General features: G+C 37.5%; 60 protein-coding genes and 1 pseudogene (1 of these 61 running past the window's edge). 46 read left to right on the top strand and 15 right to left on the bottom strand.

The genetic code is table 11. The features are described 5' to 3' along the window. Positions 1-276: 276 nt before the first annotated feature. Positions 277-1,038, top strand: coding sequence for a M15 family metallopeptidase (locus tag ACFX4N_RS00005; protein WP_013057586.1), 762 nt, complete (start codon positions 277-279; stop codon positions 1,036-1,038). Between the two features lie 115 nt (positions 1,039-1,153). After that, complete coding sequence (locus tag ACFX4N_RS00010) at positions 1,154-1,825, top strand: DUF421 domain-containing protein (protein WP_013057585.1); 672 nt, start codon at positions 1,154-1,156, stop codon at positions 1,823-1,825. A gap of 28 nt (positions 1,826-1,853) precedes the next feature. On the opposite strand, the gene ACFX4N_RS00015 is transcribed toward ACFX4N_RS00010, so the two are convergent. The 3 genes from ACFX4N_RS00015 to corA form a co-directional block, all read right to left on the bottom strand. Beyond that, complete coding sequence (locus ACFX4N_RS00015; protein WP_029322475.1) at positions 1,854-2,588, bottom strand: polysaccharide deacetylase family protein; 735 nt, start codon at positions 2,586-2,588, stop codon at positions 1,854-1,856. Between the two features lie 83 nt (positions 2,589-2,671). Beyond that, complete coding sequence (locus ACFX4N_RS00020; RefSeq protein WP_063671911.1) at positions 2,672-3,949, bottom strand: polyamine aminopropyltransferase; 1,278 nt, start codon at positions 3,947-3,949, stop codon at positions 2,672-2,674. Positions 3,950-4,394: 445 nt separating this feature from the next. Continuing rightward, positions 4,395-5,357: a magnesium/cobalt transporter CorA gene (corA, locus tag ACFX4N_RS00025; protein ID WP_013057582.1), complete on the bottom strand. Its 963-nt coding sequence runs from the start codon at positions 5,355-5,357 to the stop codon at positions 4,395-4,397. A 130-nt stretch (positions 5,358-5,487) separates the two neighbouring features. On the opposite strand from corA, the gene ACFX4N_RS00030 reads away from it, so the two are divergent. The 14 genes from ACFX4N_RS00030 to ACFX4N_RS00095 all read left to right on the top strand — a co-directional run bounded on the left by ACFX4N_RS00030 (position 5,488) and on the right by ACFX4N_RS00095 (position 14,071). Further along, positions 5,488-6,363 carry an STAS domain-containing protein gene (locus ACFX4N_RS00030; protein WP_061859278.1) on the top strand — a complete coding sequence of 292 codons (876 nt, stop codon included), beginning with the start codon at positions 5,488-5,490 and terminating at the stop codon, positions 6,361-6,363. Between the two features lie 219 nt (positions 6,364-6,582). Then, the gene (gene ssuD, locus ACFX4N_RS00035) at positions 6,583-7,653 is read left to right on the top strand and encodes an FMNH2-dependent alkanesulfonate monooxygenase (RefSeq protein WP_013057580.1); all 1,071 of its coding nucleotides are present in this window, start codon (positions 6,583-6,585) and stop codon (positions 7,651-7,653) included. Between the two features lie 120 nt (positions 7,654-7,773). Then, positions 7,774-8,547 carry an alpha/beta hydrolase gene (locus ACFX4N_RS00040; protein WP_013057579.1) on the top strand — a complete coding sequence of 258 codons (774 nt, stop codon included), beginning with the start codon at positions 7,774-7,776 and terminating at the stop codon, positions 8,545-8,547. A gap of 79 nt (positions 8,548-8,626) precedes the next feature. Then, complete coding sequence (locus ACFX4N_RS00045; protein WP_013057578.1) at positions 8,627-8,827, top strand: DUF6501 family protein; 201 nt, start codon at positions 8,627-8,629, stop codon at positions 8,825-8,827. 278 nt (positions 8,828-9,105) lie between these two features. Then, on the top strand, positions 9,106-9,345 hold the full coding sequence (locus ACFX4N_RS00050; RefSeq protein WP_013057577.1) for a YiaA/YiaB family inner membrane protein: 240 nt from the start codon (positions 9,106-9,108) through the stop codon (positions 9,343-9,345). A 124-nt stretch (positions 9,346-9,469) separates the two neighbouring features. Next, positions 9,470-9,991, top strand: a complete 522-nt coding sequence (locus tag ACFX4N_RS00055) for a hypothetical protein (protein WP_013057576.1) — start codon at positions 9,470-9,472, stop codon at positions 9,989-9,991. Between the two features lie 109 nt (positions 9,992-10,100). After that, entirely contained in the window at positions 10,101-10,319 is a 219-nt protein-coding gene (locus tag ACFX4N_RS00060; RefSeq protein ID WP_013057575.1) for a spore germination protein, read from the top strand. 397 nt (positions 10,320-10,716) lie between these two features. Beyond that, a complete protein-coding gene (locus ACFX4N_RS00065; RefSeq protein ID WP_013057574.1) occupies positions 10,717-11,058 on the top strand; it encodes a DUF1033 family protein in 342 nt (113 codons plus the stop codon). A gap of 70 nt (positions 11,059-11,128) precedes the next feature. Beyond that, positions 11,129-11,686, top strand: a complete 558-nt coding sequence (sigY, locus tag ACFX4N_RS00070) for an RNA polymerase sigma factor SigY (protein WP_223260193.1) — start codon at positions 11,129-11,131, stop codon at positions 11,684-11,686. Beyond that, entirely contained in the window at positions 11,683-12,003 is a 321-nt protein-coding gene (locus ACFX4N_RS00075; RefSeq protein WP_013057571.1) for a YxlC family protein, read from the top strand. The genes sigY and ACFX4N_RS00075 overlap by 4 nt, the downstream gene beginning before the upstream one ends. After that, complete coding sequence (locus ACFX4N_RS00080) at positions 12,003-12,203, top strand: hypothetical protein (RefSeq protein WP_013057570.1); 201 nt, start codon at positions 12,003-12,005, stop codon at positions 12,201-12,203. Before ACFX4N_RS00075 ends, ACFX4N_RS00080 begins: the two co-directional genes overlap by 1 nt. Further along, complete coding sequence (locus ACFX4N_RS00085) at positions 12,204-12,395, top strand: PLD nuclease N-terminal domain-containing protein (RefSeq protein ID WP_013057569.1); 192 nt, start codon at positions 12,204-12,206, stop codon at positions 12,393-12,395. It abuts the gene before it with no gap. 12 nt (positions 12,396-12,407) lie between these two features. Next, positions 12,408-13,298 carry an ABC transporter ATP-binding protein gene (locus tag ACFX4N_RS00090; protein ID WP_013057568.1) on the top strand — a complete coding sequence of 297 codons (891 nt, stop codon included), beginning with the start codon at positions 12,408-12,410 and terminating at the stop codon, positions 13,296-13,298. Beyond that, the gene (locus tag ACFX4N_RS00095) at positions 13,295-14,071 is read left to right on the top strand and encodes an ABC transporter permease (RefSeq protein WP_013057567.1); all 777 of its coding nucleotides are present in this window, start codon (positions 13,295-13,297) and stop codon (positions 14,069-14,071) included. The genes ACFX4N_RS00090 and ACFX4N_RS00095 overlap by 4 nt, the downstream gene beginning before the upstream one ends. 27 nt (positions 14,072-14,098) lie before the next feature. On the opposite strand, the gene ACFX4N_RS00100 is transcribed toward ACFX4N_RS00095, so the two are convergent. Together ACFX4N_RS00100 and ACFX4N_RS00105 are read right to left on the bottom strand one after the other, a co-directional pair. Beyond that, positions 14,099-14,902 carry a lipid II flippase Amj family protein gene (locus ACFX4N_RS00100; protein WP_013057566.1) on the bottom strand — a complete coding sequence of 268 codons (804 nt, stop codon included), beginning with the start codon at positions 14,900-14,902 and terminating at the stop codon, positions 14,099-14,101. 108 nt (positions 14,903-15,010) lie between these two features. Then, positions 15,011-15,157, bottom strand: a complete 147-nt coding sequence (locus tag ACFX4N_RS00105; RefSeq protein ID WP_014459567.1) for a YuzK family famiily protein — start codon at positions 15,155-15,157, stop codon at positions 15,011-15,013. A 252-nt stretch (positions 15,158-15,409) separates the two neighbouring features. Between ACFX4N_RS00105 and ACFX4N_RS00110 the strand changes: the two genes are divergently transcribed. Beyond that, positions 15,410-16,057, top strand: a complete 648-nt coding sequence (locus ACFX4N_RS00110) for a VC0807 family protein (protein WP_377260597.1) — start codon at positions 15,410-15,412, stop codon at positions 16,055-16,057. A 133-nt stretch (positions 16,058-16,190) separates the two neighbouring features. Next, positions 16,191-16,463, top strand: a complete 273-nt coding sequence (locus ACFX4N_RS00115; RefSeq protein ID WP_244659683.1) for a hypothetical protein — start codon at positions 16,191-16,193, stop codon at positions 16,461-16,463. Between the two features lie 58 nt (positions 16,464-16,521). On the opposite strand, the pseudogene ACFX4N_RS31095 reads toward ACFX4N_RS00115, so the two are convergent. Next, a pseudogene (locus ACFX4N_RS31095) lies at positions 16,522-18,400 on the bottom strand (L-lactate permease). A 382-nt stretch (positions 18,401-18,782) separates the two neighbouring features. Here ACFX4N_RS31095 and ACFX4N_RS00130 point away from each other — a divergent pair. The 8 genes from ACFX4N_RS00130 (at position 18,783) to ACFX4N_RS00165 (ending at position 28,878) form a co-directional block, all read left to right on the top strand. Further along, positions 18,783-20,108 (top strand): FAD-binding oxidoreductase, encoded by a 1,326-nt coding sequence (locus ACFX4N_RS00130; protein ID WP_057273414.1) that lies wholly within the window; start codon positions 18,783-18,785, stop codon positions 20,106-20,108. Beyond that, positions 20,109-21,470 (top strand): (Fe-S)-binding protein, encoded by a 1,362-nt coding sequence (locus ACFX4N_RS00135; protein WP_057273413.1) that lies wholly within the window; start codon positions 20,109-20,111, stop codon positions 21,468-21,470. It abuts the gene before it with no gap. Next, the gene (locus ACFX4N_RS00140) at positions 21,454-22,905 is read left to right on the top strand and encodes an FAD-linked oxidase C-terminal domain-containing protein (protein ID WP_057273412.1); all 1,452 of its coding nucleotides are present in this window, start codon (positions 21,454-21,456) and stop codon (positions 22,903-22,905) included. Before ACFX4N_RS00135 ends, ACFX4N_RS00140 begins: the two co-directional genes overlap by 17 nt. Before the next feature lie 171 nt (positions 22,906-23,076). After that, positions 23,077-25,254, top strand: coding sequence for a malate synthase G (locus ACFX4N_RS00145; RefSeq protein WP_057273411.1), 2,178 nt, complete (start codon positions 23,077-23,079; stop codon positions 25,252-25,254). A gap of 106 nt (positions 25,255-25,360) precedes the next feature. Further along, positions 25,361-26,137, top strand: coding sequence for a fumarylacetoacetate hydrolase family protein (locus ACFX4N_RS00150; RefSeq protein WP_057273410.1), 777 nt, complete (start codon positions 25,361-25,363; stop codon positions 26,135-26,137). 51 nt (positions 26,138-26,188) lie between these two features. Then, the gene (locus ACFX4N_RS00155; RefSeq protein ID WP_013057552.1) at positions 26,189-26,983 is read left to right on the top strand and encodes an IclR family transcriptional regulator; all 795 of its coding nucleotides are present in this window, start codon (positions 26,189-26,191) and stop codon (positions 26,981-26,983) included. A gap of 143 nt (positions 26,984-27,126) precedes the next feature. After that, complete coding sequence (locus tag ACFX4N_RS00160; RefSeq protein ID WP_053487397.1) at positions 27,127-28,359, top strand: aminopeptidase; 1,233 nt, start codon at positions 27,127-27,129, stop codon at positions 28,357-28,359. Between the two features lie 273 nt (positions 28,360-28,632). Beyond that, on the top strand, positions 28,633-28,878 hold the full coding sequence (locus ACFX4N_RS00165; protein ID WP_476643711.1) for a DUF4183 domain-containing protein: 246 nt from the start codon (positions 28,633-28,635) through the stop codon (positions 28,876-28,878). Positions 28,879-28,935: 57 nt separating this feature from the next. On the opposite strand, the gene ACFX4N_RS00170 is transcribed toward ACFX4N_RS00165, so the two are convergent. Continuing rightward, complete coding sequence (locus ACFX4N_RS00170; RefSeq protein WP_013057550.1) at positions 28,936-29,070, bottom strand: hypothetical protein; 135 nt, start codon at positions 29,068-29,070, stop codon at positions 28,936-28,938. Between the two features lie 80 nt (positions 29,071-29,150). Beyond that, positions 29,151-29,642, bottom strand: a complete 492-nt coding sequence (locus ACFX4N_RS00175) for a hypothetical protein (RefSeq protein WP_013057549.1) — start codon at positions 29,640-29,642, stop codon at positions 29,151-29,153. A gap of 405 nt (positions 29,643-30,047) precedes the next feature. Between ACFX4N_RS00175 and ACFX4N_RS00180 the strand changes: the two genes are divergently transcribed. From ACFX4N_RS00180 to ACFX4N_RS00190, 3 genes are all read left to right on the top strand, one after another. Then, entirely contained in the window at positions 30,048-30,467 is a 420-nt protein-coding gene (locus ACFX4N_RS00180) for a hypothetical protein (RefSeq protein WP_057273409.1), read from the top strand. A gap of 72 nt (positions 30,468-30,539) precedes the next feature. Continuing rightward, a complete protein-coding gene (locus tag ACFX4N_RS00185) occupies positions 30,540-31,529 on the top strand; it encodes a glycine-rich domain-containing protein (RefSeq protein WP_057273408.1) in 990 nt (329 codons plus the stop codon). Between the two features lie 128 nt (positions 31,530-31,657). Beyond that, positions 31,658-32,236 carry an HAD-IA family hydrolase gene (locus ACFX4N_RS00190; RefSeq protein ID WP_013057546.1) on the top strand — a complete coding sequence of 193 codons (579 nt, stop codon included), beginning with the start codon at positions 31,658-31,660 and terminating at the stop codon, positions 32,234-32,236. Positions 32,237-32,238: 2 nt separating this feature from the next. On the opposite strand, the gene ACFX4N_RS00195 is transcribed toward ACFX4N_RS00190, so the two are convergent. The 3 genes from ACFX4N_RS00195 to ACFX4N_RS00205 form a co-directional block, all read right to left on the bottom strand. Further along, on the bottom strand, positions 32,239-32,835 hold the full coding sequence (locus ACFX4N_RS00195) for a mechanosensitive ion channel family protein (protein ID WP_029322439.1): 597 nt from the start codon (positions 32,833-32,835) through the stop codon (positions 32,239-32,241). Between the two features lie 844 nt (positions 32,836-33,679). Further along, on the bottom strand, positions 33,680-34,702 hold the full coding sequence (locus ACFX4N_RS00200) for a hypothetical protein (RefSeq protein ID WP_013057544.1): 1,023 nt from the start codon (positions 34,700-34,702) through the stop codon (positions 33,680-33,682). Between the two features lie 1,031 nt (positions 34,703-35,733). Beyond that, positions 35,734-37,197: a hypothetical protein gene (locus ACFX4N_RS00205; protein WP_013057542.1), complete on the bottom strand. Its 1,464-nt coding sequence runs from the start codon at positions 37,195-37,197 to the stop codon at positions 35,734-35,736. A 325-nt stretch (positions 37,198-37,522) separates the two neighbouring features. On the opposite strand from ACFX4N_RS00205, the gene ACFX4N_RS00210 reads away from it, so the two are divergent. From ACFX4N_RS00210 to ACFX4N_RS00230, 5 genes are all read left to right on the top strand, one after another. Next, positions 37,523-38,404, top strand: a complete 882-nt coding sequence (locus ACFX4N_RS00210; protein WP_057273407.1) for an HAD family hydrolase — start codon at positions 37,523-37,525, stop codon at positions 38,402-38,404. Positions 38,405-38,971: 567 nt separating this feature from the next. Further along, positions 38,972-39,796: a pyruvate, water dikinase regulatory protein gene (locus tag ACFX4N_RS00215; protein WP_057273406.1), complete on the top strand. Its 825-nt coding sequence runs from the start codon at positions 38,972-38,974 to the stop codon at positions 39,794-39,796. A gap of 120 nt (positions 39,797-39,916) precedes the next feature. Then, positions 39,917-41,419, top strand: coding sequence for a malate:quinone oxidoreductase (locus ACFX4N_RS00220; protein ID WP_057273405.1), 1,503 nt, complete (start codon positions 39,917-39,919; stop codon positions 41,417-41,419). A 250-nt stretch (positions 41,420-41,669) separates the two neighbouring features. After that, the gene (locus tag ACFX4N_RS00225) at positions 41,670-42,329 is read left to right on the top strand and encodes a 2OG-Fe(II) oxygenase (RefSeq protein ID WP_013057538.1); all 660 of its coding nucleotides are present in this window, start codon (positions 41,670-41,672) and stop codon (positions 42,327-42,329) included. 416 nt (positions 42,330-42,745) lie between these two features. Beyond that, positions 42,746-43,570 carry a thermonuclease family protein gene (locus ACFX4N_RS00230; protein WP_057273404.1) on the top strand — a complete coding sequence of 275 codons (825 nt, stop codon included), beginning with the start codon at positions 42,746-42,748 and terminating at the stop codon, positions 43,568-43,570. A gap of 65 nt (positions 43,571-43,635) precedes the next feature. Here ACFX4N_RS00230 and ACFX4N_RS00235 read toward each other — a convergent pair whose 3' ends face one another. After that, entirely contained in the window at positions 43,636-43,779 is a 144-nt protein-coding gene (locus ACFX4N_RS00235) for a hypothetical protein (protein ID WP_153254062.1), read from the bottom strand. A gap of 159 nt (positions 43,780-43,938) precedes the next feature. Here ACFX4N_RS00235 and ACFX4N_RS00240 point away from each other — a divergent pair, with 159 nt between their 5' ends. The 9 genes from ACFX4N_RS00240 (at position 43,939) to ACFX4N_RS00280 (ending at position 52,109) form a co-directional block, all read left to right on the top strand. After that, entirely contained in the window at positions 43,939-44,493 is a 555-nt protein-coding gene (locus tag ACFX4N_RS00240; RefSeq protein ID WP_013057535.1) for a GNAT family N-acetyltransferase, read from the top strand. Between the two features lie 197 nt (positions 44,494-44,690). Further along, entirely contained in the window at positions 44,691-45,251 is a 561-nt protein-coding gene (locus ACFX4N_RS00245; protein WP_013057534.1) for a hypothetical protein, read from the top strand. Between the two features lie 199 nt (positions 45,252-45,450). After that, positions 45,451-46,281 (top strand): YitT family protein, encoded by an 831-nt coding sequence (locus tag ACFX4N_RS00250; RefSeq protein WP_016764585.1) that lies wholly within the window; start codon positions 45,451-45,453, stop codon positions 46,279-46,281. A gap of 312 nt (positions 46,282-46,593) precedes the next feature. After that, complete coding sequence (locus ACFX4N_RS00255) at positions 46,594-47,007, top strand: DUF4395 domain-containing protein (protein ID WP_013057532.1); 414 nt, start codon at positions 46,594-46,596, stop codon at positions 47,005-47,007. Between the two features lie 248 nt (positions 47,008-47,255). Then, on the top strand, positions 47,256-48,779 hold the full coding sequence (gene nikA, locus ACFX4N_RS00260) for a nickel ABC transporter substrate-binding protein (protein ID WP_057273402.1): 1,524 nt from the start codon (positions 47,256-47,258) through the stop codon (positions 48,777-48,779). A gap of 2 nt (positions 48,780-48,781) precedes the next feature. Further along, positions 48,782-49,723, top strand: a complete 942-nt coding sequence (gene nikB / locus ACFX4N_RS00265) for a nickel ABC transporter permease (RefSeq protein ID WP_274589361.1) — start codon at positions 48,782-48,784, stop codon at positions 49,721-49,723. After that, entirely contained in the window at positions 49,720-50,526 is an 807-nt protein-coding gene (gene nikC / locus ACFX4N_RS00270) for a nickel transporter permease (protein ID WP_057273400.1), read from the top strand. Before nikB ends, nikC begins: the two co-directional genes overlap by 4 nt. 5 nt (positions 50,527-50,531) lie before the next feature. Beyond that, positions 50,532-51,329, top strand: a complete 798-nt coding sequence (locus ACFX4N_RS00275; RefSeq protein ID WP_053487392.1) for an ABC transporter ATP-binding protein — start codon at positions 50,532-50,534, stop codon at positions 51,327-51,329. A 9-nt stretch (positions 51,330-51,338) separates the two neighbouring features. After that, positions 51,339-52,109, top strand: coding sequence for an ABC transporter ATP-binding protein (locus tag ACFX4N_RS00280; protein ID WP_013057527.1), 771 nt, complete (start codon positions 51,339-51,341; stop codon positions 52,107-52,109). Between the two features lie 65 nt (positions 52,110-52,174). Here the strand turns inward: ACFX4N_RS00280 and ACFX4N_RS00285 are convergent, their stop codons facing one another. Then, positions 52,175-52,471: a hypothetical protein gene (locus ACFX4N_RS00285; RefSeq protein ID WP_013057526.1), complete on the bottom strand. Its 297-nt coding sequence runs from the start codon at positions 52,469-52,471 to the stop codon at positions 52,175-52,177. Positions 52,472-52,725: 254 nt separating this feature from the next. Here ACFX4N_RS00285 and ACFX4N_RS00290 point away from each other — a divergent pair, with 254 nt between their 5' ends. Beyond that, complete coding sequence (locus ACFX4N_RS00290; RefSeq protein ID WP_013057525.1) at positions 52,726-53,121, top strand: P-loop NTPase family protein; 396 nt, start codon at positions 52,726-52,728, stop codon at positions 53,119-53,121. Positions 53,122-53,160: 39 nt separating this feature from the next. On the opposite strand, the gene ACFX4N_RS00295 is transcribed toward ACFX4N_RS00290, so the two are convergent. Beyond that, on the bottom strand, positions 53,161-54,480 hold the full coding sequence (locus tag ACFX4N_RS00295; protein ID WP_236658099.1) for a DUF2254 domain-containing protein: 1,320 nt from the start codon (positions 54,478-54,480) through the stop codon (positions 53,161-53,163). A 173-nt stretch (positions 54,481-54,653) separates the two neighbouring features. Between ACFX4N_RS00295 and ACFX4N_RS00300 the strand changes: the two genes are divergently transcribed. Next, positions 54,654-55,100, top strand: coding sequence for a DUF4385 domain-containing protein (locus ACFX4N_RS00300; RefSeq protein WP_013057523.1), 447 nt, complete (start codon positions 54,654-54,656; stop codon positions 55,098-55,100). Here the strand turns inward: ACFX4N_RS00300 and ACFX4N_RS00305 are convergent, their stop codons facing one another. Continuing rightward, on the bottom strand, positions 55,101-56,414 hold the full coding sequence (locus ACFX4N_RS00305) for a hemolysin family protein (protein WP_013057522.1): 1,314 nt from the start codon (positions 56,412-56,414) through the stop codon (positions 55,101-55,103). It abuts the gene before it with no gap. A 269-nt stretch (positions 56,415-56,683) separates the two neighbouring features. Between ACFX4N_RS00305 and ACFX4N_RS00310 the strand changes: the two genes are divergently transcribed. Beyond that, positions 56,684-57,671, top strand: the 5' end (the start) of a protein-coding gene (locus ACFX4N_RS00310) for a Na+/H+ antiporter (protein ID WP_013057521.1). The gene runs 1,046 nt beyond the window's last position; 988 of the gene's 2,034 nt are visible here — the first part of the coding sequence; the start codon lies at positions 56,684-56,686; the stop codon falls past the right edge of the window.

A 57,671-nucleotide genomic window follows, 5' to 3' on the forward strand; every position in this document is an offset into this window, starting at 1 on the left:
GAGGAGGCTCATCGGCCGCCCGCGGAAAGCGAAGCCTTGCACGGAAAGCAACAGCGTTCGAGCAAGCAGTCCAGATCGTGTATCCAGATTGTTCGTCTGTGGGTTGGGTTCATTTCGTTATGTCTCAGCCTCATTTCTATTTTTTATACCTTAAATTTTTTTAAGAGTGTTTACAAGTTTGAAACAACTGAATAACAGACAGAAACATTTATATTTTATCCTTTCTTTATAGGCTTTTGTAGCGCATCAAAAGCCGTTTGAAAGGAGTAAGACATCATGAAATACTTTTTATTTATTTGTTCTTTAGCTTTTACGCTGATGATAGCAGGGTGCGGAACAAGCAATTCTTCATCAAAGCCTGCCAGAGAATTCACAAAAAATGGACAGGCTCAAAAACTAGAAAGCTCATCAGCTTCTTCATCTTTAACGAAATCTAATGTAGACGAAACAGTGGTAATAGCCAATCCAGAATCGGTTACGGCTTTAGTTAATAAAAAGCATCAGCTTCCTGAATCCTATCAGCCTTCTGATTTAGTCTATGCCGACGTTCCGTTTATCTTCAACGAAAAAATAGAAAAACGAATGCTTAGAAAGCCTGCGGCACAAGCGCTTGAAGAACTTTTCCGAGATGCTGAAAAAGAGGGAATCAGCTTACTTGGTGTATCTGGTTATCGATCTCACGAGCGTCAAAAAGAGCTTTTTGCATTTTATGCAAAGCGAGACGGTGAAGAACAAGCACGCACCTATAGCGCCTACCCTGGAACAAGTGAACACGAAACGGGACTAGCAATCGATGTCACGGGAGGAAGTGGAATGTGTGCTGCAGCAGACTGCTTCGCTGATACACCAGAAGCTCATTGGCTTTCAAAAAATGCCTATCAATACGGATTCATTATTCGATACCCTGAAGGTGAAGAGCAGGTTACCGGCTATAAATACGAACCATGGCACCTTAGATATGTAGGGAAAAAAGCAGCCGCATCCATTTTTAATCAATATGCAACGTTAGAAACCTATGCAAATAAGAAAAAAGTTTAATCAAAAGTTCTATAACTGGAGAACGAAGAAAAGAAAAATCAAAAGTCAGGTTTATCACTCTCACATATGATACAAACTGATACTATAACATGCTTGCTATAGAGGAAGGGTATCAATGTATAAAGATATTGCGATTGAACTGATATGTGGATTTTTAGCGCTATTTATTATGCTGAAGCTTTTAGGTAAGACACAGTTTGCTCAAATCACTCCGTTTGACTTTATTACAACGCTTGTCCTGGGAAATATTGTGGGGGATGCAGCTCTTGAAAAAGGAGTAGAGTTAACTGAAATTCTTTATAGCGTTTTGATTTGGGGGCTTCTGATCTACGCAGTGACAAAGCTATCTCAAACCTTTACAGGGTTTAGAGGAATTCTTGAAGGAAAGCCTTCAATGATTATTTATAAAGGGAAAATCCTTTATAAAGAGCTTAAGAAAAACAACTTGGACTTGAATCAGCTTCAGCATCTAATGAGACAGCAAGGGTATTTTTCACTGTATGAAGCAGAATACGTCATTTTAGAAACAAATGGAGAGGTGAGCGTCGCTCCTAAACACGAATTCGGCCCTCCAACGAAAAATGATTTAAACATCCCTTATTCTCAAACCAATTTACCTATTGCTTTAATCATGGATGGAAAAGTAGTGCCTGGTAATTTGAAAGAAGCAAACGTAGATGAAAAATGGTTAAAAAAACAGCTTGCAATCAAGAAAATTAAAAAATACAGCGAAGTTTTTTATGCTGAATGGCAGCAAGAGCGAGGACTGGAAATAACAAAATTCTAAAAACCCTTTCCTTAAAAGGAAAGGGTTTTTAGCTTTCTTTTAATAGCTTAGCAAAATCTTCAATCGTTGTAGAATACGTGACGTACAGACGAGGAATAAGATAGTTTTCATTCTTTTGTCCGCTTTCAGTAAAAAATTTTGGAATGGTTGAAAGACCAAATGTATAATTTTTTTTTGTTTCTTCCACTACGCGGCTATTGACCTTTCCATAGGGGTAAGCAACAGCAATAACGGGCTGGCTCGTAATGGCTTCAATTTTTCGTTTTGAATCAGCTAGCTCATAGGATAAATTTTTCGTCTTAGTTAAATCCGGATGAGTAGCGGTATGAGACTGAATAGAAAAAAATCCTGAATCAACAAATTTTTTTAAATCGGCTGGCGACAAACGGTTGGGACGGCCGATAAAATCTGAAATCACAAAAATTGTAGCCGCTGGATGAAATTGAGGGCTGGCTGCTCTTTGAAAAATAGGCAAGATAGTAAGATTATTTTTATATCCATCGTCAAATGTAATAAATATAGGTTTTTTCACACGCTTTAGTTCCTGCCATTTTTCAAATGTTAGCGGCGTATATCCTTGCTTTTTAAGATAAAGAAGTTGTTTCTCAAAATTTTCAGGCGTCACATACAGTTCTTTTTCCCCATGGCCTGTGTAGGCATCAATAGAATGGTAAATCAGGACAGGCACTTTCACTTGGCTAAAAGCGGGGGAAGGGAAAATAACAGTTAGCACTAAGATAACAAAAACCGAAATTTTTCTCATAACAATCCTTTCTGTTGCACAGTGGTGACGAGACTGTTTTAGTATGTCAAAAGAAAAGGAATGTATAAGCCAAGCTTTCTTTTTTACAAATATAAGCCTTCTTTTTTAAATATTTTATGCAGAACCAAGTGCTCAGCAGAGTTCACAACTGCAAACTGTTTTTTAGAAAGAGAATGGGGAGAAAAACGCATTAACTTAGTAAAGTCTGATGGCAGCGTAGTATATAAAATATCAGTAGAGAGTATAGGGGCAGACAAAGGTGTTTTCGAGCCGATGTGAAAACCCCAATCTCCAAAAGAAGGAATAATGGTGTGGTAGCTCAACGTATAAAACTGAGAAGCTTTCATCGTCTTATTAATGCTCCAAAAAACGATAGGTGTGTCTCTAGGAGAATTTGACTGACATACGACCAAGCCGCTGCGCGATAGTGAACGTTGGAGAAGTGCGTAAAATTCTTTTGTATAAAGAGTACTTATTTTTTTGTTGGTAGGATCAGGAAAGTCAATAATGATGATGTCATAACACGCTGAATTCAAAGAGAGGTAGTCAACAGCATCTTGAATATGAACGGTGACACGAGAATCTTCAAATGAGCGTTGATTTAACTTCTTTAATTCTTCTACATTCATCGCAGCATTTACAACGTCAGCATCTATTTCCACAAGGTCTATTTCTTTAACTTCTTTATATTTAAGGACTTCTCGTAAAGCTAAACCATCTCCACCGCCTAGAATAAGAATGCGGTGAGGACGTAAGGAAGCTGCAAAGATAGGGTGTACAAGAGCTTCATGGTACGCATGTTCATCCAATGAACTAAATTGCAGCTGTTCATCCAAATACATTCGAATATCAGATGCTTTAATCAGCTGAATATCTTGAATACGGTTTTTTTGATGAAACAAAATGTCATGCTGGCCTGATAAGAGTTGCTTTAGACTAACGTGATCTGAGTCATCTCCACGATTGAGAAGACGAGTGCTTTCAGCATGCTGACGATTTTTTGTTGGAGTTTCGGCGTGTTGAATTCCGCGAGAAATCGAATACACAACAGCTTTTTTTGAAGCTAATTGCTTGAGTAACGCATAACCAATTTCAATTATTTCTTTGTCTCCGCACGTATAAAAATCTAATGAAGCGTAGTTTTCCTCCGGCCACGTATGAATAGACAAGTGAGAGGTAGCTAATACGAGAATGCCTGTAATGCCTTGGGGCGTAAACTGGTGAAAATAACAGTGCAAAACTTCCATCTCTGCATCTAGTGCAGCTTCAACAAGAATTCTTCTTAAAAGTGAGGGGTCGTTTAATATCACTTCATCGCATTCGAACGCATCCATTAGCAAGTGTTTGCCTTTAATATCCACTACTTCAGCCTCCTTTTTGAGCATTATTTTCACTATCTTATGAAACTTTTTAGAAAAAGGAAACGTAAGCACGTTATTTTATGGATATTTTCGGGAAATAACTAGTTATCTTCTCGTAGAAAAGAAGCTGGGACAGACGTATTTTCGTTGAAGGAAGATCCAAACAATCAATCGAGATTCTTAACGGAGAATTCAACTCGTTCGGATTTTTTCATTATGATGGTGAACGTAGATTTACCGTATGTAATAGCTGTTAATTGGAGGGCAAGGCGAAGACTCCTGCGGGCAAAGCGGAACAGGTGAGACCCCTCAGGAGCGTAAGCAACGAGGAGGCTCATCGGCCGCCCGCGGAAAACGAAGTCTTGCGCGGAAATTGACAGCACTAGCTCACTTACCCAATTTGTTCGTCTTTACATTGGATTAATTTCGTTATGTCTCAACCTTTCTACTCTTTATCAGTATTAAACCAGCCTTTTCGCTTGAACCATAGAATTAATCCAAGCGTTATCAGTCCCATGAAGCCAAGCACAAAGAAATAGCCATAGTGCCACTTTAGCTCAGGCATATTTTCAAAATTCATTCCGTATACGCCAACGATAAAGGTAAGGGGAATAAAGATAGATGAAATAACAGTCAGTGTCATCATGATTGAATTCATCCGGTTTGAATTAAGAGAAAGATAATTATCGCGCATATCAGACGTCATTTCCCGATTTGATTCAATCATATCGGCTAATTTTAATAAGTGGTCATAGACATCTTTAAAATACCTTTTTTGTTCAGGATGAACATCTAAGCGTTCAGAATTTATAACACGGTACAATAAATCGCGCATAGGCAAAATGGTTCTTCTGATTTTCAGCAAATCACTTCGAAGTTTGAATACATCTTCCATTAAAACAGAGATGGATTTTTTTGCATCTATGTTTTCTATATCATTCAGCTCATCTTCAATCTGATATACAGTGGGGAAATATTCATCTACCACTTTATCCATCACAGAATACGCAAGATAGCTTATCCCTTTTTCTTGAATCGAAGGTGTATGAAGCAGCTTTTCCCATACTTTATCAATTGCAGCTGACGGGTGAAAATGAAAAGTAACCATATAATTTTCGCCGATAAAAAGGTCAACTTCCTCAGCTTCTAACGTTTGACGATTTAACGAATGAAGGACAAAAAAACTGTATCCTTCATAATAATCGAGTTTTGGACGCTGCAGAAAATGAAAGCAATCTTCAATCGCTAACGGATGAAAGTGAAAGGATGATTGAAGCAGCAGCGCTTCTTCTTCAGAAGGGCAGTTAAAGTCAATCCAATAGTACTGAATAGAGGGGTCGTGAATCTGATCTAATTGTATATGTTTCACAAGTTTGTCATCGTTCTTAAGAGCTAACGTTCGTATCATTTAAAAACTCCTTTGTGTTTTTATAGCTATTTTCAATGTAGCATAAAATCATAAACTACACGTATTTTAAAAAATAATTTTCTTTCTTCTCTTTTTATAAAACTAGTAAGGGTGAAAAAGTTAAATTATAATGATAGTAGTAGCTCGTATGGAAAGGGGAATCGTTTTGAATAAAAATGAAGCACTTCGTATGTTTTTTTTAAAACATGCAGATCAACTGACGGAAGAATGGTATGAAAGCATTGAAGACAATGACCCAGAATCGGTTTATGCATCTACTCATCCGGAAGTCATTTCAGTATTAAAAGATCAAAATAATGAATTTCATTTATACATAGCCGATGTATTTATAAAAAATGAAAAAGAATTTTTTGATTCATTTGAAACGTGGATTTTAAAGATTGCGGAAGACGGAGAGCATGTAAGAACGCCTATTCATTATATTATTCGAGAATTTTTCCGAGTTAGAAAACAGTATTTAACGTATTTAAATCAATTTGTAGAAGAGTGCGAGCAAGATATTACGCAAGAAGAACTAGATGAATGGAACGAATTGATTGTACGCGTGTTTGATATCACCGTTTATAAATTTGTAGAAGAGCACCATCAGCATTCAAAGCGGTTGCTTGAAGCACACAAAGAACTGATTAATGAGCTGAGTTCGCCAGTTATTCCACTAAGCGATCATATTGCGATTCTTCCGCTTGTTGGGGACATCGACACAGCAAGAGCGCGCCGAATTTTAGAAAATACGTTAACTCGCTGCGCTGAACAGCAAGTGAATCACCTTTATATTGATATTTCAGGAGTAGTTATTGTTGATACGATGGTTGCTCATCAGATTTTCCAGCTGATTGATGCATTAAAATTAATAGGTGTAGAATCAACTATCTCTGGGGTACGTCCTGAAATCGCAATTACCGCTTCTCATTTAGGTTTATCGTTTGAAAATATATCAACAAAATCAACCCTTGCTAACGCGATGGCTTCACGTATGAGGAAATAGAGCAAACAAGAATTACTTTTAATTCTTGTTTTTTTATCCTAATTCATACTTGACATATAGGTTAAAGAGGTATTATGATTTTACTAATTTAATAAATAAAAAGAGTAGTATTACATACGCTAATATAAAAATGCATCTCTGTAATTAGCGGACAAGAATTGAACAAACAACATGAAAACGCTTTATATAGAATACGAGAATATTTAGGAGGAAATAGAAATGAACATCTTATGGTTTTTCCCTACAGCAGGCGACGGACATTATCTAGGCACAACCGAAGGAAGCAGAACAAGCGACATTCACTACTTAAAGCAAATCGCACATGGACTGGATTATCTAGGATATGACGGCGCTTTGTTGCCTACTGGTTCAAATTGTGAAGATTCATGGGTGATTGCGTCGGCACTTGCTTCCGTTACGAATCGACTGAAGTTTTTAATTGCACTTCGCCCGGGTGTAATGTCGCCAACACTTTCAGCACGGATGGCTTCGACATTCGATCAAATGTCAAACGGCCGACTTATGTTAAATATTGTGACGGGAGGAGATCCCGTGGAGCAAGCAACGTACGGTAACTATTTAAGCCACGATAAACGCTATGAGTTAACAGATGAATTTTTAACGATTTGGCGAGATGTAATGGAAGGAAAAAAAGTCGACTACAAAGGAGAACATGTTGATGTAACAGGCGCGTACATTCCATCGCCTCCTGTCCAAAAACCGTATCCTCCGCTGTACTTTGGCGGGTCTTCTCCAGCAGGAAAAGAAGTAGGAGCAAAGCATGCAGATGTATATTTGTTATGGGGAGAACCGCCCGCAGTGATTAAAACAAAAATTGATGAGATGAAAGAAAAAGCTGCAAACGAAGGTAGGGACATTCGCTTTGGTATTCGCCTGCACGTTATTGTAAGAGAATCGGAAGACGAAGCGTGGGAATCTGCAGATAAATTAATTAAACATGTTGATGATGATACGATCAAAGCGTTTCAAGATAAGTTTGCGTCATTTGACTCCATTGCCCAAAAAACACAGTCAAGTTTGCACAGCGGCACAAAAGATCGAGGGGCACTGGAGATTGCTCCGAATCTATGGGCGGGAATTGGCTTAGCACGAGAAGGTGCTGGAACTGCTCTTGTTGGAAGTCCTGAAATTGTAGCGGATCGTTTAAAAGAGTACAAAGAGCTAGGAATAGATACATTTATTTTATCAGGCTACCCGCATCTAGAAGAAGCATATACGTTTGCTGAGCTAGTATTTCCACATATTCAAAAAGAACGAAGCAAGAGATAATTCTTGCTTCGTTCTTTTTGAATCGTAAAAAATAAATACCCCAGTTGACTTATAGGAATTATAGGTGTATTATAAAGATAGTTCATTTAGTCAGAAAATTTGTGATAAAGGGTGAAGAAAATGGAACGTTATGACGTAATTCAAGGCGCAGAATCTTTTTATTATAAAGGCAACGACATTGGTATACTTGTTTCTCATGGATTTATGGGGACTCCTCAAAGTATGGAATATATCGGAAAAGAATTAGCTGAAAAAGGTTTTACTGTGTACGGTTTGCGACTAACGGGACATGGTACTCACTACTATGATATTGAACAAACAACGTACCAGGAATGGAAGCAAGACTTTTTAAATGGGTATCAGCGTTTGAAGCAAGAATGCCGTCATGTATTTATCTTAGGTCAGTCCATGGGAGGCACTCTTACCTTTCATACAGCGAGTCAAGGACTAGATCTTGACGGAGTTATTGCAATCAATCCGGCTATGACGTCCATTCCTTCAATGGAGCCTTATCGTTCTCGTCATACGCCTCGTTATTTAAAAGAAGAGCATCCTGATATTAAAGATCCAAACGTACATGAAATTACGTATGATAAAGTACCAGTGCGTTCTATGCGTGAGCTGCTTTCTTTAATGGATGAAACGAAAGAACGCTTATCTTATGTAACGTGCCCGGCTTTAGTACTAACATCAACAGTTGATAACGTAGTACCGCCTGAGAATTCAGCTTATATCTTAAACCATATTCAATCAGCAGAAAAAAGACAGCACATGCTTCGAAACTCTTACCATGTTGCGTCGATGGATTTTGATAAAGACACAATTGTTGCACAAACAGCACAGTTTGTACAAGCAACAGTTGCCAAAAAAAAAGTGCATGAGCGAATTTTTTAATTTTTAAATTCGCTCCGTTTCTTTTTTACTTCAAGTAAGATAAAATGAATCTTGAATGAAAACAAAGGAGTGTACATACATGATTCATTTAGAATGGAACGATCGTCCAACAATTAAACAAGTAAAATGCATACATACAGATGCAAAAAAATTCGTGGTTGAAAATGTCTTAACAGCAGGAAAAACATATGATGTGAAAAACGAAACAGAAGAGTTTTATTTTGTTGTTGATAACACTGGCCAAGTCGGCGGTTTTTATAAAGAATACTTTGAAGGCTAAACAAAAAATCATCGTCTCGGCGATGATTTTTTTATTGCAATAATTACCTGGAGCTTCTCTTAATGAAAACGAATGAACATACTTTTAAAGAGAAATTCCATATATCTAATCATTTCGAAAAAAAGCTTTACGATAAAAATAAGATGTAAGACCCAAATTCTTCCGTTTCTTGTTCTGATTAAAAGGGTAACTGACTATAAATACCCATGACAACAATTATTTTACAATGTAAAATGAAAGCGACGCTTAACAGAAAAAGGAAAAGAGGAGGTCATACGATGAAAAAGCGTAATACAGCAGCTTTTACATTTTTAGCATGGACAGCTTTTATTACAGCACTATTAGCTATGTTTATAGGAATTTATACCTTAGATGCATCATTACCGGTAAAAGGTTATTATGCCGTTGGAACATTATACTTAACGATGTCTGCTTTTGTGCTCCAAAAAACCATTCGTGATAACGAAGAAGATACGGCGCACGAACGCAAATATGACAAAGCAGAAGAAGAATTGTAGAGCTAAAAAAGAGCATTTTTCTAGCTCCTTGAAAAACATCCCCATTTTTGGGAGATGTTTTTTATATAAAAAAACAGGGAACGTGTCACTCCATGTCGTATTAATAAAGAAGGAGGCGATTGAATTGACACAACTAATGATTAATAACGTAAATTTTCACGTTGATATGTTTGAAGAAAAAATGATTACTGATGCGAATACAGGTGAAGAGTTGAAAAGGCTAAACTTTTCTTTTTCGGTTGTAGGCAAAGCAGCTTATGATAAATATGATGCATTTTTTGAGGATCCGTATTTTGAAGTAACAAATATGGAGACAAAAGAAACGCTAACACTAAAAAACATTTCGCACAGCACATTTTATCAGTCACCTGAAATTACAGATCATACAAATATTGTTTTCAGGGTAAAGCTGCAGCAAGAACCTGTTAAAGAAAAAGAACAAGTGAAAAATGAACAGCCAACAGAGAGCACGGTAAACGAAATGCTTTTATCTAGAATAAAGTTTAAGGCTCTTGTCGAATTACTTGAAGAAAAAGGACTTCTAACAGAGAAGGAATTGTATACTAAAATTGAAGAAGTAGCAGAACGAGATTTTGATATTCTAAGAGATGAATTAAGTCATTCTAAAAAAGAGGTAAAAGCGTAAAAATACCCCATTCTGCAGGGGGATTTTTTATTTATATCCATTAATTTATAACCCTTTTGATAAATCGTTCATATATTACATCACGATGAAAATAAAAAGGGTGAGGATAATGCCGATTGTTATTAATCATGTAGTGATTCCAAACGTTACAGGAGGAGTCGTTACGTTTGGCGACACGTACTATGTTTCTCCAAAAAGTAACAGTAAAACTGCACAAGGTTCGGGCTCTTCAAATACAGGAATTTGTGTAAATACAAATTCGGGACTTTCTAATACAAATACGCTCGATCCGGATGGTTCTGACCAAACCGGCTTTGGAAACGGCTAAGGAAAGAGATATTTTACTCTTCTTTCTACACGCCTTTTCAGTATTCGTTTTATCCGCATTTTATGCCTTCATTTGCACGTCCAATTGGATTTGTCGTGTCACCTGATGGAGCAATGGACAACTGATGGGGGAAAAAACCATATTGGTGGGGAAAAATTACGCCTTCAGCGGGCGTTTTTCCTCCCGTTACCCAGTACTATACGGGTAATTTAGTTCCTTATAGTTTAAGGAGCTATTATTAATATAAAAAAGAAGTTCAGATTAAGCTACCTTGTTGGCGTCTATTTCCTGAAAATAGGCGTTTTTTTCCGTTTTACTTGATTCAAAGTTATTTTTGCTGAATAATAAGGAAAAGAGAATTTTTAGAAGTAAGCTGTACGTAAGGAGATGTTCAATTATGACAGATAAATGGAGAGTTCATAAAATAAAAAGTGATTGTGAACCTTGGCTGTTTTTAGAAGGCTGGGAAAAAGATATTATTGAAACCATTGAATTTGAAAAAAAAGAAGAAGCGCTTCGCTACTACGCGATGATGATTTATGAATTTCATCAAAAATACGCGAGCGTGCGAAGTGATGAACTAGCGCTCTTTAGCTTTTGGAACGAAGGCGAAAAGGAATTTTGCGAGGCCTGTGATGATGATCTTCAAATCTTCCACGGTGTTTTATTCGCTAAAAACGATGAAGTCTATTCATTAGAAGAAGATGAAGAAGGATTAAAAATGCTTCGTACTAAATAAAAACGTCCTGCGGGGCGTTTTTTTTATATAAAAAATGAACGATTTCAATCGCTAAAGCGTCATATAGGTGATGAAACAAAAAGGAGGGGTGACCGCTTTGGAACAAGATGATTTCATCCTTGTCCAAAAAGCATTACAAGGTGATGATGATGCCTTTTCATTATTATTTCAGCGCTATCATTCATTTTTATATAAATACCTTTTAAAGCTGACATTAGATGAGGACTTATGCAGTGAATTGTGTCAGGAAGCAATGATGAAGTGTTACGTGAATCTTTCTTCATACAAAAATGAAGCAAAGTTTTCGACTTGGATGATATCCATTGCTTCAAGACTGTACATGGATTATTTGCGTAAGCAAAAACGTGAAAAAAGCAGTCTCCAGCGAATAAAGCAGTCTTTATCGCACCAGCTTCAGTGGAAAGCTAAATACAAAGGAGTGGAATGGAGCGAGATGTTTTCCGATTTTAATGAACTCGATTCGCGCTTTCGAATTCCTGTCTTGCTTCGACATTATTACGGATATACATACGATGAGATTGCCCATATGCTGAATATGCGAGCAGGAACGGTCAAATCAAGAGTAAATAAAGGAGTAAACATACTGAGAAAGGAGTGGAAAGAATGAGAGAAGAAAATGACAATCAGTCCTTACATTCTTTAAAAAAAGATTGGGAGCAGCTAGAGAGTTTAGCAAGTCATGAACGTATTTCTCTTCATGCAATTCAAGAACAGCTTCTCATTCAAAAACAAAAGCAGAAAAAAGCTTTCCGGAAAGAGTTATGCTTATTTACATTAACAGCACTTGTTATTTTAACGGTAATGGCAACTGCTATTTTACAAATACCTGCCTTATTTATCGCCATTGAAGTAATTGGGATCATTGTTGCTCCTATTTCTTTTATCGTTTTTCACTATAAACGAAAAAAGGAGATGTTTTTATAATGAATGAAAAATGGATTCTTGTGCTGTTTATTTCACCATTTCTCCTTCTTCAAAGCTTTCTACTTTTTATCAATGCAAAAAAACGCGGCGCTCATCCATGGTTTTGGGGAATATGGGGACTGATTCAAATTCCAATGCCAACGCTGTTTTATTGGTTTTTTATTATTTGGCTTCCAGCACGAAGAAAAAGGGGGATGTAAATGAAGGACATTAATTGGTTGTTAATTGCTCCAATTCTATTCTTACAATTGCTTTTAATGATTCCAGCATTGATAAGCTGCATAAAGCAAGAAGAGACAAACGGGCCAAAATGGTTATGGGGACTCATCATTTTATGTGTAAGTACAGTTGGCCCCGTTTTATATTTTGTTTTAGGACGTAAAAAACAGTGAGGTGGAGCTAAGATGTTTATGCAAGTAGAAAGACTGACAAAAGCGTATCGTAATATAACTGTTGTGAATAACCTTTCATTTAATCTCGACAAAGGAAAATGTGCAGCGTTGTTAGGCCCTAATGGTGCAGGTAAGACGACTACTTTGCATATGATTGCAGGTCTTACTGCACCTAATAAAGGGAAAATTTCTTTTGAAGATAAACAACATCAAGACGTACGATCATTTATTGGCTTTCTGCCACAGCATCCTACGTTTTTTAATTGGATGACGCCTCAGCAGTATTTAACTTTTTTAGGTCTTTTATCTAACATTTCAAAAAATGTGCTTTCCCAACGAATAGATGAAGTACTTGAAACTGTAGGTTTAAAAGGAAAGGAAAAGCAGAAAATTGCTGGCTTTTCTGGAGGAATGAAACAACGTTTGGGCTTGGCGCAAGCCTTGTTACATAAACCTGAACTGCTAATTCTAGATGAACCGGTTTCGGCTTTGGATCCTGAAGGCAGAAAAGATGTCCTAATGATTATCGAAACATTAAAAAAAGATACGACCATCCTTTTTTCAACTCACATTTTGCATGATGCAGAACAAATATGCGATAACATTATCATGATTAAAAACGGACGTATGAAATGGAATGGAACAAAGAGTTCGCTGCGCCAAGAGTTTACGGCTCCTGCTTTTACGATTGAAACAGAAGAAAGGCTCCCTGCATCACTTAGCAGTCTGCCAAGTGAACAGGTGCTGTTTCATTCTCCTTATAAAGCCACTGTAGGTGTAAAAGATACATCTCAGCAGCAGCAACTGCTTCAACTGCTTGTTGATCAACAAGCAAACCTTGTTTTATTTGAACGAAAACAGCATTCTCTCGAAGATGTGTATCTAGAGGTGATGAACAAATGAACACATTTGGAGTCTTATTTAAAAAGGAACTGCATGAATTATTTGCGAACGGCAAAGGAATTTGGCTGCCAATTTCTCTAATTTTACTAGGCATCACACAGCCTTTAACGAATTATTATATGCCACAAATCATTAACATGGCAGGGAATTTACCAAAAGGAGCAATTATTCAACTTCCTACGCCCACCGGTCAAGAAGTAATGCAAGGTGTCCTTTCACAATATAGCACAATAGGAACCTTACTGATTGTACTAGCAAGCATGAATATGATTTCAAATGAACGACAAAATCATGCTGCTGTACTTGTTATGATGAGACCGGTGAGCATCATTCAATACATTATGAGTAAATGGGCTGCGCAAATCGTACTGGTCATTGGCTCAACGTTTATAAGCTATATAGCAGCATGGTATTATACAAATCTTTTATTTTCATATGTGGATTGGACTCATATGCTAGTTAGCTTTCTTTTATACAGTCTGTGGCTGATTTTTATCTTGTCCGTTTTAGTGGCAGCTGGAACATTCCTTTTACAAAGCGGAGGGATTGCTGGAGTAAGCATTTTGATCATTGCGTTACTTTCATTTTTGAGTACTTTGTTTACGAATCAATTAAAGTGGAGTCCTGCAGCACTGTCACAATACGCCGCTCGTCTGCTTGAACAATTGCACTGGTCACAAAGTTTCACCTATACCGTAGTTGTTACGTTAATGAGCAGTTTTTTTCTTTTAATTGCTGCTGTTCATAGATACAAAAAAGTGGAATATGTATAAAAAGACTTCTTTAACGAAGTCTTTTTTCTAAGGGATTAATTTGCAAATCCATGCAATATAAAGAGCAGCGGGGACTAAGAGAATCTGGGCACACACTGTCCCGCACAAACGAGAGATGACGAGTGTACCAACCATTTTGTTCATAGATTGCTTAGTGGATTCACCTTTCATTACCTTTTCAGTTAAAATGGCTACTTGCGGATCTACAAACACAGCAAGGGTAATCATCGCTAGTCCGTTAATAAGGCCAGACGACATCAGAATTGATTTAGAAAGAGTAGGCTCGAGCGTAGAAGCATAAAGAGTGGAAAGAACACCTACTGTATAAATGGTCGTAGCCATTAAATTCAAAAGAAGCAACCGCTTGGGCACTCCGCCTATTCGCAGCTGAGACAGCATAATCCACCTAGGACGCTTCACGTGTTTTTTTGCTTTCTCAAGCGTATGTATGGAAGCAATATTTTTCATCATTTTGGGTACAGATCCCGCTACTTCTAAGTGTGAAATCATTCGAGAGAAGATTGATACAAAGCTAGGAATTAAAAGAGCACCTGCGATTGTCCCAATAGAGGCCGCGAGCAAGATAGTTTGAAGCTGATGAAGCAGAACGGGCAAATCTTCTTTAGACTGAACCGCATCTCCTAATTTGCCGGTCAGCGGAGCTTGCACCATATTAGCTGTTCTTGAAACAATGACAATGATATTAAAAAGAGATAGAGCCACGACTAGCTTCCGAGTTTTCAAGCCCGCAAGTCTCACAGAGTAGGCTAGTGTTTCAATCATGTGAATAATTCCTACAAATACACAAATAATAAGTAATTTTTCTATCATAATAAGCAAGTTCCTTTCTTTGATACACGCACTTCCTTATTATGTATAAATTTGGTTCATTTGTAAATAAAAAGCCGCTTGCTACTCTTGGTAGCAAGCGGCTTTTTATTATCGATGCTGGTTAATATCACGCAGTATATCTTTGCTAGCCTGATAATCTTTTTCTCGTTCTTTTTCCACCTGTAGACGTTTGTCTAGTTTACGGCTATATTCAGCATACCCCACGCCGTGAGAAAGCTGCATGGCCTTTTCCATTTCTGACGTGTACGTTAGGTGAAGTGCGATAATGAATCAATCCTTTCAGCATTTTTCACTTGTGGCACATGTATTGCTGCTCAAGTGTTTGGATGTTTATGATTCTTGAAGTCTTTCTAGAAATCGTTTTCCCTGTCGCTCTGGATCTAAACATCAAATGATTAAAATTTCATAACATTCCAGGTAAAAGCCTTTTTTTCTTGCGTAGTATCCCATATAATAGCAGGAACAACGTTTTTAAAGGAGTTATATATGAACAATACAAAACGAGTATGGTTTGATTTACTTTTTTATATCGCTATTCCTTACCTAATATGGAACCAAGGAAAAGACATTATTGGTGATTACTATGCCATTTTGCTTTCAACAGCACCAGCGTTTGTGTATACCATTTATACATTTATTAAAGATCGCCAGTTTAACGTAACAGGATTGTTTATTGTCATTACGCTGCTGGCACGTACCATTATTGATTTAATTTCAGGAAACGCAGCAACGATGTTAAACAATCAAGTATACTTTATGATTGGACTGGCTGTAGTTGTCCTTTTTACCATTGTGATAAAAAAGCCAATTGGTTTGTACTTTTTTGTAGATACGGCTTACTTAATGGGCTATAAGCGAGAAGACTCTCTAAAACTCTTCCACCAGCCTGATTTATTCAAAATGATGAACTGGCTTACAGTACTGTTCGCAGGTCGCTACGTATTTTTAGCAATTGTAAAATACGTATTGATTCAAAAGTACGGAGTAGAAGGGTACGGGAACATGATTGTATTCCGTCAGGCCGTTACGTGGGTATTCTCCATTTTAATTGCTGTCTACACGTATTTTATCTATAAAAAAATTCAAGATAAAACAGGGATTGATAATCCAATGAATCCAAATGTAAATGAATAAAAAAGAAGCGTGCGTTTAACTAACGTACGCTTTTTTGTTACAAAACAGTGAACAGTGCTCGAAACACTAACATCTCATTTAAAATTAATAGTAAAATAACGCTATTAAAAACGGGATGAAAGTAGGTCAAGAAATGAAACTATTATTAGCATGTCAAAAGCAGCCTTATCGGATTTTAGAAATGATTATGGTGTTTTTCACTTTAATTTTTGTTGTACTGTCGTTTTTCGATTGCCGTCAGCTGTTTTTTCTTGTGTTTACCCTTGGAATTGTATTTGCTATTCGAGCGTTTGAAATGCAAGAAGGAGAGAAAAAGACTCAAGGAAACATCTGGCTGCTTGTTGGTGTTGTGATGATTTTGCTAGATATAGTTTTATTTGTTGTATATGCCATTAATCGATCTTAAATAAAAGAAAAAAAGCTTCCGTTCAGAGGGGTACCTCTAGATACGGAAGCTTTTTTGTTTAAGGAATCATCCACGATAATACATTAGATTGTAAAAATGTTAATACGCAGACAATCAGCAGTAAAAATAAGCTGTGCTTCACCGTGAAACGAAACAAATCGGACTCTTTTCCCGCCAACCCAACCGCAGCACAGGCAACGGCGATGGACTGCGGTGAAATCATTTTACCGGTTACTCCACCAGAAGAGTTTGCTGCAAGCGCAAGAAGCGGGTCCATTCCAATAGACGTAGCCGTGATTTTTTGCAAGTTGCCGAATAATAAGTTGGCTGAAGTATCTGATCCTGTAATAAAAACACCGAGCCAGCCGAGTACAGGAGAGAAAAAGGGAAATAACGCGCCTGTTTTAGCTAACAGCAGTCCTAAGGTTGTACTCATTCCAGACGCATTTGTCACGTAAGCAAATGCCACAACGGACATAATGGTAAGCAGTGGCAGCGCTAATTCTTTGCACGTCTCGTTAAACGTAATGAACCAGTCTTTCCAAGAGATGTTGACGATAAATTTTGTGACAACAGCAGACAACAGGATAGCTGTGCCCGCAGCGCCTAGTAATTCTAACTTATACACTGCCGCAATCGGTTCTCCACTTCCATTTAAAATTAAATTATTTAACCAAGGTACTTCTGGCATAAACGTTAAATAATGTCCGATGGAATTGATAGCGCTCAAAAAAGCGTTAGCTCCTTCATAATGTCCTGTCAAAGCGGTTTTAATTTGAGGAATTCCCCATATAGAAATAAAGATCGTTAAAATTAAAAAAGGTGACCACGCCTTTGCAATTTGAGCCCCCGTGAATGCGGGTTGATCTTGAGTTTCTCTTGGCTCAGCTGAAGCGGAAGCTACTTCATGTGCTGCNAGCTCCTTCATAATGTCCTGTCAAAGCGGTTTTAATTTGAGGAATTCCCCATATAGAAATAAAGATCGTTAAAATTAAAAAAGGTGACCACGCCTTTGCAATTTGAGCCCCCGTGAATGCGGGTTGATCTTGAGTTTCTCTTGGCTCAGCTGAAGCGGAAGCTACTTCATGTGCTGCTTTTTCAGATTGAAAGCGAAACGTTGTTTTCGGTTTCCAGAATTTCAAGAAAATAGCGAGTGCAAAAAGTGAAACGAGTGCCGATAAAATATCGGGAAGTTCAGGTCCTAAAAAGTTAGAGCTGACAAACTGGGTAAGGGCAAAAGAGACGCCGGATACTAGAATAGCAGGGAGTACTTCTAATGTTTTCTTAAATCCTGCCATTACAAAAACCAAATACAGCGGAATAAATACAGAAATAAAAGGAAGCTGGCGGCCTACCATTTTAGAGATTTCCATTGCCGCTACTCCAGTAGGACCTTCCATAGCCGTGATAGGAATACCGATTGCACCAAAAGCAACGGGTGCTGTGTTTGCTAATAAACATAAGCCAGCGGCATATAGTGGATTAAATCCTAAACCTACCAGCAGAGCTGCTGAAATAGCAACAGGTGCGCCGAAACCAGCGGCCCCTTCAAGAAAAGCCCCAAACGAAAAAGCAACCAACAAAGCTTGAAGTCTGCGATCTTCTGTAATAGATACGACAGAGGTACGAATAATATCAAACTGACCGGTTTTTACGGTTAGTTTGTAAAGAAAAACGGACGTAATGATAATCCATCCAATCGGCAGTATACCGTATACGGCTCCTTGACTGGCTGACATAAAAGCCATGCTAGCCGGCATTTTATAAGCAAGTATTGCAACAGCAAGTGCGACCAGTAAAGTTGTAACTCCAGCCATATAACCTTTCATTCGTTTAATAGCCAGAGCCCAAAAGAAGTAAAGAATAGGAATCAAAGCGATTAATGAAGACCAAATGACGCTGTTTCCTACAGGAGTGAACTGCTGTGTCCATGTCATAACTAACACCTCATTTTCAAATTAGTGAACTATAAATTTAGTAAAACGAAACCATTAAAACTACGATGATAAGGTCATCTGATGACTTATGTAAAAATGAATTCGCTTACATTATATTCTAATCCTTTTATGATAGGCAAGTACTAAAAGAAACTTTTTTTCAAAAGAACGGACATTTTTTTGTTGATAAGAAGAAAATACTGGTTGAAAACCCCAAGAATAGGTGATTTAATGATTGTAAGCGCTTAAAATATATCTTTTCATCTATTCTACTAATTATCCTTCTTATTAATCTACTACTTTCAGTCGTATTACACATGGCACTTCTTTATGTTATTAGTGAAACGTTGTTTGCTATTACAAAACGAGAGGAGTCAATTTATTGAGTACGTTAGAGCTTCCAGGTCATTTAGAATCCATTTTATCTCATCCTTCCACACTTGAAGAACAGCATATGAATCAATTCCTTGGAAATAACGGAGCGCTTCGTGTTAAGCCAACTTCAGAACAAGAAATAGCAGCCGTTTTAAAGTATGCGACGGAACACGGAAAAAAAGTCGTCATTGAAGGGAGTGGTACAAAAAAGGGATTTGGCGGACTTATAGATACATCAGACCTTTTGCTTTCGCTGACTGAATACAGCGGAATTGTTGAACATACAGTAGGTGATATGACGGTTACTGTAAAAGCTGGTACGCCGTTTGGAGAGCTGCAAACGTATTTAAAAACGCACAATCAGCAAGTTTCACTTGATCCAGCTCTAGGAGACTACGCTACAATCGGCGGAGTTATAGCAGCGAATGAAAGTGGTCCAAAGCGCTTGTCTTATGGATCAGCTCGAGATGCAGTAATCGGTATGAGAGTCGTATATTCAGATGGAACCATTGTTCGTTCAGGGGGAAAAGTCGTCAAGAACGTGGCTGGTTATGATATGAATAAGCTGTTTATTGGTTCAATGGGAACGCTCGGCGTTATATCCGAAATAACGTTAAAGCTGCGTCCGCTGCCTAAGTATCAAAGCATTGTCTTTATTTCTTTTTCAACAGGCAATATCGAAGAAATTCATGCGTTTGTTAGCAAAGTCTTAGATTCAATTATAGAGCCCGTTGCTTTGGAATTATTAAATCCCTCTCTAGCTGAAGATGTAATAGGGCAGCATCTGTTTACGCTTGTGATCAGCTTTGAAGACGTGGAAAGTTCCGTACATTATCAAGAGAATTATATCAAAAGTATTCAGCCTGCTGATACAATTTTAAAAATACTGCAGGAAAAAGAAGCCGAGGTATTTTGGGGGTTTTTTAGTAACATTAGTCCAAATGGTGCACGTTGTTCTTCAGAAGAAGAAACGGAAGCCACTTTAAAAGTCGGCGTACCAAATATGAATGTACTGGATGTGATAACTAAAAGTACGGTGTTAAAAACGTCCCGTCCAATGCTGATAAAAGCACATGGAGGAGTTGGACATGGTCTTTGTTCGATCTACATAAAAGGCTCAGAAGATGCCATTCTTTCCGTTATTACTTCATTTACTGAAACTGCTAAAACGTACGGAGGATATGTGGTCGTTAAACATTTGCCTTTTATACTGCGCCAAAAAGTAAATGTATGGGGAGAAGAACCTTCTCATTTTCCGTTACTAGCAGGAATTAAAGCAAAGATGGACGCTAAAAACGTGCTTAACTATAAACGATTTATAGGAGGAATCTAAGTGAATTCAGCGAAAGCGGATATCAAAGATGCTCCATGTCAAAGCGTTAGCAATTATTTGTGGAAAGACGCGCCAGACGAAAAAAAATGGGCGGATTGTGTACACTGCGGAATGTGCTTGGAGTCTTGTCCTACTTATGAAATAACGGGGCAAGAACAGCATTCACCAAGAGGACGCGTGCACCTTATCAAATCGGTAGCAGAAGGGAAAATAAGCGTGAATGAGCAGTTTGCAGACCCTGTGTTTGCCTGTTTGGACTGCCGTGCCTGTACAACTGCTTGCCCTGCAAATGTAGACGTTGGCGGACTCATTGAAGAAGCTCGCGGCCAAATTCGTCAGGCGATGCCTTTGACCGGCTGGAAAGGGATGATCAGCAAATTTTTTCTTAAGGAACTTTTTCCTCATTCCCACCGCTTGGAAGCTGCAGGAAGCTTATTAAAGCTGTATCAAAAAAGCGGAATGCAAAAAATGGTGCGCACAACAGGCATGTTAAATATGATGCCAACACATCTATCAGAAATGGAATATGTAATGCCTAAGATTACCCGTTCTGTTCGGAAAAAATATAAAAAGAAACGCGTTCTAAAAGCAAAAGCAGAAAAAAAAGCAGAAGTTGCTTTTTTAACTGGCTGCATCATGGACGTCATGTTCAGTGATATTAATGAAGCGACTCTTAATGTATTAAGAAGAAACGGAAACGACGTTGTTATTCCTCAGTCTCAGACTTGCTGTGGTGCTTTGCACGTTCATGCAGGAGACAGAGACATGGGAAGGAAGCTTGCAAAAAAAAATATAGAGGCGTTTCAACATGCGGACACTATTATTGTAAACGCTGCGGGATGCGGCTGCATGTTAAAAGAGTATCCTGAACTGTTTAGAGAAGAAGAGCAAGAGTGGCTTGAAAAAGCCGAAGTCTTTGCTGAAAAAGTCCAGGATATTTCAAAATACCTTCACGATACGGGATATCGCCCTCCGCAGACAAAGCTGAATACGCGCATTACGTATCACGACGCTTGCCATTTAGCTCATGGCCAAGGAGTTAGAGAAGAACCAAGAGATATTTTACTCTCTATTCCCGGAGTTGAAATGGTTCATATGGCTAATGCCGACCGGTGCTGTGGAAGCGCAGGAATTTATAATTTAACAAACCCTGATATGGCGGGAGCTGTGCTTCAAAGTAAAATGGAACATGTGCCTCATGACGTAGAAATGATTTCAATGGGAAACCCGGGATGCATGCTGCAGATGGCAGTAGGAGTAAAAAAATATGGACGAAGTCAACAAATTGTTCACACGGTACAGCTTTTGGAGTGGGCCTATCAAAAAGAAGAGGAGGAAGCGCATCGTGTTGAAGAAAAATAGAATAAAAGATCTTCACGTAAAAAATCTTTCTCAGCTAGTAGACCCTCATTCTATTTTGCATCATAAAGAAGATTTGCTTGCGTACGACTGCGATGGGTTTACTATTCACAGACACTTGCCTAAAGCGGTGGTATTTCCTCAAAATACAAAAGAAGTTTCTAGTATTGTTAAATACTGCAATGAAAACGATTTGCCTTTTCTTGCAAGAGGAGCAGGCACAGGGCTGAGCGGGGGAGCGATTCCTCTTAATAATGAGGTGGTTATTAGTTTAGTGAAAATGAAGCGCCTTCTTAGCGTCGACTATGAAAACAGACGTGCCGTTGTAGAGCCGGGATTTATTAATCTTAGATTAACCAATTCAATCTCTGAAAAAGGATATTATTATGCACCGGATCCTTCGAGTCAGTATTGCTGCACAATTGGTGGAAATGTAGCGGAAAATGCAGGAGGGGCACACTGTCTTAAATATGGGGTAACTACCAACCATATTTTAGGGTTAGAGGTGGTGCTTCCAAATGGAGATGTAATTGAGCTTGGCAAGCAAGGTATTCCAGATGAACCGGGATATGATCTATTAGGACTTTTAACAGGATCAGAAGGGACGTTAGGAATCGTTACAAAAATTACGGTACGCATTTTGAAAAACCCCGAAGCAAAACAAACGGTTCTTGCCTATTTCGACCGCGTAGAAGACGGCAGCCAAGCGGTATCAGACATTATATCAGCCGGCATTGTGCCTGCTGCGCTTGAAATGATGGATAAAACCGCCATTGAAGGAGTGGAAGCTGCTGCGTTTCCAGTCGGACACCCTAGAGATATTGAAGCTCTTTTATTAATTGAAGTAGACGGCATTTCAGACGGTATCGAAGAGCAAATCCTTCGCATTTTAGACGTATGTAAAAAACAAAACGTACGGGAAGTGAAAGTAGCTGAAAGTGAAGAAGAGCGCGCGAGGTGGTGGGCAAATCGTAAGACAGGATTTGGAGCGATGGGAGCTATATCCCCTGACTATCTCGTACAAGACGGCGTTATTCCAAGAAGTAAACTGCCTCAAGTGCTGAAGCGAATTAACAAAATTAGCGAAGAATCTGGCCTTCGCATTGCCAATATTTTTCACGCCGGAGATGGGAACTTGCATCCGCTTGTATTATTTGATGCTAGAAAGCCCGGGGAAACTGAAAAAGCACTCGACGCCGGAAGCGCATGTTTGCAAGTATGTGCAGAAGCAGGAGGAACGATTACCGGCGAACACGGCGTGGGCATTGAAAAAAAAGAAGAAATGCGATTTGTTTTCAATGAAGATGAAATTCAAGCACAAACGAATATACGAGAAGTATTTAATCCTAAAAATCTATTAAATGCAGGAAAGCTGTTTCCAAGTCCGAGCCGCTGCGCTGAAGTCAAAAAAGAAATGAAAAAAATAGAATATTTTTAGAAAATTCTTGAAAATATATTCGCTCGATGATATGATTTTTTTAACAAAAATAAAACGCTGTTTCGTAATAAGAAACAGTACCGCATATGTTCGTCTTAATCATTTTGGCAAAAAGAAATGAAAGCGCGTCCAAATTTAAAAATGTAAAAGAGTAAGAGGAGGAAACAGACGGTGACAAACTACAAACAAGTTGGAAATCTAAAAGTAGCTCCAGTTCTCTATCAATTTATCAATGAGGAAGCTCTTCCGGGCAGCGGCCTAAGTACAGAAAATTTTTGGTCTGATTTTGAAGCGTTAGTAACCGAGTTAACACCCGTAAATAAACGTTTGTTAGAAAAGCGTGATCAGCTGCAAGCTCAAATTAATGCGTGGCATCAAGAAAATCCTGACGGTGACTTTAACGAATACAAATCGTTTTTAACGAGAATTGGCTATTTAGAAGACAAGACAGAAGATTTCCTTATTGGTACAGAAGGAGTAGACAGCGAAATTGCCTATCAGGCAGGACCGCAGCTTGTTGTACCTGTAAATAATGCCCGGTATGCTATTAACGCTGCTAATGCACGTTGGGGAAGTCTCTATGATGCTCTTTACGGCACTGATGCAATCAGTGAAGAAAATGGAGCTTCGCGCACGAGTTCTTATAATCCAATTCGAGGAGAAAAAGTTATTGCGTTTGCGAAGAATTTTCTTGATGAAGTTGTTCCGCTCGTTCAGTCTTCTCATGCGGAAGTGGTTCAGTACAGCCTTGAAAATGGAAAGCTTGTCGCTCAATTAAACGATGGCAGTTTAACCGAATTACAGGAAGAAGAGAAATTTGTAGGGTATCAAGGGGAAGAAGAAAGCCCTGATGCTCTTTTATTCAAAAACAACGGCCTGCATTTTGAAGTTCAAATTGATCGTACGGATTCGATTGGTAAAACAGACGATGCGGGTGTAAAAGATATTTTAATGGAAGCAGCTCTTACGACGATTATGGACTGTGAAGATTCAGTAGCGGCAGTAGACGCAGAAGATAAAGTAGATGTTTACCGCAACTGGCTGGGATTAATGAAAGGTGATTTGACGTCTACTTTTAAAAAAGGAAGTCAAAACATGACAAGGCGTTTAAATCCAGACCGTACCTATATTTCTCCCGACAAGAAAAAGATTTCACTGTCTGGCCGTTCGCTTATGTTTGTTCGAAACGTTGGGCATTTAATGACAAACAGCGCTGTTTTAGATCGAAATGGCAACGAAATCTATGAAGGTATTTTAGACAGCGTGATTACTAGTTTAATTGCCAAACACACCTTGCTTAAAAACGGCACGTATCAAAATTCTAAAAAGAGCTCTATCTATATCGTTAAACCGAAAATGCACGGCTCCAAAGAAGTGGCTTTTGCCAACACGTTATTTAATTCAATTGAAGATATGCTAGGGCTTGAGCGTCATACGATTAAAATTGGCGTAATGGACGAAGAGCGCCGCACGACGCTTAATTTAAAAGCGTGTATCAAAGAAGTAAAAGACCGAGTGGCTTTTATTAATACTGGATTCTTGGATCGAACAGGTGACGAAATTCATACCTCAATGGAAGCGGGGGCTGTTATCCGTAAAAATGATATGAAAGCGTCTAAATGGCTTCAAGGCTACGAGCAGTCTAATGTAAATGTAGGATTAGCAAGCGGATTCCAAGGCCGCGCTCAAATCGGAAAAGGAATGTGGGCAATGCCGGATATGATGGCGGAAATGCTTAAACAAAAAGTGGGGCATTTAAAAGCAGGAGCGAATACGGCATGGGTACCTTCACCAACAGCAGCAACGCTTCATGCTCTTCACTATCATCAAATTGATGTAAGAGATGTTCAAAACGAATTGCTTACTCAGTCTACTGATTTACAAGATGACATTTTGCAAATTCCTGTGGCAGAAAAACCAAATTGGAGCAAAGATGAAATTCAGCAGGAGCTCGACAACAATGCTCAAGGAATACTTGGGTATGTAGTGAGATGGGTCGACCAAGGAGTAGGGTGCTCAAAAGTACCGGATATTAATAATGTAGGGCTAATGGAAGACCGGGCAACGCTTCGTATTTCCAGTCAGCACGTAGCTAACTGGCTTCATCATGGAATTTGTACAAAAGAACAAGTAACGGAAACGCTAAAGCGAATGGCAAAAGTAGTGGATCAACAAAATGAAAATGATCCTCTGTATCAGCCAATGGCATCGAACTACAGCACATCCATTGCTTTTCAGGCAGCCTGCGATTTAGTATTTCAAGGCTATGATCAGCCAAACGGTTATACGGAGCCAATTTTACACCGTCGCCGTATCGAAGCAAAGGCAAAAGCAGCTATAAAACAGTAAAAAAACGGCCTGTCAGCATAGAGATGGCAGGCTGTACTTGCATCTCAAGAATCTGACTATCTACTATCCTTATTAAAATCAAGCAAATGGGAAAAGGAGTTATGTCATGAAATTTGTAAGGTTCGCTGTACAAGATAGCCGTCATACAGGTGTACTAAAAGAGGATACGATCAGCGTCATTAAAGGAAATATATTTGAGAAATGGGACTATACAGGACAGACTTTTTCACTGAGTGAAGTAAGGCTTTTGGCTCCTTTAGAGCCGATTCAAATTATTGGAATAGGTGCAAATTATGCAGCCGCGAAGTCGGAGCTGCCAAGAGAACTGCCTTCTATTCCTGTCTTCTTTTTTAAGCCCGTATCCTCTGTGATTGGTCCAAACGAAGACATTGTCATTCCAACTGCGATTAAGCACGTCAAGTTTGAGTCTGAGCTTGCAGTTATTATTGGAAAAGAAGCAAAGAACATCGCAAAAGAAGACGTGCTGGACTATATATTTGGGTATACAATTGGAAACGATGTAACGGCTCCGGATTATTTTCATGAAGACGGGCACTGGACCATTGGAAAATCCTTTGATTCATTTACGCCTCTTGGCCCTGTAATCGAAACGGAGCTTGATTTTAAATCCATTCATGTAAAAGCGTTTTTAAATGGCGTTGAAAAACAAAACAGCTCGACAGATTTAATGATTATTTCCGTTGAGCAAATGATTGCTTACCTTTCTACTGTTATGACCCTTAAGCCGGGAGATGTGGTTTTAACAGGAAGTCCGGTCGGCGCGGAGCTGGTGAGCGCAAACGATGTCATTGAATGCACCATCCTAGAAATTGGAACCCTCCAAAATCCGTTTGTTGCAGAGAAAGAACGCGTAAACGTATAAGAGTGATAAAAAATGCCCGGCAGTAACACGACACATAAAGGAGAGAGAAAAATGGAGAGAGAAAACATGGTGAAGTCTGTAAGCCGGGCGTTGGATATCGTCACAATTGTCAGCATGGAAAGAGAAGGGGTAGGCGTCACAGAAATTGCAAAGCAAATGGACATCAATAAAAGCTCCGTATACCGTATTCTAACTACTCTTGCTCAGTACGGTTATATTGAACAAGATCAAGAAACCGGGCGGTACAAGCTTGGGTATAAGTTTTTAGAAGTAAGTTCAAAACTTTTAGATTCTATTGATCTACGAACGGAAGCAAAGCCGTTTTTGCAAGAACTTGAAAGTGAAACAAATGAAGTTATTCATCTTGTTGTCTACGATCAAGGTGAAGTAGTGTATATTGAAAAATTAGAAGGCAATCAGACGCTGCGCATGCATTCAAAAGTGGGGAAAAGAGCCCCTATGCACTGTACGTCTGTCGGTAAAGCTATCCTAGCTTTTTTACCGCTTAACACGGTAACAAGCATTCTTGAAAGAAAAGGCTTACCAGCTCATACAGATCACACCATTACAGATGAAGAAAGCTTTCTTCGAGAACTTTCAGAAGTAAAACAAAAAGGATATGCGCTGGATTTAGAAGAAAATGAATATGGAATTACCTGCATCGCAGCGCCTATTTTTGATCACCTTGGTCAAGTCGTTGCCGCAGTCAGCATTTCCGGTGCTACCATGCGTATGACAAATGAGCGATTAACGTATCTTCAAGAACGCATGGTTGATATAGGCAAGAACATTTCGGAGCGGCTCGGCTACAAAACTGAATCTGTGAAAGACAAAAGTTTGTTCTGATTCTTAGAGAACAAACTTTTGCTATATAATAATCTGTAAAATAACGTAATTATATTATGTAAACTATAGGCTAGGATTTTTAATTGATGTTTTATTCATGATACAATAAAGTCGTTAGAATATATACGTAAAGGAGATAAATTATGGAACAGTTTGAGCGCAATATTGAAAAGTACGCCGAGCTAGCTGTAAAAGTCGGTGTAAACATTCAAAAAGGGCAAGTATTAAACATTAATGCCGATATTTCTTCCGCTGATTTTGTTCGTGAAATTGCGAAAAAAGCGTACGAAGCCGGAGCAAAGTCTGTTGATGTAGACTGGCATGACGATCATTTAGTTCGTTTGAAATATGAAAAAGCGGATGAATCTGTATTTAATGAATTTCCTGCTTGGAAAGCTCAAGCAAGAGAAGAGCTTGTGAAAAACGGAGGCGCTGTTTTATCTGTAATTTCAAGCGGTCCTGACTTACTAAAAGGAGTAGACGGCAAACGTATTGCTGCGTTCCAAAAAGTAAGCGGAAAAGCAATGAAAAAATTCCGTGAAGCGATCCAATCCGATAAAATCAGCTGGTCCATCGTAGCTGTTCCTTCAAAAGACTGGGCAGCTAAAGTATTTCCTGACGTTCCAGAAGAACAGCAGCAAGAAAAACTGTGGGAAGCTATTTTTAAATCTGTGCGCGTAGACCAAGAAGATCCAGTGGCCGCATGGGAAGAGCACAACGCTTCATTACATACAAAAGTAGACATTTTAAATGAAAAGAGATTTGCTAAGCTTCACTATAAAGCGCCAGGAACAGATTTAACAATTGAGCTTCCTGACAAACATATTTGGGTTGGCGCAGGCAGTGTTAATGAAGACGGTAACTCGTTCATGGCCAATATGCCAACAGAAGAAGTATTTACACTTCCAAAAAAAGACGGCGTAAACGGTCAAGTAACAAGCACAAAACCGCTTAGCTACGCAGGAAACTTAATTGAAAACTTCACGCTAACATTTGAAAACGGAAAAATTGTTGATGTAAATGCAGAAGAAGGCGAAGAAACGTTAAAGCACCTAATTGAAACAGATGAAGGTGCCAAATACTTAGGAGAAGTAGCCTTAGTACCACATCAATCGCCAATTTCTCAGTCAAACATCATCTTCTACAACACGCTGTTTGACGAAAATGCATCCAATCACTTAGCTATCGGAAGCTCGTATTCCTTCTGTTTAGAAGGCGGAAAAACGATGTCTAAAGAAGAGCTATCACAAAACGGAGCAAACGACAGCATCACCCACGTTGACTTCATGATCGGCTCAGCTGAAATGGACATCGACGGCATCAAAGCTGACGGTACAAGCGAGCCTGTGTTTAGAAAAGGGAACTGGGCGTTTTGAATTAAATAAATAACAATAATAAAAGCTTCTGCGCTACGTCCCCAGAAGCTTTTATTGTGACCACTAAATTTCTGTAAAACTGAGATTTATATATCTTACACGCCATTACGCTTTAAAACAAAACGATAGCATAATCTTCACTTTATTACTTTTAAGTTTGTACATCTGTATCAGAATCAGGCGCAAAGTTTGTAACTTCTAATACTATAGGAGAACCAACCAAAATGGTAGATCCAGCAGGAATTCAGGTATATATTTCCGAAAAAAGTTCGCATCTTTGAATACTATACGGTAGCCGGAGGCAGCAAGCGCATCTTTACAGATCAAAATGCATTAAAAGAATACGGCACTCAGCATATATTGGATCCTGAGAGCTACTCATACAGTAATCTATTCATAAACGGTGTGTTACAGCCTTCCTCCAATTACAGCGTCCAAAAAGGACTTCTTATCATTAACACAGAGGATATTCCTTTAGAAAAATCACCCGTGATTTTACAAATGATTAAAGTAATCTAACTTTCAACCACAAAATGCGAAGTACACATGCCTGCACATAAAAAAACAAGGTGAACGTTAGTCAGTTCCACCTTGCTGTGATTCTTCTTTTTTAACCGGAGAGTCACGCTTGAACATGTGATAGTAGGTAAACCCTAAGCATAGAGCGCCGGCGATTGAACAAAAATATTGCAAAAAACGGACGAAATCCATTGGAATGACCTCCCATTTTCAGTTTCGCTTCTAGTATGTACAGGGAAGTGAAATAATATGTGAAAAAGGGAGGTTTTCTCTTATAGTTCGTATGGTTCTTGAAGAGTAAGGTAAGGCTGCAGATCTTCGAGACCAAGACGCTTATTTAATTGTCTTTTCATTAAATCGTACTGGTAGATGAGGTGAAATTGATTTTTTTTCGGTGTTTCACAGCGAATGTATGTTTCTTGCCCGTTCTTGTCTGTGAAATGAATGGTTAATTCACCGAAATAGCGTTGAACAGGAGCTCCGTGAAGGCCTTTTTCATTTTTGACAACCTTTGAAAATTCTGCTCGTTGAATACGGTTAAATGGAATAATAGCTACTTGATTGATAACAAGACGCTGATCGTACATGTCAATTTTAGATATGGAAATTTGATTAATTCCTTCTGCAAATTTAACATGTCCGTTTACAGAAACAAGCGGTTTGCGATCCTCAGGATCAACAGCGCCTTGAGGTCGCTTAATGACGTAGAAGCTAGCTACGCCAAGTGCTACGACACCAACTACAACAATAAGTGCAAACATCATTTTGCATTCCACCTCCTGAATAGATGTGTAATCTGAATTTAACAGCAAGCTGTTTCAGTTGCCATATTGCCTCAACAATGAGGGTAGAGAAAAGCAGTTCGGCAGTTCATTACAAGTATATACATACGTTCGACAATATGGTGTGATATTCCTTCTTATTATGACTTTTTTACGACAAAATGGGCAAAACTCTTTTCGAAAATGAAGCGAATCAGTTACAATTTAAGGATAAGGTACCAAATTTCTTTTCTATCTCAAAAAAGTGCAGAAAAGCGTAAAAAATTCTAGGTACTTTCTCATATTTTTACTATTTTTATAGAATTTATCCCAATTTCTAATCCTTTATCGTGTATAATCTCTTGTGTGCAGCATGATATACATAAAGGTGTAAGGAGGCACAGTTCATTGTCTTTATCAGCAAAAAAGATATTATTATTAGTTTTAGTAGTTATATGTTTAGTGTTAGTTGTGATGCAATTCATAAATCGAGCAGCAGAGCCGACTTCCGAACAGGCCCAAGAAACACTGAGTAAGCTTCCTGAACAAGAAACCGTTAAAGAAAAAGCAAAGGGCGACGAGGAAGCGCACAAATATCGAGTGTATTATATTACTATTGAAAAAATCGAAAATGGTACATACAGCGGAACAACAAAAGAAGGAACGGGCATTAAATTTTCCGATAAAAATTTAAATGAACCGATTCCAAGCAATTTGAAAAAAGGGGATATCGTTAAAGCATACTTTGATCTTGAATATAGCACAAAAGGTCTAGTCAAAGTAGAAAAGGTAGACGAGATGCCCGATGATGACGAGAGCTCAAGTTAATTGAGCTCTTTTTTTGTATTTTACGAATGTGGTAAAATATTGAATATATAGACGCGGTATAGGGGGAAGAAGATGATAGCAGCAATTATAGTAGGAGCGGTAATTCTTTTAGCTTTGATTATTAAAGGGATTGGAAAGCCAAGGGGATTTCGCTTGTATAAAGAGGAGCTTCCAGATGAGCTCGGAATACATAAAGGTAATGGTTTTGAAGATATTGTTCATTCACTAGAAGATTCGTTACCGAAAGCCTATGTTCAACAGGTGAAACAGCGTATGAAAGGGCGAAATACAAAAGCCGATGAAGTAGAATGGACGTTTTTTGAGATGAAGCGCTACTTTTTATTAAATGCAGTCATCAAAGACGTACCGATGTTTAGTGCAAAAGTAGATGAAGTGTGGCACGAAATGATCATGTTTACAGTGGATTATGAGCGTTTTACAGACCGTTTTTTTGACCGTTTTTTGCATCACCAGCCAAATGTAGACACTACGCCATCACCACAGCCGGATAAGCGCGCCTTCTTTGATTGGATGTATGCTCATTTGTTTGACATAACGGGCAACAGCCGACTGCTTTGGGGGAAATTTTTTCAGCATCCGCTTGATAAAAGTACGCTTCAAGATTTTCAAAGATTGTCAGAAGATGAATTGCTAGATCGCTATTTTTTAAGAAACGGCAAATGGGAAGAACAGCAGAGACATTTGATTCAAGCGTTAAAAGAAGAAATTAAGGATGCAAAAAAACGAATGAAATCGGGAGGATCGTCGTACTTTAAAAAAGCATTAAAAAAAGGGAATGTATCAAACGAACTTCTTTTTCAAGGCTTTGTTTTTTATTCACTTTACGAAGCTACCGACTTTTCAAGACATATGAATGAACTGCTGCTATACAAAAAGACAATCTATGCGGGAGATACAGCCTCGTACAGCGGCTATAGCTGTTCAAGCCCATGGGAAGACAATCGCCACCATCATCACCACGATGGAGGGCATCACCATCATGACAGCGGCAGCTCAAGCTGTTCAAGCTCTAGCTGTGGGAGTGGATGCAGCAGCAGTTAATAAAGTAAAAAAACTCGTATAAAACGAGTTTTTTTACTTTAAATGCAACGACGACAAAATGGTTCACTGACAAGCAATGAAAAATTTGGTATAATCGTTACGTTTTTAAAAAAGGAGAGACAGCGAAAATGAATATTTTATGGGACTTTGATGGAACCATCTTTGATACCTATCCAACGATTGTAAAAGCATTCAAAGAATTACTAACAGATCAAACGATTTCAGAAGGCGATATTTTAAAACAAATGAAGATATCTTCTGACGTAGCAATTAAGCACTTCGATATTGAAAAGTCTTTGTTTGATAAACACTTCCATGTGCTCGAACAGAAAATCAATCCTAAAGATAAGCCTGCTTTTCCTCACGTAGAAGACGTACTGAGCTTTGCGGATACAAATGTAATTGTTACGCATAAATCTAGACAGTCTACTCTTGATATTCTTGCATTTTTTAATATGGAGCACTATTTTACGGAGATTATTACAAAAGATGATGGCTATAAACGAAAGCCTGATAGCGGCGCTTATGCATATCTTCACGATAAGTATCAGCTCGATTTAGTGATTGGAGATCGCGAGCTTGATTTAAAACCTGCTCGTGAACTGGGAATCAAAACATGTGCATTTCAAAATGACGACATTGAAGCAGATTATCACCTTACATCATACGATCAATTTTTTACAACTGTCGTAAATAAAAACTCGTGAAGCTATTCTTCACGAGTTTTTATTTGTTCAGGCTTATGTACTTCGGGAATTTCACCGAGCGTATAGTTCGCTACTTTTGTAATGTTACTATTAGCAAAAAAGTAAAACTCTCCGTCAACTCCGCGAATTTTTGTCGTGCGCAATCCAATTTCTTCAACAGTTCCTTTCGTATCATTTATGGATACGTGATCTCCTACTGAGAATTGATCTTCAAACAGAATAAAAAAGCCGTTTAAAATATCTTTAATCAAATTCTGTGCACCTAAGCCTGTAATAAATCCTGCTACGCTAATACCAGCTAAAAGTGCTTTCATATTAATTCCGATTGCTTCTAAAGACGTAATAAGTACAATAAAATACACGACGTACATGACAATGCTCAGACAAAGCTTTTTCAGCGTTATTTCTTTACGTTCGTTGTACCTCAGCAGCTTAGTTTTAAATCTGAAATCAAAGATTTTATTAATTACACTACGAGCAAACCGGATGACAATTTGAGCAATAATAAAAATCAAGATAATCTTTATGATTACTTCACTAATGTCAATCCACTTACCGGTATTAAATAAAGTTTGCTGCACCCAATGTATGTCTTTCATGACTAAGTCCCTTTCTTGCTTTATAAAATTTTCTCTACTGAATAGTATAATTTATTTTGGAAAATATACTACTAGAATTTATTAAGAAGTGTTTGAACTATTGTTTTATTTTAATTTATTTGCATTTGGTATGTGTAATGAAAACTCCTTATTTTAGAAAAAGTGAAAATCCTCAGGTATAGATATTTTTAAAACATTTCTTTATACAAATATTAAATAAAACCTTATAGCAGAGATTAGTATAGATATTATTAACAAACATTATATACAGATATTAAAGAGAGGAAAAACCTCTAAAAACCCAATGGTATCAAGGGTTAGAGAGGAAATAGCTTTTCAATAAATAACTGTGTGGAAAATAGACCTTTTTTGTGAACAGCATCCTTTAGCTAAAGGATGTTTTTTTATAACAACAGATATGGAAACCATTTTATTTACTATGTTTTTTCTTCTGCAATAGATGGATTTTAAAACCAATGGTATGAAGATTGCTGTTAAAAGTATGAATTATTTCCACTGTGGATAAAAGTAGTCGTGTTAAAGAGTAAATGACCTGGAAATCATCGTTAATAAAAAAGTAAAAGGGATGTTTTTATTAACAAGGAGGATGATATAACAGTCATTGATTATGTTTTCTTTCTTTTGTGGATAAGTATGAAGGTGTTTTTTTAGTAATATTCCGTAGTTGTACACAAGAAATATCATTTATTTGAACTCATTACGTTTATATAGATAGGATAATGGAATTGGATAGCTGCAAAAATGGGTGCTTGTTTGCGCTATTTGTATCAAAAAGAGAAGAGAAGGGAGATAAAACAAAAAAAAGGCATGCCAAATAAGCCCCTTATGAAGCTGTAAGTTCAGCAGGGACTTGATCTTGAAGATTTTTTGAAAGCTCTTTTCGAATGAGCGTACGGATTTTTCCACCGTAATTTTCAACGACTTGAGCATCATGGCTGAAGAAGGCCTGTTCAATCAGAGAATAAAGGGCAGACTTCACTCGTTCAATACCATATTCAAAAGAAAGCTGAACCAAATCAGCGATGTCTTCGTTTTGGAATGAAGACATAACAATTCCTGTAGAATCTGTGCTGTGTCCAGATAATTTTACAAAAGTCTCTTCAATAGTACGTCGAATCGCCGCATCGTATTGATCTTTCTTTTCTTGTTTTGACATCTTGCCATTTTTAGCTCCGTCTTTTAAAACAAAGAAAATAGTAGATCCTTGGACAACGGTTTTAAATGCGCTCGTCTGCGTTTCAGCTATTTTTTGCATCATACCTTTGTAGTGAGTATATTTCGGTGTAAAAATTTTATAGTCATTAAAGCTAATTTTTGAAGTGTTTTCTCCAGGATTAAACTGACGCTTAATCGTATCGTTGTCATAAACCAATTCTTTGCGAAGCTCTAAGCGAAGGGCATTTACATTTTCAATTAGAATAAGTTCTTCAAAGCGAGTATATTCTAATTCCATAAACCCAAAGCCGTGTTCTTCAAAATATTGAGGATAGGGAACAATACAAATATTGATTCCTTTGCCGCTGCGAGAATAGGAAATTAATTCTGTTTCTGCTAATACTACATTGTTGTTGCGAACTGTTCGAACTGTACAATTCAACGCGGCTGCAATCTCTTTTTCAGAAACATCACAAATAATACCTCTTTCATCAACGTGAAGGAAGTGATAAAAAATTAATTGTGAAATTTGAGATTTAGATAAACGGTGATGTTCTGCCACTGTTTTGATTGTAGGGTTCCCATGAGCGTCTAGGTCCATGTGATCTTCAATATCTTTATATTTTTCTACGGTGCTAGACAATTGGCGAATAATTTGTTTTCCAATTTTCGCAAATTCTTTTTTTATCATGAGAATCCCTCCAATCTATTTCACATCAACAATAATTTATTAGGGTAAAATAACAAAGAATACCTTGTGAAAATTATATCAATAAGAAATAGAATCGCAAACGAACGAGTAGTACGCTAAAAACGGCAAAAGGTTCAAAGAATGCTGTCATATCAAGGGGTTCAGCGTATAGGTTTTTTAGTACGACAAAAACGGCAAAAGCAAGCAAGCGCCGGTAGAACAGTGTTTGTTACGATCAGTAAAAATCAAAAAAAACTTTATGCGTTTTAGTACGACAAAAACGGCAAAAGGCTTAGTATAGTACGCCAAAAATAGCAAAAGTGAAAAGTGGTACGCTAAAAACAGCAAAAGTCATCTTAATTCACCTAAAAAAAGGTAAAAAAATCACTTCTCTGATCGTTGTAAATAACACAATGAATTTTATTAGTACGTCAAAAATGGCAAAAGCTATTTTTAGTACGTGAAAAACGTCAAAAACGACGTAGTAGTACGACAAAAATAGCAAAAGGTTTCGTTTGGTACGTCAAAAATGGCAAAAGCTTTATATATGCTGCGAAAAAAATAAAAAATGGGGTTTGAAAAGGCAATAACAAAGGGAAAAGCAATGTTTAGTACGCAGAAAACGGCAAAAGTAATGAAGGAGTACGTCAAAAACGGCAAAAGTAATGAAGGAGTACGACAAAAACGGCAAAAGTAATGAAGGAGTACGTCAAAAACGGCAAAAGATAGGATTGTTTTACGGAAAAAGAGAATAATTAACAATTAATAAGTGATTACTAGTAAATAAAATGAATTTAGTACGTCAAAAATGGCAAAAGAATCAGAGTGGTACGTCAAAAACAGCAAAAGGTAGTAATTAGTACGCTAAAAACGGCAAAAGAAGCGAAAAGGTACGTCAAAAACGGCAAAAGCTTCTGGTTAGTACGTTAAAAATGACAAAACTTCCAAACTATGAAATAAAAATAGTGGGATATTTTGTATCTATAAGCTGAAAGTGGCAAAATATCAAATAAAAAAAGGAAGGGAACAATTTACCCTTCCAATGTTTCTCTATGTTCTCCTCCAAAATAGTCTTGAATTTCATAATTTTGAAGAGGAATAAAAGAGATTTCAAATCCTTGAAGTTTTTGCTGATAACTTTGAATCAGCACTTGATTGCTGACAAACTCTGCTAGAGATTCATTAATTAATTTTAGATTGACATCAATTTTCTTTGAACGAAAACGAACTTTTGAAGCAAAATATTGATACGGGTAAAAATGGGTGTAAGACTTCTCTTGTAAATAACAATCTAATCGCTCTTTTTGAAATGCATACAGCAGCAAAGAAGACAGCGAATTATCTTTAAACTTTTTAATAACGTCACTGTAAATTTGTACAAACTGCTGATTTAAAAAGCCTTGATGCGTATCGTCGCTAAATACGATGGTTGCATATCGTCTGCCCGTTACTTCATCGGTTTCAATAACAGCTTTTTGGAAGAAGTTTATCGCAAATTTTGTATCTCTGGAATTTTTCTTCTTCGCTACACCTTCTACGTGATATCTGGCAATTTTCATAATGCGGGCTTCAACAGCTTCATAGTTTTTTACACCTTTTGAATTATAAATTTCCTTAACGATATCCGCTAAATCAAGAGTTACCGTTTTTTCTTTATAAAACATCTCGTCGCGCTGTGAAAGAGCAAACTGGATAATTTGAGAATCTTTTGGGTCTAAAACCATATTTCGTTTGGAAAGAACCGTTTGATTATCATTGACAGGGATAATGGTGCGAATGAAATATTCTTCATCAACTTTATAGTCATTATATAAAACGACTTCTTGGGAGTTTGTTTTAACTTCCATATTGGTTTTAAGAGAGTGACTTTCATTTGAGAAGATAGGGGCCTCTACCCACGAATTCAATCGTTTATCAATCCAGTTACTCAAATTTCCATTGTATTTTTCTAATATGATTTCAGCAATTAAAAAAGTAAAGTCTGTGTGAAATGCTTTCTCTATTTGATAATTCATCTTTGAATCTAAATAAGGAAAATCGGTAATGTTTGTTTTTTTACTTTTAGCCCATGCCTCTACTTCTTTTAACTTTATCTTTAAAATATCTTCAGGTTTTTCCACGCCAAACAGCTTTTTTAAGTGTTCGGTATCCACTTTTTTATCCATCACTTTTTTGGCCAATTCAATGTCTTCAAAAATAGGATTAGGCTTTTGGGCTTTAATATCTTTTTTTAACGTTTGTAGCCAGTTTTTCTTATTCGATTGTCTTCTTTTGTAGGCTGGGTTTCTTATTTCCTTAGGATTTATTAATTTATTCTCTAAAACAAACGTATCTTGCAATATATTTAAAATGTAGTCTTCTATAAAATCTTTTTCATTCGAAAAGAACGAATGAGAATCATATAAAAAGTCTATGCACTTTGATTTGATATTGTCATCGATCGCATCGCTGATTTGTTTAATAAGGTAAGGAGAAAAATTGGATGGTTCGTTCATGTTGACCTCCTCTGTATGTATTTAATCTGTAACAGTCTTATTATATCTTTTTTGAACGATACTCTAAAGGCTAAAAGGAAAATTCGTTTTTATGAATGCTGTTTTATATCAAATTAGCCTAGCTGGCTATTAGTATATAAAGGCTTATTGCAAATATAAAATTCTTTCTTTATAGCGCTTGTACAATATAAGTACGTACTTTAGATGTAAGGAGAGTATTATAGTAGTTTTATAAAAGAGAAAAGCAAAGTACATTCATTGAGTTTGAAAATGGAAAAGTTTATACTTGCCAAGTACACTCTTTTTACAAATAGGGGGAATAAATATGTTGTTAAAACCTAAAGCAATTTTTTTAGATATGGACGGTACGATATTAAATCGCTCCAACAAAGTAAGTATTCAAACAAAAGAAATCATTGACGAATTACGAAAACAGGGAATTTTTGTTTTTATTGCTACGGGAAGAGCGTTTAATGAAATAGAAGAGTTAGTTCCTGAAGGCTTTCAAGTGGATGGATTTATCACGTCAAATGGCATGGCAGGATACGTAGGAAAAGAATCAGTCTTTCAGCACTCGCTTTCGCTCCAGTTGGTGGAAACTATTATTGAAAAAGCAAGAGCGAACAAGGTATACTACGAGCTTTTCCCGTATGGCACACCTCGCGTGACGTTAAAACAAGATCAGTCCTATGTGGAAAATGAAATTAGAGAGCCAAAGCCAGACAGTGTGGAAATTAACGAATGGCTTTCTCGTAAACAAGCGATTAAAGAAGAAATTGACTGGAAAGATTCCGTAGAAGGAAGCGAATTTTCAAAGTTCTATTTCTTTGCAAGAACGCACGAGCATATCGATAAATGGAAAGAGGAGCTTGAAGAACTTAAAAAAGAAATTGACTTTACAACTTCTACTTCATCTAAACACAATGTTGAAGTGATGGTGGCAAACGTAAATAAAGCAACGGGAATTCAGCAAATGCTAAAACATTTTAATTTGCCCGAGCAAGACATTCTAGCGATTGGCGACAGTAACAATGATTTACCAATGTTTCAGTTTGCCAGCTATGCCGTAGCGATGAAAAATGCGCCGGATCATATTAAAGAAATTGTCGATGACGTAACGGAATTTAACTGTGACGAAAACGGCGTATCTCATTATCTTTCTAAATTTTTATTGCAAAAATCTGCTAGAAGTAATCCCGTTTTATAAAAATTAATCGATTTCACGACAATGCATTATAACCAACTATTCAAAACATCGTCTTTTAGGCGGTGTTTTTAGTATACAGAAAGTGAAAAGTAAACCGTTCATTATTTTTAGTTATAGCACTCTTAGCTAAAAAGAATAGATAAGAATAAATCTTCTATAATTTAAAAATCATGTTATAAACAACATAATTATACAACTATCCTCGTACCTATCCCTGCAAAACGCCTCTCAGCCCTGATGAGTGCCACCATGCCAAAGCATAAGACATTTTAAAATCTAAACTTTTTCTTTCTTCAAACTTTTTATAAAATGCGGAGAAAAGGGATTGTATCTCCGTATATTTAATGCTAATATAACATTTAATGAAAATAGTATAACATATTTAATTTTATTTCATAATTAGTATGACACAAATTCTGAATTTAATCGTTTTGTTAAAGTGTTTATAATCACAGTGACCAGCATATTTGTCTATTCATTACTATTAAATTGTGTATCTTGTAAGCTGCTAAATAAAAAATACTAGTGTTATTAAACTATTAAAATCAAAGAATAGGAAGATTTAATGTGAATAAAAGAAAAATTGTCTATATAGTTTCCGACTCAGTAGGTGAAACGGCTGAGCTGATGGTAAAAGCAGTTTTAACTCAATTTAGTGGAGAAGATATTGAAATTCAAAATACTTCTTACGTAGAAGATGAGGGAAATATTGATAATATCATTGCTGAAGCAAGGTGTAACCAGGCCATCATTGCGTATACTATCGTCATCCCACCTTTAAAACAGTATCTTGACCAACAGGCACAAGAAGAAGGAATTGTAGCTATTGATTTAATGACCCCTCTTATGAGTGCCTTTAGCCAAACCTTTAATAAGGAACCTAATCTTCAACCGAGATTAACGAGAAAGTTAGACGATAACTATTTTCGAAGAGTAGAAGCAGTTGAATTTGCTGTTAAATATGATGATGGACAAGACTTCAGAGGTATCAAGCGAGCTGATCTAGTGTTGATTGGTGTTTCGAGAACATCTAAGACGCCACTTTCTATGTATTTAGCTCATAAAAGTCTTAAAGTAGCGAATATACCGTTAGTTCCAGAAGTGACGCCTCCTGATGAACTTTTTACTATTCCGAAAAATAAATGTATTGGTTTAGTTATTACACCGGATAAGCTCAATGAAATCCGAAAAGAACGATTAAAAAATTTAGGTTTAGCGTCTCAAGCCAATTATGCCAATGTAGATCGAATCCTTGAAGAGCTGGACTATGCTGAGAAAATTATGAAGCGCATTGGCTGTCCTATTGTTAATGTCTCAGGTAAAGCAGTTGAAGAAACCGCTGAAGTCATATTGAGCATGTTAAAAAAGGACAAGATGAAAGGGTATGTATAAAAACTCCCATTATGTAAGACAGATAACTTGTCAGACATACTTAATCTATAGAGAGTCAGGTAGAACAGGCGTGTTGCTAAAAGGTGCTTTTTTAAAATATAAAAGATAAGGAAGATTGTGATGAGCAATGTATATAAAAAAACAGACGTTATCTTAATTGGGGCCGGAGTTATGAGCGCAACGTTGGGATCTTTACTAAAAGAGTTAGCGCCGGAATGGGAAATCAAAGTATTTGAGAAACTCGCAGATGCAGGAGAAGAAAGCTCGAATGAATGGAATAATGCAGGGACGGGCCATGCTGCACTGTGCGAGTTGAACTATACATCTGAACAAGCTGACGGATCTATAGATATTACGAAAGCAGTGCGAATTAATGAACAGTTTCAGCTTTCAAGACAGTTTTGGTCGTATCTTGTAAGCAGTAATTTAATTCATCATCCGCAAGAGTTTATTATGCCAATCCCTCATATAAGTTTCGTACAAGGAGAAAAGAACGTATCCTTTCTGAAAAAACGTTTTGAAGCGCTATCAAATAATCCGTTGTTTCAAGGGATGGAGTATTCGGATCGTCCTGAAAAGTTAAAAGAATGGATGCCGCTTGTTATGAAAGGCCGTACATCGACTGAAGCAATTGCGGCAACCAAAATTGACTCAGGGACGGACGTGAACTTTGGAGCTTTAACTCGTATGTTGTTTACACATTTAAAAAGTAAAAGCGTAGAAATAAACTATAACCACAGCGTTGAAAATCTGACACGTACCGCAGATGGCTCGTGGGAAGTAAAAGTACATGATATTCATAGCGGCAAACAGGAATATCACACGGCGAACTTTGTTTTTATCGGAGGAGGAGGCGGAAGTCTGTCTTTACTCCAAAAAACGGGTATTCCTGAGTCCAAACATATTGGAGGGTTCCCGGTAAGCGGATTATTTATGGTATGCAATAACCCCGAAGTTGTAGCGCAGCATCACGGGAAAGTGTACGGAAAAGCAAAGGTTGGCGCTCCGCCGATGTCGGTTCCGCACCTTGATACACGCTATATCGACCGCAAAAAAACACTGCTGTTTGGACCTTTTGCCGGATTTTCACCAAAGTTCTTAAAAACGGGTTCAAATTTGGATTTAATCAATTCTGTAAAACCGAATAATATCTTAACGATGTTAGCAGCAGGCGTCAAAGAGATGGGCTTAACGAAATACTTGATTCAGCAGGTGCTGTTGTCCAATGAAAAGCGTATGGAAGAACTTCGCGAGTTTATTCCATACGCAAAAAGCGAAGACTGGGATATCGTCGTAGCGGGTCAGCGTGTACAAGTAATCAAAGATACGGAAGCCGGAGGTAAAGGAACTCTTCAATTTGGTACAGAAGTTGTGAGTTCAGCTGATGGTTCCGTTGCTGCATTGCTCGGGGCTTCGCCAGGTGCTTCGACTGCCGTTCATGTCATGCTTGAAGTGCTGGAAAAGTGTTTCCCGCAGCATATAGAAGAATGGGAATCAAAAATAAAAGAAATGATTCCTTCTTACGGCTTATCTTTGGTAGAAAATCCAGCGCTTTTTAACGAAATTCATGCTTCTACAGCACAAATGCTTGATTTAAGTAAAAAAGAACTTGTGTACCGATGATTTTAGGCAGCCTTTGACACGTATGCTTTAAATTAAAAGAATTTTTTAGAAGCTGTTGTAAAGTATTCAAAATATAGGTGAAACATATAAGAAAAAATGAGGGAGCTTCGTTATATAACGGGCTTCTTTTTATTTATTTCCTTTGCTAGCAGAATTTACTTCGTATTCATGATATAATTCTTATCAGTAAGCGTTTACATATAATGGAGTGAAGAATTGGAAAATAGCTATTTCGAGGAGCCGATAAAAGATGATTCTAACTAATACATCTTTACTGACGAAAGAACAAACGATTTTTAATCATACAGGGAATAAAATTAAATTAGAAGACAGAGAGATTGATATTGTTGCTCGATTTGAAGAGCCTCTTGTTCTAGTTTTAGGAAATGTACTAAGTAACGAAGAATGTGACGAACTTATACAGCTATCCAAAGATAAAATGCAGCGATCAAAAATTGGTGCTGCACGTGAAGTAAACAGTATTCGAACGAGCAGCGGCATGTTTTTTGAAGAAAGTGAAAACGAGCTTGTACATCAAATCGAAAGAAGACTTTCTAAAATAATGGGACCATCTATTGAATATGCTGAAGGTCTTCAAGTTTTAAAATACTTGCCTGATCAAGAATACAAAGCACATCACGATTATTTCACTTCTGCAAGTAAAGCATCTAAAAACAACCGTATTAGTACATTGGTTATGTACTTAAACGATGTCGAAGAAGGAGGAGAAACTTATTTTCCTAAGCTGGGTCTTTCCGTATCTCCGACAAAAGGAATGGCCGTGTACTTTGAATATTTTTATAGTGATGCTGAACTTAATGACCGTACTCTCCACGGGGGAGCTCCTGTTATAAAAGGAGAAAAGTGGGTCGCTACCCAGTGGATGCGCAAACAAAAAATTCGATCGTAAAAACAAAGGTTTGAAGAGCCCTATTATTGTTAGTGAGGGCTCTTATTTATGTTACAAAAAAATAGCAATCATGTTAGCCAGTTATTATATTGAAATATTCATACTTGTTCTATTTGTGCGGCTATTCCCTATTCTTATAAGCCGGTAGACGATAAATGTATTTGTAGTGTAAAATATCCTCATGATTAAAAATTTGGATACACTAAAACGAAAAATGTGTTCGTGAGATAAAAATAAAATAGATGCTATTTAAAAGAATGACTTTAAAACAGGTAAGCAATTTTTATAACAGTTGCACGAAAAAACTCGTGAAAGGTATTTTCACGAGTTTTTGTTTTTAGGTGATTTACACTATTTATAAAATCATTTTACTTTTATATAGTAGATAGGGAACGTGTTAAAGGAGGACCCGGGTTTTGAAAGAAATAAAAGCAATTATTTGCACGATGCTTGCGATGTTTATGCTGCTTCTTACTGGATGCAGCGATGAGCAGGCAAGTCATTCAACCACAGCTTCTACCGATACAAAACAAGCAGTTCAAGTAGAAGGTTCATCAGATCAAGAAAACGATCATAGTCCTTCTAAAGCAAATCGTGAAGATGTAGTAGGTGAGGCGGCTACGGTAGAAAGAGTAGTGGACGGCGATACGCTTAAAGTGGAAATGCTGAACGGAAAGAGAGATCGCGTGCGATTACTTCTTGTTGATACCCCAGAAACAAAGCATCCCAAACTAGGCGTACAGCCCTTTGGTCCTGAAGCATCTGCTTACACAAAAAAAAGACTAGAAGGACAGGAAATTACCCTTGAATTTGATGTGCAAGAGCGTGATCAATATGGACGCTTGCTTGCTTATGTATGGATAGACAATGAGCTGTATAATGAAGAGCTGCTAGCAAAAGGGCTAGCCCGCGTAGCAGTATTTCCTCCTAATACAAAGTACGTAGATGAATTTAAGAAAATACAGGAGCAGGCTCGAAAAAGCGAAAAAGGCATCTGGAGTATTGAAAACTATGCACAAGAAAAAGGGTATAACACGGATGCTGTAAAAAATCAGTCCTCTTCTAATCAAAAAGATATTCAGTCTGCCAAAAGCTGTGAAGGTAAAATAAAAGGAAATCAAAACTCTAAAATTTATCACGTGCCAACAGGGGCACACTACAACCAAACCATGAACAACGTCATTTGGTTTTGTACCGAAAAAGATGCGCAAGAAGCAGGATACAAAAAAGCAAAAAACTAACAAAGAAATTCAGTAACTGCTGAGTTTCTTTTTTTTGAGTTCAGTAAGTATTTGTATAGGAGTGGCTAAATACCATCCAACAAAGAGCGACCAATCCGTATAAGAAGACGCAGTGGCCATATGAGCAGCTGAGGCACTTGTAAAAGAATTTCTGCTAAAACTTCCCATCCACTTACCGTAGTATCTTTCTGCTGACGGCGTTTTTTCATAGTCATCATCCATTCATTTGAAAATATACATTAATTATACAATGAAAGGAAGATTAGGAGTTAATTTTTTCTTTCTTTTCTTTTTCGTGTTAAAGTAGATAGGTAAGAAGGTTTGCTACAAATAACGCAAGCGAAGAGAATAAAGGGAGTTTGAAAATCGTGAAAATAAGGAAAGCAAGAAAAGAAGATGCTTCTGCTGTAACGGAATTACTTTATGACATGCTTGGCAGTATTGCACGCTCTCACACGGCGGCTACAACGAATGAAGAAGCGCTTTTAAGACTTAAAGCGTTTATTCTGTCTGAGAAGAATCGCTATAGCTATCATCATATTACAGTCGCAGAAGTCGACGAGAAGGTAGTTGGACTTATGCTTTGCTACGAAGGAAGTATGTTACAAACGCTTTATGAACCAGTTAAGCGTTTTGTACGTGCTAAGCTTAATAATCCAGCGTGGGAAATTGATATAGAAACTGAACATGGAGATTATTATATTGACTCTCTATGTGTAGATGAAGCTTACCGTGGAAAAGGGATAGGAACGGCTCTTTTAAATGTAGCCAAGCAAGAAGCCAAAAAGCGTAAGATGTTTTTATCGTTAAACGTTGAATATAATAACGTAGAAGCCAAAAAATTGTATCAGCGTATAGGCTTTCAAGAGCATAAAACCATTTTTATTGATAAAAAACCATTTTTTTATATGAAGACTGCCTGAGCATCTTTACGGTAGTATTTTTTGTGATAAAATGGATATATAAGTAAAATAATAAGAACCAACAGCTCAGCACTTTTGCTGAGCTTTCCTGTAAATCGCGTAAACGTATCAAAATGGAAAGAATCCTACATCCAATGGACTATAAGCAAGCGGTCATGAAAGTATGTTTGCTGATGTGCCACATGAAAGGAGCGTGCATGAACATCAGAGATCTTCCGTTTAATATGAGTTATCGATTTAATGAACAGCTTCGAGAAGTTCCCATTAACCCACACCAAATGAAGCAGGGAATTATCTATTTAAAGAAACGAGCTCTTGAAGAAGAGGATGAGTGTGCCGCTGCTAAAACATATGGACATATTGGCGTATATGAGCGCATACTTGGAGAATTAACGAGCAGTGAAAGACATCTGCTGCTGGCCATTTATCTATATGACCGACATGCTGATACAATAGGTGAATTTTTGAATACGATCCGACTTGGACATACATATCACTGGCAAGAACAGTGGGATAAAGCGAATGAAACGTTTCAGTTACTCATTGAACAATTAAAAGCAGATGAAGACCTTCACATATATGAAGACTTTGTCTATCAGTATTATGGAAAATGTTTACTTGATCAGCGGGTTGTTTCCAGAGCACATCACTATTTTCAACGCGCGTTAGAAATTCGATTGAAAAAAGGCGATAAAGAATTAATTGAGTCAACTAATTCCTGCATCCGTCTTTGTTTAAATAAATTAAAACATTCCTAGTATACATAAAAGATAAATGACTCATAGCCTTGGTTACACATAATGCATAAACTTTCCGTTTGACAAACGTATGTGAACATATTATAGTCATACATGGCAATTTAAGAATACGTAATATAAAAATTAAACATAAGCGTCTCTTCTCTTTTGGAGAAGGGGCTTTTTTATGTGAATTTTTATGCCGAGGAGGGTTTAATCGATGAGTAAAACAGTAAAAGATGTCATCTTTTTATTAATAGGTTCGTTTGTATTTTCACTTGCAGTTAACATGTTTGTCATTCCAATAGGACTAGGTGAAGGTGGGGTTACGGGTATATCAATTATTTTATATTATACAACGCATCTTTCAACGGGCATCACTAACTTTATTTTAAACGGTATCTTGCTTATCGTAGGGTATAAATTTTTAGAGAAAAAAACCATCGTCTATACGATGATTACGATTATCGCTACATCTATTTTTCTTCACGTAACTGAAGGCTGGGGTCTTCATCTTCATGAAGAGCTCATTGGCATGGTTTTTGCCGGTGTACTGCTAGGCGTTGGAATTGGGATGATTTTGCGAGTTGGTGGAACAACAGCAGGTTCAGCCATTATTGCTCGAATTCTAAATAAGTTTTTAAACTGGAAAGTCAGTCATGCACTTTTAATTGTTGATTTACTAGTTGTATTAGCTTCTTATTTTATTATTGGAATCGAAAAGCTACTATTTACGATCGTCATGCTGTACATTACAACAAAAGTAATTGACTTCGTTATTGAAGGGTTTGATGCTAAAAAGGCCGTTACCGTTATTTCAAGCAACAAAAATGAAGTAGCGGATCAAATCAATGAACAGCTTGATCGCGGAGTAACGATTTTAAACGGTCGAGGGAACTATACAAAAGAATCAAAAGAAATCTTGTATGTGGTCATTAACAAACAAGAGCTCATTAAGCTTAAAAAGCTGATTAAAAAAATTGATGATGAAGCATTTGTGATTGTACACGATGTACGAGATGTAATTGGAAAAGGCTTTCTAAGCGCATAGAGCTGTGGTTCCTGGAAATTTTTTCTGACGTTGGTGTTTTCCGAAAAAGTATGATATAAGTGTGTCTAAAGACAATTCAATATACGAAAGGAAGAACCCATATGCGTAATAAAAGGCATGTAAAACGTCTTCTTCAACGTCGAATTCGTTCTTTACGATACGTTGTCTTGATTTTATTTACGATACTGATCTTAAAGTACGTTAGTGAAATTATGTAACTTTTTTGTATGAGTCTTATCGCTCATTTGGAGTGCTTTTTCTTTTAAATTAGTAAACCAATTTGTATAATGGGTTTTAAGAAGGAGGCGTTCCATGAGCATTCCCAAACCATTAGTTCAGCTTAATCAACTCTTTATCGTTATAACGGTTTTGATCGCTTTACTTGCGGCAAAGTGGCTTTTACTTTTGCCTTTTCTCGTTGGAGTAGTCACACTTGCAACAAAGCGTAATCCCGTAATTATGGCAGGGAAAAAGCTTCTCAAAAAGCCTGCTTCTTCTTATCAAATGGAAGACCGGGATCAGCAGCTTTTTAACCAATGGATTGCAACGATATGTATGGGGGTTGCTTTCATTTCATTTTTAATGGGTTATACGCTTGTCGGCTATGTATTTAGTATAATGGTGATTCTTGCTGCTGGTGTAGCGCTGATGGGATATTGTATAGGCTGCACGATTCGTTATCGATATATGATGTGGAAATATAAAAGAAAAAAACACGCTGCATAAACAAAGCCTCGAGAAGGCTTTGTTTTTTTATGTTCATTTGTATGCGTTATCACTAAATTTAATCATCATAACGGGTGAAAACAAGTGTTAGAGCGCCAATATCCTTTAAAAACCTTTGTTGACAAAGTAAGGTAAACAAATTAAACTTTTTATGATAATAATAATCGTTACGATTTAAAAGGAGGGGTAAGTTATAGTTAGAGACAGTACATAAAAGAAAGATAGTTTTGAATAAAGGAGGGGTTTATATGAGAAAAAGGATAAGTCTGCTATGCTTAACGCTTGCTACGATAGGTATGCTAGCGGCATGTTCGGCTAACTCTGCGAGTACCGAAGAAAAGAGTGAAAAAAAATCACTTACTTTTGTATCGAATTTTCCAAGTGACACGCTCGATCCACAGTTGAATTATACAACTGTACGAGCCGGTATTGCCGAAACGTTAGTAAAAGTTGATGAGCAATTACAGATTGAACCATGGCTTTCAAAAAAGTGGAAAACAGAAGATGATGGAACGACCTGGGTATTTGAGATTAGAGACGGGATTACGTTTCAAAATGGCAAGGATCTGAATGCTGAAGCCGTGAAACATTCGTTAGAAAGAACGATAAAAGAAAGCGAAGCAATGAAAAGTGCACTTAAAATTAAAAAAATGAAAGCCAGTGGCCAAATCTTAACCATTACAACAACAGAGCCGCTTGCCACGCTGCCTTCTGAACTTGTTCATCCAAACACGGCAATTATTGATGTAGATGCTCCAGATACAAAAAGTAAACCCGTGGGAACAGGGCCATTTAAAGTAGCTTCGTTTAAACCGGATAATGAAATGAAAGTAAAAAAATATAAAGAATACTGGGGCGGGGAACCAAAATTGGATGAAGTTGTGTTAACATTTAATGATGATGAAAATGCACGAACGTCCGCTTTGCAATCAGGTGAAGCCGATATTGTGTACCGTCCGGCTATTGAAAGCTTAAACACATTAAAAAAAGATTCTTCTATTGTAGTAGATATACAGCCGAGCCTGAGAAATCAAATGCTTTTCTATAATTCAAGGCAAGAAGCGTTTAAAGATAAAAATGTGAGAAAAGCGTTTGATGTATTATTAAATCCAAAAGATGTTGTCGATACAGCGCTTGCAGGTCAAGGATCCCCGGCAAATGGTCCATTTTTAAAGAGTTTAGATTTTTCGAACGATCAAAAAACGAAAACCTATGGACCAAGTGAGGCTCAAAAATATTTAGAAAAAGCCGGTTATATACTCAAGGATGGAAAAGCAATAAAAAATGGAAAACAGCTTTCCTTTAAGCTTGTTACATATCCTTATCGTCCAGAACTGCCTTTAATGTCACAAATGCTTCAGTCAGAAGCAAAAAAGATTGGTGTAAAAATAGACATTCAACAAGTGGAAAATATGGACGAGTATATGACAACAAAAAATGATTGGGGAATCGTTACATATAGTCTAGTAACCGCGCCGCGAGGAGATGCAGGATATTTCTTTAATGCTCTTTACATGGAGGGAGGAGCATTTAATGTAGGTCATTTTCATGAACCAGCATTAACTTCCATTATTAATAAACTCAATAAAACAGTTGATCAACAACAGCGCAATAAGTTAGCAAGACAAGCCGGAGAAATAGTAGAAAAAGAAACGCTCCACTCTTCGATTGTTCATCCGAATAATTTTGTGGCCTATAGAGACAATGTGAAAAATTGGGTCACAACCAAAAGTGAATACTATGTGATAACAAAGGATTTAGATGTGAAGTAGATATGAAATTAATTAGTAAAAGAATAATAGAATTACTCATTTTTTTAGTTATCCTATCGTTTCTCAGCTTTGTTTTAATGAAGCTGGCTCCAGGAGATCCAGTTAAGCAAATGCTTCGCGCAGATGACGTGGCAGTTTCTGAGGAACAAATGAATAATTTGAGAACAGAGCTAGGATTTGATGAACCCATATATATTCAATATGTAAAGTGGCTGAAGCGCTTTTTTCAGTTTGATTTAGGGTCTTCGTATATGACAAAAGAGCCTGTCATCGATGAATTAGCCGAGAAGTTTCCGGCTACGCTGCGCTTGACGGCTGCATCTTTGGTTGTGATGCTGTTAATAGCTGTGCCACTCGGCACGCTGTCAGCACTGTATCCGAACAAGTGGATTGATTATCTCAGCAGAAGTATTTCCTTAATTGGAGCGTCTATTCCAAGCTTTTGGCTCGGCCTTTTGTTTATACAGCTGTTCTCTGTACGTCTTCAATGGCTTCCTTCAATGGGTACAGGCACAGCAGCCCATCTTGTGCTGCCTTCTTTAACACTTGGTTTTGCCATGTCCGCTGTGTACATGCGAATGGTTAGAGCTAGTCTGCTAGAAGGATTGAAACAAGATTTTGTACGATCCGCTCGAGCAAGAGGAATAAGTGAAAGTCGAATTTTTATTTTTCACGCGTTCCGGTATAGCTTAACGCCGCTTCTTACTATTTTAGGGACGAGCTTAGGCAGTTTGCTTGGAGGAACGGTCATTATTGAAGTCCTTTTTGCTTATCCTGGAATTGGAAAATTAGTTATTGATGCGATTATGAATCGTGATTATCCTGTCATTCAAGGGTATATTTTGTGGATGGGCCTGTTTGTTGTTTTAATTAATTCACTTGTAGATTTGAGCTACAAATATGTAAATCCCCAGCTCTATGTAAAGGGAGGGGATAAAAGGTGAAAAAAACTCAGCTTCCTTTTGTAGTGATAAGCGTGTGTGGTATTGTGCTTATTTTATTTTGTCTGTTTGGAAGTCAGCTAACACCAATGGATCCCACACAAGTCAATATGCAAGATCGGCTTCAAAAATCCACCGGTGATCACTGGTTAGGAACTGATCACTTAGGCAGAGATCTCTTTTCACGAATCGTAGCTGGAGCTCAGACCACAATTGGGACTAGTTTTCTTGTCTTAGCTCTTTCTCTTTTGATTGGAGTACCTGTTGGCTTAGTTTCAGCGTATATTGGAGGGAAAATAGACCGCTTTTTAATGAGAATTGTAGACGCTTTTTTAGCTTTTCCTGACTATATTGCAGCCATCGTCTTAAGCGGACTGTTAGGGCCTGGATTATTTAACTTAATTGCTGCGATGGTTATTGTAAAGTGGGTTGGTTATGCAAGGGTAGTGCGCAGTATTGTGCTTCAAGAAAAGTCAAAAGAATATGTGCTGGTCGCTAAATTAAACGGAGTGGGAACACTACCTTTAATCCTGCGCCACTTTCTTCCTCATGTTGGAGGACATATTCTTGTTCTTGCTACGCTGGATATAGGGAAAATTATTTTAATGATGGCTTCATTATCCTATATTGGACTAGGGACTCAGCCGCCTACTCCGGAATGGGGAACGATGCTAAATGAAGGCAGGGCCTACTTTTACAATGCTCCGCAGTTAATGTTGATACCAGGCGTGGCCATTATTTTATTTGTGCTGGCGTTTACAGCTTTAGGTGAATATATTCGAGGGAAATATCAAGTTAATCAGTAAAAGAGGTGATCGTCATCGTTTTAGAAGTAAAGCATCTAGCCATTCATAATAAAACAAAACAAATCGTAAAAGACGTTTCTTTTACAATCGAGCAAGGACAGTGGATGGCGCTCGTTGGAGAAAGCGGAAGCGGTAAAAGTATCACTGCTGCTTCGATAGGAGGACTGCTGCCTTCAGGTGTAACGCTTAAAGGAGGATCTATTATCTTTAAGCAGAAAGGAGAGGCGCCTATCCTTGGAAAAGATATTTCGTATATCTTTCAAGATTATCGAAGCGCCTTTACTCCTTTTTTAACAATTGGAAAGCAGTTTGATGAAACGATTCGTACACATAGTAAGCTTGCTAAAAAAGACAGGACTGCTGCCATTTTTCAGGCTCTAAAAGCTGTGAATTTACCTAATGAACGCGTGTATAAAAGCTATGCTTCTCAGCTGAGCGGAGGACAGCTTCAGCGAGCAGCGATTGCTTTAGCACTGGTGATGAAGCCTGCCTTGATTATTGCAGATGAACCAACCACGGCTTTAGATAGCGTGTCAGCAGCTGAAGTTCTTCAGCTGCTGCATAAGCTGAAAGAAGCAACAGGCTGTGCCATTTTGTTTATTACCCATGATTTGCGTCATGTGCGGAAATATGCAGACCGAGCAGCCATTATGTTAGCAGGAGAGATCGTGGAAGAAAACAGTATCGAATCTCTGTTTCACGCTCCGCATCACTTTTATACAAAAAAACTGTTTAACGCCATTCCTTCTTTACAGAAAACGCCTGATCGATTGTTAGATACGCAGAAAAAAGTGTTGATATAGGAGTGAGATATGAAAGAAAAAAGTATATTACGCGTCACGCAGCTGGTGAAACAGTATAAAGACGTTAAAGCGCTAAATAATGTTTCCCTGCATATCGATAAAGGAGAATGTGTAGGAATTGTCGGAGAAAGTGGAAGCGGCAAAAGTACGCTTGTAAAAAGTGTACTAAGGTTAACAGAAATTCAGCAGGGAGAAGTATGGTTTGCCGAGCAGCCTCTTCATAGGTTAAAAGGAAAAAAACTTCAGCAAGCTCGTCTAGGCATGCAAGTTGTATTTCAAAACCCTGCGGCTTCTTTTAATCCAAAAGTAAAAATCATCGATTCTTTGCTCGAGCCTTTGCGGCAGCAGCGAACCGTTCCTTCATTTTTGTCTCATGTGAGCAGAAACGAAAAAGAAATCGCTTTTTATTTGTTAGAAACAGTCGGGATTAGCGCAGAATATGCGTTGAATTATCCTCATGAACTCAGCGGTGGACAGCTTCAGCGTGTAGCGATTGCGCGTGCCATTAGCGTAGGTCCGTCTCTGGTGCTATTAGACGAACCAACAGCGAGTCTCGATGTTACGGTACAGGCAAAAATTTTAAATTTATTAAAAGATTTGCAGGAGACGTTTCAGCTATCTTATTTGTTTATTTCGCATGATTTAGCGGCAGTAAAATTTATGAGCAGTCGCATGATGGTTATGCAGCAAGGCGAGGTTATCGATCAATTTGACCGTGCAAAGCTATTTGATAAAAACAGGCATCCCTACACAAAAAAGCTTGTGCGTTTATTTGAATAGAGAGTAAAGCTCTTCGTTTAATATACTAAACGAAGAGCTTTTTTATAAATGAGAATGAGACAAAATCAGGGACGCGGCGGTGGAGTATGCATATGTATAAAATGATAGCCTGCTTGGCAAAGCATGACAAAACTAATGCTGAGTACAACGAGAGGAATTAGCTTGTTTTTTCCTCGTTCTTCATATAGTCCGGCTGCGCTTAAAAGGAAGCCAATAGCAGCTAAAGGAGGAGAGACGCGAAAGAATAAATCTGCAGCGGTAAACGCTTGGTTTGTATATTTATAATAAAAAAATAGACCTGTAATCAATAAAAATAGTCCAATCCAAAACAGCGTAAGTTTTCCAAAAAGGGTTTTAGGCACTGCGATTTCACTCCTTTTGTCAGTCAAGTACCATAAAATACTAGCATAAAACGCTCTAGTTTGCATTAGAGAAAAAGAACGTGAATTATACAATATGTGTAAAAAAACAGGTTTGAAGTAGGAGGAGATGAAGTATTCAAAGCGCTTCATGTAAAAAAATACATATCGTTGGGTCTGTTGGAAGTGGAAAAACAACTCTTGCCCGTTTATTATCCCATGAATTAAAAGTTCCTCACTATGAACTTGATAATATTATGTGGGAACGAACATATGAAGGAGATAAAAGAAGAAGTGAAGCGGATAGAAAAAAGTGTTTACATCATATTGCAGCTTCAAAAGAATGGATTATAGAAGGCGTACACTATACGTGGGTGAATGAAAGTTTTAATGAAGCTGACCTTATTATTTTTCTCGACATCCATTATCTAAAAAGAATAGGGTTTATTATAAAAAGGTATGTGCTGCAAAAAGCTAAAATAGAAAAAGCAAATTATGCACCGACGTTTTCTATTTTCATTAAAATGTTTCAGTGGAATGCGGATTTCGAAAAGCAAAGTAAACCTGAAATTTTGCATACCCTTCGTACGTCATATAACGATAAACTTATAATAGTGAAAAAGAGAGAAGAGATAGAGCACTTTATATCGTAAGAAAACGCCGCTCATCAACTGAGCGGCGTTTTTTGGTTTTTATTCTATCAACATAGAAGCGCCTTTTTTTTCACAAGCTTTTGCAAGGTTTTTGAGCAGCTGATTAAGAAACTCTTTGTCCATTTTAAGCCACTCTTCTTTTTGCAGCCCTTCTACGATATAGGAAGAAAAAACCCAGACGTCGTTTTTGATGGCAGAGCGATTTGTTTCAGCGATTACGGTTAATGCCTTAATGACAGCAGACATCACGGAAACATCTTCTTTTCCATAATGGCGAATTTGATAGAACGCTTTGTACAAATAATCCATAAAAGAAGGTTTTTCTAGCATCACTCGAATGCGTCCTGCTTCATCGCAATAATAAGGAGAAGAAGAATAGCTTTTTCCGAGTTTGATAAACACTTGCGTGAGCTGTTCAATGCAGTTAATAGCTGTTTCAGGATCATTAATAGCTGGTGAAATAGCTCTTAATGCAATTTCACTTAGCTTTTGAATACCTAATTTTACGTCTTGAATCGATTCTTGATCATTTGTAATAAACAAGCAATGAAGAAATTTTTCATGTTCTAACGTTTGGTTATGATTGATCACCGTTAACAGCGGCGTGTCTGCTTCTACATACTCACCGGGTGCTTTTTCGAGTTTAACAATGACATTTAGTTTGGATGCTAGTGTTGTTAAATGCTTTAGTTCGATATATTGAATATATCCTTGTTTGATACTTTTAATTTGAATCGTTTTTTTACTCCCAAAATCAAGATGTATTTCATTCTTTGATTCAGGGGTCTTTTGTTGTTCTAGCCGTCTCTCTTCAATAGTGATCATCGTTTTTTTTGCAATGTTTGAAATTAAATTTCCGACTTTAATCCAGTTGATGACGTGGTGAATCAAAAACACAAACATCCCTAAGCAAATGAATGCTACCACGATGGCTAATGAAGGAACAATAAAGGTATTACTGACTTGGTTGCTGCGAACTTGAATGAGCACTACAAGCACGTATACGTATCCACCGATAAAAGTGCCAAGCACGCGCTGAGTTTTGGCATCTGTATTAAAATTTTGAATCGTTCTAGGAGAAAACTGACCTACAAACGTAGTCAGTACCACTAAAACAGAAGAAAAGGTAATCGTCGTCATCGTTAATAAGGAATTTGATACTGAACTCAAAATAGTATGAGCAAGCTCTTTATCCGTTAGAAACACGGAAGGAACTAATTTTAACCATTGTTTATGAGCTGTTAAATATCGATCTAAAAATGTACTAATAGTGGCTAAAACAAAAGCAACAATTCCATATAAAGAAGGAGTGATCCAAAAATTAGCTTTTATTCGGTTTTGCTGTAGCTTTATTGACATAACGAAATCTCCCGTATCATGATTTAATAAGTTCGGCCTTCTTTTAGCATGGAGAAAAAAGTTAGTCATACTTATCCACCTATTATTACCCGCATCTGCATGTGAAAAACTTCTTTAAGAAAAGTTTTATCATTCATTTGTAAGGGGTAGAGATCAAAAAGGAGGGGAGAGCCGTGGCATTTGATTATTCACTTGACTTTGAGCATATCGATTTTAGAAAACATCCTGAAAAGTATAGAGTAGGAAAAGGAGAACAAGGAGTTCTCCTTGTTGAGCCATACAAAAGTGAAATTCTTCCTCATTGGCGTTTTCGAACACCTGAAATTGCTGAGGAATCCGCGGACGCCATTTATCAGCTTTTTTTAACCTACAAAGAAAAAAGCGATTTTGTTGGAATGGACATGGCCCGGAAATTTCTCCAAATGGGATACACGCGATCCAGGCGCTACGCGAACTACAAAGGCGGAAAGAAATACAGCAAAGACGGAGAGCGTAATGAACGGCAAATTGATGAACAAAAAGCAGAATCGGCGGCTATTTTTATGAAAAAATGGAAGGAGGTACGAGAGAATAAAGAGTACTTGACATTTAAAAAAGAGCATCAAAAAAAGTACGGATAATCAGCTGTTATCCGTACTTTTTTCCTTTGTTATTTCGATTCGTTTAATATGGTGATGTTCAATATCAATGACTTTAAATGAAAAACTTTCGTTTGTGATGCTGTCACCTTTAGCAAGATCAAACTTTTCGGTCAGCATCCAGCCGCCAATGGTATCAACGTCTTCTTGTTCAATATTTGTTCCGAGTAAATCGTTTACTTCTTCAATCAACACCTTCGCATCAAGTACGTAGTGATTTTCATTAATTTTGTGTACGTCCGGTATTTCATCATCATCAAATTCATCACGAATTTCACCAACAATTTCTTCTAAAATGTCTTCTACCGTTACAAGCCCTGTTGTTCCTCCGTACTCGTCTATTAAGATGGCCATGTGAATTCTGTCTTTTTGAATTTTAAGCAATAAGTCGTAAATGGCGATGGAATCAATGACTTGAATGATGGGTTTCATATACGTTTGCACGGTACGTGGTTTAATATCATCTTCTTTTATGTAATCCGCTAATATTTCTTTAATATTAACTAATCCCACCACTTGATCTTTGTTTCCATCTACAACTACTGGATAGCGAGTATATTGCTCTACTCTAGCCATTTTTAAGAATTCTTCTATCGTTTCCTCTGCTGATACGCTAACAATTTCCGTACGAGGCACCATGATTTCTTTAGCCGTACGATTATCAAATTCAAAAATATTATTCATGAACTTAAATTCCGATTGATTAATTTCACCGCTCTCATAGCTTTCAGATAAAATAATTCTAAGCTCTTCTTCACTATGAGCTACTTCATTTTCAGAAGCTGGCTTCAGGCCGAATAATCCGACAACGCCTCTTGCTGAGTGGTTTAAAAGCCAAATAAACGGATAAAGTAACTTAGAAAAAAGAATAAGAGGACGGGAAAATAACAGCGTCACTTGTTCGGCTTTTTGAATCGCCACTGTTTTGGGCGCAAGTTCTCCAGCTACCACATTTAAAAATGTGACAATCGAAAAAGCAAGAACAAAAGATATAACATGCGAAAGTGATGTAGCAAAAGGAAGCATGTCAATAAGCGGCTCTAATAAATGACCTACCGTAGGTTCACCTATCCAGCCTAGACCCAGTGCGGTAACCGTAATGCCCAGCTGTGTGGCTGAAAGATAACCATCCAAATTTGATACTACTTTTTTTGCTGCTAAAGCGTTCCGGTTTCCTTCTTCAATTAACTGGTCGATTCTAGTCGACCGTACCCTAATGACGGCAAATTCCGTTGCAACAAAAAAGGCTGTTAATATGATTAATACGATGAATAAAATGACATTTACTGTTTCCAAATTTATCTCCTTACCCCGTTGAAACGGATAAGGGAACACCTCCCTTATAAAAGTTTGCTGAGCTGATTTATATGGTAAATAAAGAATATCATGTATACTGTTCCCTTAATGTCCGTAGAAATAAACTTACCGAAAAGAAAGAGCACTTTTTAATAACCCGCAACATTTTTTGGCAGAAAAAGCGTAAACTAAACACTATAAAATGAATGAAAAGAGATAACGTGATACCTTTAAAAGGATGTAAATAGAAGTAGGAGTCGATTGTTTTTATGGAATTTTTTCTGACGATATTAGTCTTATTGGCTTTGATTGGTCTATCTAATATCATTAATCATTTTGTACCATTTATTCCTGTTCCATTAGTTCAAATAGCTTTGGGAGCAGGGCTTGCTATCTTGCCATTTGGCGGAGATGTACATTTAGAGCCTGAGTTATTTTTTATTTTATTTATTGCCCCGCTATTATTTAATGATGGGAAAAACGTGTCAAGAGCTGCTCTTTGGAAGCTTCGTACACCTATTTTATTACTAGCGCTGGGACTGGTTTTTGTAACGGTGGCAGTAGGGGGATATCTAATCAATTGGCTCATCCCTTCCATTCCGTTACCGGCGGCATTTGCACTAGCCGCTATTTTGTCCCCAACAGATGTAGTGGCTGTGGGAGCTATGGCGAGCCGAGTAAAGCTGCCTAAGCGAATTATGCATTTGCTGGAAGGCGAAGGGCTGATGAATGATGCCTCTGGTCTTGTAGCGTTTCAAGTAGCAGTAGCTGCTACCGTGACGGGCGTCTTTTCGATAGTAGATGCTACATTTCAGTTCCTTTTGGTAGCGCTGGGCGGTTTGTTTGTAGGAACATTTATCGCTTTTCTGATTATCAGACTGCGTGTACTTGTTCGACGTTTAGGAATGGAAGATATTACGATTCATATGTTAATACAAATTCTAACTCCATTTGTTATCTTCTACATTGCTGAACATTTTCATTTATCAGGAATCTTGGCAGTTGTAGCAGGCGGCATTGTGCATGCGATTGAGCGCGACCGAGAGGAATCACCTAACCAGCAGCTTAAAGTAGTATCAAAAAGTACTTGGACGGTTATTTTATATTTGTTAAATGGCTTGGTGTTTGTACTGCTTGGTCTGCAAATACCTAAAGTGGCGAAAGCAATTATTCAAGATCCAAACTTTAATAATGGACAAGTGCTTTTTTATATTTTGATTATTACTGTCTTTTTGCTTGTACTACGATTTATTTGGG

The organism is Priestia sp. YIM B13551, assembly GCF_042787905.1.
GTDB lineage: Bacteria > Bacillota > Bacilli > Bacillales > Bacillaceae_H > Priestia.

Bases quoted from the DNA above. Each gene is read 5' to 3' on its own strand.
- ACFX4N_RS00210 (WP_057273407.1), top strand. From the start codon at position 37,523: ATGTTGTTAAAACCTAAAGCAATTTTTTTAGATATGGACGGTACGATA.
- ACFX4N_RS00290 (WP_013057525.1), top strand. From the start codon at position 52,726: ATGTGGGAACGAACATATGAAGGAGATAAAAGAAGAAGTGAAGCGGAT.
- ACFX4N_RS00170 (WP_013057550.1), bottom strand. From the start codon at position 29,070: ATGGATTTCGTCCGTTTTTTGCAATATTTTTGTTCAATCGCCGGCGCT.
- ACFX4N_RS00155 (WP_013057552.1), top strand. From the start codon at position 26,189: ATGGAGAGAGAAAACATGGTGAAGTCTGTAAGCCGGGCGTTGGATATC.
- ACFX4N_RS00045 (WP_013057578.1), top strand. From the start codon at position 8,627: ATGATTCATTTAGAATGGAACGATCGTCCAACAATTAAACAAGTAAAA.
- ACFX4N_RS00095 (WP_013057567.1), top strand. From the start codon at position 13,295: ATGAACACATTTGGAGTCTTATTTAAAAAGGAACTGCATGAATTATTT.
- ssuD (WP_013057580.1), top strand. From the start codon at position 6,583: ATGAACATCTTATGGTTTTTCCCTACAGCAGGCGACGGACATTATCTA.
- ACFX4N_RS00105 (WP_014459567.1), bottom strand. From the start codon at position 15,157: ATGGAAAAGGCCATGCAGCTTTCTCACGGCGTGGGGTATGCTGAATAT.
- ACFX4N_RS00090 (WP_013057568.1), top strand. From the start codon at position 12,408: ATGTTTATGCAAGTAGAAAGACTGACAAAAGCGTATCGTAATATAACT.
- ACFX4N_RS00255 (WP_013057532.1), top strand. From the start codon at position 46,594: ATGAGCATTCCCAAACCATTAGTTCAGCTTAATCAACTCTTTATCGTT.
- ACFX4N_RS00085 (WP_013057569.1), top strand. From the start codon at position 12,204: ATGAAGGACATTAATTGGTTGTTAATTGCTCCAATTCTATTCTTACAA.
- ACFX4N_RS00200 (WP_013057544.1), bottom strand. From the start codon at position 34,702: ATGATAAAAAAAGAATTTGCGAAAATTGGAAAACAAATTATTCGCCAA.
- ACFX4N_RS00195 (WP_029322439.1), bottom strand. From the start codon at position 32,835: ATGAAAGACATACATTGGGTGCAGCAAACTTTATTTAATACCGGTAAG.
- ACFX4N_RS00190 (WP_013057546.1), top strand. From the start codon at position 31,658: ATGAATATTTTATGGGACTTTGATGGAACCATCTTTGATACCTATCCA.
- ACFX4N_RS00080 (WP_013057570.1), top strand. From the start codon at position 12,003: ATGAATGAAAAATGGATTCTTGTGCTGTTTATTTCACCATTTCTCCTT.
- ACFX4N_RS00040 (WP_013057579.1), top strand. From the start codon at position 7,774: ATGGAACGTTATGACGTAATTCAAGGCGCAGAATCTTTTTATTATAAA.
- ACFX4N_RS00220 (WP_057273405.1), top strand. From the start codon at position 39,917: ATGAGCAATGTATATAAAAAAACAGACGTTATCTTAATTGGGGCCGGA.
- ACFX4N_RS00205 (WP_013057542.1), bottom strand. From the start codon at position 37,197: ATGAACGAACCATCCAATTTTTCTCCTTACCTTATTAAACAAATCAGC.
- ACFX4N_RS00160 (WP_053487397.1), top strand. From the start codon at position 27,127: ATGGAACAGTTTGAGCGCAATATTGAAAAGTACGCCGAGCTAGCTGTA.
- ACFX4N_RS00060 (WP_013057575.1), top strand. From the start codon at position 10,101: ATGCCGATTGTTATTAATCATGTAGTGATTCCAAACGTTACAGGAGGA.
- corA (WP_013057582.1), bottom strand. From the start codon at position 5,357: ATGATACGAACGTTAGCTCTTAAGAACGATGACAAACTTGTGAAACAT.
- sigY (WP_223260193.1), top strand. From the start codon at position 11,129: ATGAAACAAAAAGGAGGGGTGACCGCTTTGGAACAAGATGATTTCATC.
- nikB (WP_274589361.1), top strand. From the start codon at position 48,782: ATGAAATTAATTAGTAAAAGAATAATAGAATTACTCATTTTTTTAGTT.
- nikA (WP_057273402.1), top strand. From the start codon at position 47,256: ATGAGAAAAAGGATAAGTCTGCTATGCTTAACGCTTGCTACGATAGGT.
- ACFX4N_RS00075 (WP_013057571.1), top strand. From the start codon at position 11,683: ATGAGAGAAGAAAATGACAATCAGTCCTTACATTCTTTAAAAAAAGAT.
- ACFX4N_RS00225 (WP_013057538.1), top strand. From the start codon at position 41,670: ATGATTCTAACTAATACATCTTTACTGACGAAAGAACAAACGATTTTT.
- ACFX4N_RS00010 (WP_013057585.1), top strand. From the start codon at position 1,154: ATGTATAAAGATATTGCGATTGAACTGATATGTGGATTTTTAGCGCTA.
- ACFX4N_RS00280 (WP_013057527.1), top strand. From the start codon at position 51,339: ATGAAAGAAAAAAGTATATTACGCGTCACGCAGCTGGTGAAACAGTAT.
- ACFX4N_RS00110 (WP_377260597.1), top strand. From the start codon at position 15,410: ATGAACAATACAAAACGAGTATGGTTTGATTTACTTTTTTATATCGCT.
- ACFX4N_RS00030 (WP_061859278.1), top strand. From the start codon at position 5,488: ATGATAGTAGTAGCTCGTATGGAAAGGGGAATCGTTTTGAATAAAAAT.
- ACFX4N_RS00295 (WP_236658099.1), bottom strand. From the start codon at position 54,480: ATGTCAATAAAGCTACAGCAAAACCGAATAAAAGCTAATTTTTGGATC.
- ACFX4N_RS00250 (WP_016764585.1), top strand. From the start codon at position 45,451: ATGAGTAAAACAGTAAAAGATGTCATCTTTTTATTAATAGGTTCGTTT.
- ACFX4N_RS00015 (WP_029322475.1), bottom strand. From the start codon at position 2,588: ATGAGAAAAATTTCGGTTTTTGTTATCTTAGTGCTAACTGTTATTTTC.
- ACFX4N_RS00100 (WP_013057566.1), bottom strand. From the start codon at position 14,902: ATGATAGAAAAATTACTTATTATTTGTGTATTTGTAGGAATTATTCAC.
- ACFX4N_RS00005 (WP_013057586.1), top strand. From the start codon at position 277: ATGAAATACTTTTTATTTATTTGTTCTTTAGCTTTTACGCTGATGATA.
- ACFX4N_RS00235 (WP_153254062.1), bottom strand. From the start codon at position 43,779: ATGAAAAAACGCCGTCAGCAGAAAGATACTACGGTAAGTGGATGGGAA.
- ACFX4N_RS00115 (WP_244659683.1), top strand. From the start codon at position 16,191: ATGAAACTATTATTAGCATGTCAAAAGCAGCCTTATCGGATTTTAGAA.
- ACFX4N_RS00065 (WP_013057574.1), top strand. From the start codon at position 10,717: ATGACAGATAAATGGAGAGTTCATAAAATAAAAAGTGATTGTGAACCT.
- ACFX4N_RS00185 (WP_057273408.1), top strand. From the start codon at position 30,540: ATGATAGCAGCAATTATAGTAGGAGCGGTAATTCTTTTAGCTTTGATT.
- ACFX4N_RS00050 (WP_013057577.1), top strand. From the start codon at position 9,106: ATGAAAAAGCGTAATACAGCAGCTTTTACATTTTTAGCATGGACAGCT.
- ACFX4N_RS00150 (WP_057273410.1), top strand. From the start codon at position 25,361: ATGAAATTTGTAAGGTTCGCTGTACAAGATAGCCGTCATACAGGTGTA.
- ACFX4N_RS00175 (WP_013057549.1), bottom strand. From the start codon at position 29,642: ATGATGTTTGCACTTATTGTTGTAGTTGGTGTCGTAGCACTTGGCGTA.
- ACFX4N_RS00245 (WP_013057534.1), top strand. From the start codon at position 44,691: ATGAACATCAGAGATCTTCCGTTTAATATGAGTTATCGATTTAATGAA.